At 73.1% G+C, this 55,023-nt stretch carries 51 protein-coding genes and 1 pseudogene (2 of these 52 only partly in view); 24 read left to right on the forward strand and 28 right to left on the reverse strand.

What is annotated here, in order from left to right; translation table 11 throughout:
• On the reverse strand, window positions 1-100 hold the 5' portion of the coding sequence (soxR, locus tag ACP4IX_RS04835; protein ID WP_426518516.1) for a redox-sensitive transcriptional activator SoxR. 449 nt of this gene lie to the left of the window's left edge; 100 of the gene's 549 nt are visible here — the first part of the coding sequence; its start codon is at window positions 98-100; the stop codon falls past the left edge of the window.
• Window positions 101-245: 145 nt separating this feature from the next.
• On the opposite strand from soxR, the gene ACP4IX_RS04840 reads away from it, so the two are divergent.
• The gene (locus ACP4IX_RS04840) at window positions 246-707 is read left to right on the forward strand and encodes a MaoC family dehydratase (RefSeq protein ID WP_426554826.1); all 462 of its coding nucleotides are present in this window, start codon (window positions 246-248) and stop codon (window positions 705-707) included.
• On the opposite strand, the gene ACP4IX_RS04845 is transcribed toward ACP4IX_RS04840, so the two are convergent.
• From ACP4IX_RS04845 to ACP4IX_RS04855, 3 genes are all read right to left on the reverse strand, one after another.
• A complete protein-coding gene (locus ACP4IX_RS04845) occupies window positions 698-1,342 on the reverse strand; it encodes a TetR family transcriptional regulator (protein ID WP_426518512.1) in 645 nt (214 codons plus the stop codon). The two genes, ACP4IX_RS04840 and ACP4IX_RS04845, sit on opposite strands and share 10 nt — an antisense overlap.
• Before the next feature lie 85 nt (window positions 1,343-1,427).
• Window positions 1,428-1,718, reverse strand: a complete 291-nt coding sequence (locus tag ACP4IX_RS04850) for a YiaA/YiaB family inner membrane protein (protein ID WP_426518510.1) — start codon at window positions 1,716-1,718, stop codon at window positions 1,428-1,430.
• A 109-nt stretch (window positions 1,719-1,827) separates the two neighbouring features.
• Entirely contained in the window at window positions 1,828-2,979 is a 1,152-nt protein-coding gene (locus tag ACP4IX_RS04855; RefSeq protein ID WP_426554827.1) for an acyl-CoA dehydrogenase family protein, read from the reverse strand.
• Between the two features lie 89 nt (window positions 2,980-3,068).
• On the opposite strand from ACP4IX_RS04855, the gene ACP4IX_RS04860 reads away from it, so the two are divergent.
• The 3 genes from ACP4IX_RS04860 (at window position 3,069) to ACP4IX_RS04870 (ending at window position 5,497) form a co-directional block, all read left to right on the forward strand.
• Window positions 3,069-3,710, forward strand: coding sequence for a TetR/AcrR family transcriptional regulator (locus tag ACP4IX_RS04860; RefSeq protein ID WP_426518506.1), 642 nt, complete (start codon window positions 3,069-3,071; stop codon window positions 3,708-3,710).
• Window positions 3,711-3,757: 47 nt separating this feature from the next.
• On the forward strand, window positions 3,758-4,471 hold the full coding sequence (locus tag ACP4IX_RS04865; protein WP_426518504.1) for an ArsR/SmtB family transcription factor: 714 nt from the start codon (window positions 3,758-3,760) through the stop codon (window positions 4,469-4,471).
• Between the two features lie 75 nt (window positions 4,472-4,546).
• Entirely contained in the window at window positions 4,547-5,497 is a 951-nt protein-coding gene (locus ACP4IX_RS04870; RefSeq protein ID WP_426554861.1) for a DMT family transporter, read from the forward strand.
• A gap of 81 nt (window positions 5,498-5,578) precedes the next feature.
• Here the strand turns inward: ACP4IX_RS04870 and ACP4IX_RS04875 are convergent, their stop codons facing one another.
• The 3 genes from ACP4IX_RS04875 to ACP4IX_RS04885 all read right to left on the reverse strand — a co-directional run bounded on the left by ACP4IX_RS04875 (window position 5,579) and on the right by ACP4IX_RS04885 (window position 9,795).
• Complete coding sequence (locus ACP4IX_RS04875; RefSeq protein WP_426518502.1) at window positions 5,579-6,676, reverse strand: zinc-binding dehydrogenase; 1,098 nt, start codon at window positions 6,674-6,676, stop codon at window positions 5,579-5,581.
• Between the two features lie 21 nt (window positions 6,677-6,697).
• Window positions 6,698-8,086, reverse strand: coding sequence for an aldehyde dehydrogenase family protein (locus ACP4IX_RS04880; protein WP_426518500.1), 1,389 nt, complete (start codon window positions 8,084-8,086; stop codon window positions 6,698-6,700).
• A 356-nt stretch (window positions 8,087-8,442) separates the two neighbouring features.
• Entirely contained in the window at window positions 8,443-9,795 is a 1,353-nt protein-coding gene (locus ACP4IX_RS04885; RefSeq protein WP_426554828.1) for an ABC transporter ATP-binding protein, read from the reverse strand.
• Window positions 9,796-10,420: 625 nt separating this feature from the next.
• Between ACP4IX_RS04885 and ACP4IX_RS04890 the strand changes: the two genes are divergently transcribed.
• Together ACP4IX_RS04890 and ACP4IX_RS04895 are read left to right on the forward strand one after the other, a co-directional pair.
• Window positions 10,421-10,801, forward strand: coding sequence for a hypothetical protein (locus tag ACP4IX_RS04890; protein ID WP_426518496.1), 381 nt, complete (start codon window positions 10,421-10,423; stop codon window positions 10,799-10,801).
• 120 nt (window positions 10,802-10,921) lie between these two features.
• Window positions 10,922-12,115, forward strand: a complete 1,194-nt coding sequence (locus tag ACP4IX_RS04895) for an ABC transporter substrate-binding protein (protein ID WP_426518494.1) — start codon at window positions 10,922-10,924, stop codon at window positions 12,113-12,115.
• Between the two features lie 81 nt (window positions 12,116-12,196).
• Here ACP4IX_RS04895 and ACP4IX_RS04900 read toward each other — a convergent pair whose 3' ends face one another.
• The 5 genes from ACP4IX_RS04900 to ACP4IX_RS04920 form a co-directional block, all read right to left on the reverse strand.
• Window positions 12,197-13,465, reverse strand: a complete 1,269-nt coding sequence (locus ACP4IX_RS04900) for an MFS transporter (protein WP_426518492.1) — start codon at window positions 13,463-13,465, stop codon at window positions 12,197-12,199.
• A gap of 77 nt (window positions 13,466-13,542) precedes the next feature.
• Complete coding sequence (locus tag ACP4IX_RS04905; RefSeq protein ID WP_426554830.1) at window positions 13,543-14,994, reverse strand: CitMHS family transporter; 1,452 nt, start codon at window positions 14,992-14,994, stop codon at window positions 13,543-13,545.
• A gap of 123 nt (window positions 14,995-15,117) precedes the next feature.
• Window positions 15,118-17,373 (reverse strand): molybdopterin-dependent oxidoreductase, encoded by a 2,256-nt coding sequence (locus ACP4IX_RS04910; protein WP_426554831.1) that lies wholly within the window; start codon window positions 17,371-17,373, stop codon window positions 15,118-15,120.
• Window positions 17,374-17,659: 286 nt separating this feature from the next.
• Window positions 17,660-18,277 carry a TetR family transcriptional regulator gene (locus ACP4IX_RS04915; RefSeq protein ID WP_426518486.1) on the reverse strand — a complete coding sequence of 206 codons (618 nt, stop codon included), beginning with the start codon at window positions 18,275-18,277 and terminating at the stop codon, window positions 17,660-17,662.
• A 64-nt stretch (window positions 18,278-18,341) separates the two neighbouring features.
• The gene (locus ACP4IX_RS04920; protein WP_426518484.1) at window positions 18,342-18,920 is read right to left on the reverse strand and encodes a hypothetical protein; all 579 of its coding nucleotides are present in this window, start codon (window positions 18,918-18,920) and stop codon (window positions 18,342-18,344) included.
• Window positions 18,921-19,099: 179 nt separating this feature from the next.
• Here ACP4IX_RS04920 and hmgA point away from each other — a divergent pair, with 179 nt between their 5' ends.
• From hmgA to ACP4IX_RS04935, 3 genes are read left to right on the forward strand one after another with little or no spacing between them, the layout of a single operon-like run.
• Window positions 19,100-20,422 carry a homogentisate 1,2-dioxygenase gene (gene hmgA / locus ACP4IX_RS04925; protein ID WP_426518482.1) on the forward strand — a complete coding sequence of 441 codons (1,323 nt, stop codon included), beginning with the start codon at window positions 19,100-19,102 and terminating at the stop codon, window positions 20,420-20,422.
• Window positions 20,423-20,448: 26 nt separating this feature from the next.
• Complete coding sequence (locus ACP4IX_RS04930) at window positions 20,449-21,198, forward strand: GntR family transcriptional regulator (RefSeq protein ID WP_426518480.1); 750 nt, start codon at window positions 20,449-20,451, stop codon at window positions 21,196-21,198.
• Between the two features lie 22 nt (window positions 21,199-21,220).
• Entirely contained in the window at window positions 21,221-22,381 is a 1,161-nt protein-coding gene (locus ACP4IX_RS04935; RefSeq protein ID WP_426554832.1) for a type ISP restriction/modification enzyme, read from the forward strand.
• 256 nt (window positions 22,382-22,637) lie between these two features.
• On the opposite strand, the gene ACP4IX_RS04940 is transcribed toward ACP4IX_RS04935, so the two are convergent.
• Entirely contained in the window at window positions 22,638-22,907 is a 270-nt protein-coding gene (locus tag ACP4IX_RS04940; RefSeq protein ID WP_426518476.1) for a hypothetical protein, read from the reverse strand.
• An 827-nt stretch (window positions 22,908-23,734) separates the two neighbouring features.
• Here ACP4IX_RS04940 and ACP4IX_RS04945 point away from each other — a divergent pair.
• Window positions 23,735-25,408 carry a serine/threonine-protein kinase gene (locus ACP4IX_RS04945; RefSeq protein WP_426554833.1) on the forward strand — a complete coding sequence of 558 codons (1,674 nt, stop codon included), beginning with the start codon at window positions 23,735-23,737 and terminating at the stop codon, window positions 25,406-25,408.
• Here the strand turns inward: ACP4IX_RS04945 and ACP4IX_RS04950 are convergent.
• On the reverse strand, window positions 25,378-26,184 hold the full coding sequence (locus tag ACP4IX_RS04950; protein ID WP_426554834.1) for an SGNH/GDSL hydrolase family protein: 807 nt from the start codon (window positions 26,182-26,184) through the stop codon (window positions 25,378-25,380). The two genes, ACP4IX_RS04945 and ACP4IX_RS04950, sit on opposite strands and share 31 nt — an antisense overlap.
• A gap of 618 nt (window positions 26,185-26,802) precedes the next feature.
• On the opposite strand from ACP4IX_RS04950, the gene ACP4IX_RS04955 reads away from it, so the two are divergent.
• The 5 genes from ACP4IX_RS04955 (at window position 26,803) to ACP4IX_RS04975 (ending at window position 31,590) form a co-directional block, all read left to right on the forward strand.
• Window positions 26,803-27,681, forward strand: a complete 879-nt coding sequence (locus ACP4IX_RS04955) for a glycosyltransferase family 2 protein (RefSeq protein WP_426518470.1) — start codon at window positions 26,803-26,805, stop codon at window positions 27,679-27,681.
• Window positions 27,678-28,691 carry a glycosyltransferase gene (locus tag ACP4IX_RS04960; protein ID WP_426554835.1) on the forward strand — a complete coding sequence of 338 codons (1,014 nt, stop codon included), beginning with the start codon at window positions 27,678-27,680 and terminating at the stop codon, window positions 28,689-28,691. Before ACP4IX_RS04955 ends, ACP4IX_RS04960 begins: the two co-directional genes overlap by 4 nt.
• Window positions 28,684-29,499 (forward strand): polysaccharide deacetylase family protein, encoded by an 816-nt coding sequence (locus ACP4IX_RS04965; protein WP_426518466.1) that lies wholly within the window; start codon window positions 28,684-28,686, stop codon window positions 29,497-29,499. The genes ACP4IX_RS04960 and ACP4IX_RS04965 overlap by 8 nt, the downstream gene beginning before the upstream one ends.
• Window positions 29,500-29,608: 109 nt before the next feature.
• On the forward strand, window positions 29,609-30,703 hold the full coding sequence (locus tag ACP4IX_RS04970; protein WP_426554836.1) for a DUF5925 domain-containing protein: 1,095 nt from the start codon (window positions 29,609-29,611) through the stop codon (window positions 30,701-30,703).
• A 20-nt stretch (window positions 30,704-30,723) separates the two neighbouring features.
• Window positions 30,724-31,590 carry a DUF72 domain-containing protein gene (locus tag ACP4IX_RS04975; RefSeq protein WP_426554837.1) on the forward strand — a complete coding sequence of 289 codons (867 nt, stop codon included), beginning with the start codon at window positions 30,724-30,726 and terminating at the stop codon, window positions 31,588-31,590.
• Here ACP4IX_RS04975 and ACP4IX_RS04980 read toward each other — a convergent pair.
• Entirely contained in the window at window positions 31,578-31,946 is a 369-nt protein-coding gene (locus tag ACP4IX_RS04980; protein WP_426518460.1) for a GntR family transcriptional regulator, read from the reverse strand. The two genes, ACP4IX_RS04975 and ACP4IX_RS04980, sit on opposite strands and share 13 nt — an antisense overlap.
• 71 nt (window positions 31,947-32,017) lie before the next feature.
• Between ACP4IX_RS04980 and ACP4IX_RS04985 the strand changes: the two genes are divergently transcribed.
• A complete protein-coding gene (locus tag ACP4IX_RS04985) occupies window positions 32,018-32,947 on the forward strand; it encodes an N-acetyltransferase family protein (RefSeq protein ID WP_426554838.1) in 930 nt (309 codons plus the stop codon).
• Window positions 32,928-33,497 carry a DUF402 domain-containing protein gene (locus ACP4IX_RS04990; protein WP_426518456.1) on the forward strand — a complete coding sequence of 190 codons (570 nt, stop codon included), beginning with the start codon at window positions 32,928-32,930 and terminating at the stop codon, window positions 33,495-33,497. Before ACP4IX_RS04985 ends, ACP4IX_RS04990 begins: the two co-directional genes overlap by 20 nt.
• Before the next feature lie 11 nt (window positions 33,498-33,508).
• Here ACP4IX_RS04990 and ACP4IX_RS04995 read toward each other — a convergent pair whose 3' ends face one another.
• A complete protein-coding gene (locus ACP4IX_RS04995) occupies window positions 33,509-33,709 on the reverse strand; it encodes a hypothetical protein (RefSeq protein WP_426554839.1) in 201 nt (66 codons plus the stop codon).
• A gap of 230 nt (window positions 33,710-33,939) precedes the next feature.
• Between ACP4IX_RS04995 and ACP4IX_RS05000 the strand changes: the two genes are divergently transcribed.
• Window positions 33,940-34,074 carry a hypothetical protein gene (locus ACP4IX_RS05000; RefSeq protein WP_398135216.1) on the forward strand — a complete coding sequence of 45 codons (135 nt, stop codon included), beginning with the start codon at window positions 33,940-33,942 and terminating at the stop codon, window positions 34,072-34,074.
• Between the two features lie 26 nt (window positions 34,075-34,100).
• Here ACP4IX_RS05000 and ACP4IX_RS05005 read toward each other — a convergent pair whose 3' ends face one another.
• Complete coding sequence (locus ACP4IX_RS05005; RefSeq protein WP_426554840.1) at window positions 34,101-34,550, reverse strand: GNAT family N-acetyltransferase; 450 nt, start codon at window positions 34,548-34,550, stop codon at window positions 34,101-34,103.
• Window positions 34,551-34,728: 178 nt separating this feature from the next.
• Between ACP4IX_RS05005 and ACP4IX_RS05010 the strand changes: the two genes are divergently transcribed.
• The gene (locus ACP4IX_RS05010) at window positions 34,729-35,775 is read left to right on the forward strand and encodes a lytic polysaccharide monooxygenase (RefSeq protein ID WP_426554842.1); all 1,047 of its coding nucleotides are present in this window, start codon (window positions 34,729-34,731) and stop codon (window positions 35,773-35,775) included.
• A gap of 106 nt (window positions 35,776-35,881) precedes the next feature.
• Here the strand turns inward: ACP4IX_RS05010 and ACP4IX_RS05015 are convergent, their stop codons facing one another.
• Window positions 35,882-36,328 (reverse strand): MarR family winged helix-turn-helix transcriptional regulator, encoded by a 447-nt coding sequence (locus ACP4IX_RS05015; protein ID WP_426518448.1) that lies wholly within the window; start codon window positions 36,326-36,328, stop codon window positions 35,882-35,884.
• A 100-nt stretch (window positions 36,329-36,428) separates the two neighbouring features.
• Between ACP4IX_RS05015 and ACP4IX_RS05020 the strand changes: the two genes are divergently transcribed.
• Window positions 36,429-36,803: a cupin domain-containing protein gene (locus ACP4IX_RS05020; RefSeq protein WP_426518446.1), complete on the forward strand. Its 375-nt coding sequence runs from the start codon at window positions 36,429-36,431 to the stop codon at window positions 36,801-36,803.
• A gap of 12 nt (window positions 36,804-36,815) precedes the next feature.
• Here ACP4IX_RS05020 and ACP4IX_RS05025 read toward each other — a convergent pair whose 3' ends face one another.
• Complete coding sequence (locus ACP4IX_RS05025; RefSeq protein WP_426518444.1) at window positions 36,816-37,784, reverse strand: DNA polymerase Y family protein; 969 nt, start codon at window positions 37,782-37,784, stop codon at window positions 36,816-36,818.
• Complete coding sequence (locus ACP4IX_RS05030; RefSeq protein WP_426554843.1) at window positions 37,781-41,302, reverse strand: DNA polymerase III subunit alpha; 3,522 nt, start codon at window positions 41,300-41,302, stop codon at window positions 37,781-37,783. The genes ACP4IX_RS05025 and ACP4IX_RS05030 overlap by 4 nt, the downstream gene beginning before the upstream one ends.
• Window positions 41,303-41,454: 152 nt before the next feature.
• Here ACP4IX_RS05030 and ACP4IX_RS05035 point away from each other — a divergent pair, with 152 nt between their 5' ends.
• Window positions 41,455-42,513 carry a DUF3533 domain-containing protein gene (locus tag ACP4IX_RS05035; protein ID WP_426554844.1) on the forward strand — a complete coding sequence of 353 codons (1,059 nt, stop codon included), beginning with the start codon at window positions 41,455-41,457 and terminating at the stop codon, window positions 42,511-42,513.
• A gap of 113 nt (window positions 42,514-42,626) precedes the next feature.
• Here ACP4IX_RS05035 and ACP4IX_RS05040 read toward each other — a convergent pair whose 3' ends face one another.
• From ACP4IX_RS05040 to ACP4IX_RS05055, 4 genes are all read right to left on the reverse strand, one after another.
• Window positions 42,627-43,709 carry a S1 family peptidase gene (locus tag ACP4IX_RS05040; RefSeq protein WP_426554846.1) on the reverse strand — a complete coding sequence of 361 codons (1,083 nt, stop codon included), beginning with the start codon at window positions 43,707-43,709 and terminating at the stop codon, window positions 42,627-42,629.
• A 410-nt stretch (window positions 43,710-44,119) separates the two neighbouring features.
• On the reverse strand, window positions 44,120-45,028 hold the full coding sequence (locus ACP4IX_RS05045) for a S1 family peptidase (protein WP_426518436.1): 909 nt from the start codon (window positions 45,026-45,028) through the stop codon (window positions 44,120-44,122).
• Between the two features lie 222 nt (window positions 45,029-45,250).
• A complete protein-coding gene (locus tag ACP4IX_RS05050) occupies window positions 45,251-46,036 on the reverse strand; it encodes a DUF1684 domain-containing protein (protein ID WP_426518434.1) in 786 nt (261 codons plus the stop codon).
• 28 nt (window positions 46,037-46,064) lie between these two features.
• The gene (locus ACP4IX_RS05055) at window positions 46,065-47,249 is read right to left on the reverse strand and encodes a DUF5685 family protein (protein ID WP_426518432.1); all 1,185 of its coding nucleotides are present in this window, start codon (window positions 47,247-47,249) and stop codon (window positions 46,065-46,067) included.
• A gap of 289 nt (window positions 47,250-47,538) precedes the next feature.
• Here ACP4IX_RS05055 and ACP4IX_RS05060 point away from each other — a divergent pair, with 289 nt between their 5' ends.
• Window positions 47,539-47,976 (forward strand): cell division protein SepF, encoded by a 438-nt coding sequence (locus tag ACP4IX_RS05060; RefSeq protein ID WP_426518430.1) that lies wholly within the window; start codon window positions 47,539-47,541, stop codon window positions 47,974-47,976.
• A 36-nt stretch (window positions 47,977-48,012) separates the two neighbouring features.
• Here the strand turns inward: ACP4IX_RS05060 and ACP4IX_RS05065 are convergent, their stop codons facing one another.
• Window positions 48,013-49,203, reverse strand: a complete 1,191-nt coding sequence (locus ACP4IX_RS05065; protein WP_426518428.1) for an acyl-CoA dehydrogenase family protein — start codon at window positions 49,201-49,203, stop codon at window positions 48,013-48,015.
• A 214-nt stretch (window positions 49,204-49,417) separates the two neighbouring features.
• Complete coding sequence (locus ACP4IX_RS05070) at window positions 49,418-51,016, reverse strand: MFS transporter (RefSeq protein WP_426554847.1); 1,599 nt, start codon at window positions 51,014-51,016, stop codon at window positions 49,418-49,420.
• Between the two features lie 260 nt (window positions 51,017-51,276).
• Between ACP4IX_RS05070 and ACP4IX_RS05075 the strand changes: the two genes are divergently transcribed.
• Both ACP4IX_RS05075 and ACP4IX_RS05080 read left to right on the forward strand, forming a co-directional pair.
• Window positions 51,277-52,464, forward strand: a complete 1,188-nt coding sequence (locus ACP4IX_RS05075; RefSeq protein WP_426554848.1) for a mannosyltransferase family protein — start codon at window positions 51,277-51,279, stop codon at window positions 52,462-52,464.
• A gap of 238 nt (window positions 52,465-52,702) precedes the next feature.
• The gene (locus tag ACP4IX_RS05080; RefSeq protein ID WP_426554849.1) at window positions 52,703-53,719 is read left to right on the forward strand and encodes a phosphatase PAP2 family protein; all 1,017 of its coding nucleotides are present in this window, start codon (window positions 52,703-52,705) and stop codon (window positions 53,717-53,719) included.
• A 51-nt stretch (window positions 53,720-53,770) separates the two neighbouring features.
• On the opposite strand, the gene ACP4IX_RS05085 is transcribed toward ACP4IX_RS05080, so the two are convergent.
• Complete coding sequence (locus ACP4IX_RS05085) at window positions 53,771-53,986, reverse strand: I78 family peptidase inhibitor (RefSeq protein WP_426518420.1); 216 nt, start codon at window positions 53,984-53,986, stop codon at window positions 53,771-53,773.
• A 375-nt stretch (window positions 53,987-54,361) separates the two neighbouring features.
• Window positions 54,362-55,023, reverse strand: a pseudogene (locus ACP4IX_RS05090) (helix-turn-helix transcriptional regulator); its annotated part runs 295 nt beyond the window's last position; the annotation flags it as partial.

Consider the following 55,023-nt stretch of genomic DNA (forward strand, 5'->3'; position numbering starts at 1 on the left):
CCTTGGACTCGTAGAAGTGCAGGGCGGAGACGGCGGCGCCGCTGCGCGCGGCGAGCTGGCCGACCGTGAGCTCGTGGATCTTCTCGGGAATCTGAGGCACTCCTCGAACCCTACCGACCCGGTCACCCGCACGGATGCCTCCGGTCCGTTGACACGGGCCGCCCGGGCGACCATGCTAAGCAGTCGCTTAGCTTTGAGGGCGAACAGGTCGAGCGAGCAGGACGAGCGAGCAGAGAGGCCGGGACATGGCAGAGCCGAGGATCTTCACATCCGCCGACGACGTGAAGGCGGCGGTGGGCGAGCGGTTGGGGTACACCGACTGGCTGGACGTCGACCAGAAGCGGATCGACCTGTTCGCGGAGGCGACCGGCGACCACCAGTGGATCCACGTGGACCCGGAGAAGGCCGCCGCGGGCCCGTTCGGCACCACCATCGCCCACGGTTATCTGACCCTGTCGCTGCTCCCGCTCTTCGGGCCGCAGCTCATCCGGGTCGAGGGCGTGAAGATGGGCGTCAACTACGGCACCAACAAGGTCCGCTTCCCCTCCCCCGTCCCGGTCGGCTCGCGACTGCGCGCCACGGCGACGATCACCGGCGTCGAGGACGTCCAGGGAGGGATCCAGGTGACCGTCGCCTTCACCGTGGAGCGCGAGGGCGGCGACAAGCCCGTGTGCGTCGCCGAGTCGGTCTCCCGCTACTACCTCTGAGCCTCGCCGGGCGGTGCGGCTCCCACCATCCGCAGCACGAGGTCGGCGTAGAGCGCGCCGACCTCGTCGGGCGTCCGGGGGCCGTTCACGTTGAACCAGCGGGCCACGTCGATGCAGAGCGACAGCACGGCGAGCGTCGTCCCCTTCACGTCCGGCACGTCGAACTCGCCCGACGCGACACCGTCGTCGATGATCCCGCGCACCTCGGCGTCGACCTGCCGGCGCAGCGCGAGGATCTCGTCGCGGGCCTCCGGTCCGAGCGCGTCCAGCTCGTACTGCACCACCCGCGCCGTCGTGCGGCGCCCGGCGTGCCACCGTACGAAGGAGCTCACGGCGTCGGCGAGCCGCTCGGTGGCGCTGCCCTCGCCCTGGGCCGCCGTCCGCAGGATGGCGACCGCACGGTCGTGGCCGATCCGGCTGATGCGGTGGAGCAGTTCTTCCTTGGTCTTGTAGTGGATGTAGAGCGCGGCCGGGCTCATGCCGGCCCGCCCGGCGATGTCGCGGGTCGTGGTCGCGTGGTACCCGCGCTCGGCGAAGGCCTCCACGGCGGCGACCAGGAGCCGCCGGGCCGCGTCCGGGGTGACCTCTTCCCACGGCTCGGTGTCGCCGCCCGTCGTCTCGGCCGCCGTACTCATCGCTTGTTCGCCCCTCTCGGTGACAGGGGCACCACCATACCGCCGAAGCTGAGCGGGCGCTTAGGGGCGGCTCCCGGCGGGCACGTCAGCCCAGCTTCTCGAAGGGGTCGTGCTCGGCGAGGAGCTTGTCCAGCCGGGCCTGGTCGACGCGGCTCACGATCTGCCCGGCCTCCTGGCGGTCACGGATGATCTTGGCCAGCGTGAAGGCCGAGGTGACGAGGTACAGGACGGCGACGGCGAGGAAGGCACGGACCCAGGCGTCGGCCTGGAGGTTGTAGATGCCGACGGCGGTGGCGGTCATCGCGACCGCGAACGAGGCCACGGCCTGCCCGTAGAAGGCCGTCGTGCTCTGCTGCTTGACGGGTGTGTCACTCATGCGGACAAGGGTCGGCGGATGCGGCCCCCGCCACATCCGCCGGCGTACTCAGCTCTCGTACTCAGAAGGCCGGGACGTCTCGCACCCAGAAGGCCGGGACGTCTCGCACTCAGAAGGCCGAGACGCCGGTCAGCGCCCGTCCGATGACCAGCTTCTGGATCTGGCTGGTGCCCTCGTAGAGGGTCATCACGCGGGCGTCGCGCAGCAGCTTGCCGGCCGGGTACTCGTCGATGTAGCCGTAGCCGCCGAAGACCTGGAGGGCGTTGTTGGCGGCGCGGACGGCGGCCTCCGAGGCGAACAGCTTGGCCTTGGAGGACTCGACGGTGAAGGGCCGCCCGCGGTCGATCAGGTCGGCGACCCGCCAGGTCAGCAGCCGGGCCGCGTCCACGTCGAGGGCGATGTCGCTGAGCAGCTCCTGCACCAACTGGTGGTGGGCGATGGTCTTCCCGAACTGCTCGCGCTCGCCCGCGTACCGCACGGCCGCGTCCAGTGCCGCCTGGGCTATGCCGACGCAGCCGGCCGCGACCGACATCCGCCCCTTGGCGAGGGCCGACATGGCGACCGAGAAGCCCTTGCCCTCGGGGGCCAGCATCGCGGAGGCGGGGACACGGACGTCCTCGAGGACCAGTTCGGCGGTGGCCTGGCCGCGCAGTCCGAGCTTGCCGTGGACGGTGCGGCGGGTCAGGCCGGGTGTGTCGGTGGGCACGAGGAAGGCGGAGACCCCCTTGTGACCGGGGGCGTCCGTGGAACGGGCGAAGAGCAGCACGACGTCGGCCCAGGTGCCGTTGGTGATGAACATCTTGGTGCCGTTGACGACGTAGTCGTCGCCGTCGCGGACGGCACGGGTGGTGAGGTTCCCGGCGTCCGACCCCGTACCGGGCTCGGTGAGACCGAAGCAGCCGACGTACTCGCCGGAGGTGAGCCCCGGCAGCCAGCGCCGCTTCTGCTCCTCGTCGCCCCAGGCGGCGACGGTCTTGGCGACCAGGCCGAGGGAGACCGACACGATCCCGCGCACGGAGCTGTCGCCGCGGCCCAGTTCCTCGGTGACCAGGCAGTACGCGAGATGGTCGCCGCCGCTGCCGCCGTACTCCTCGTCGACGGTGAGGCCGAGGAAGCCGACCTCGCCGAGCTTCTTCACGATCGACCGGTCCACCTCCTCGGCGCGGTCCCAGGCGACGACGTGCGGGGCGATCTCGCGCTCCACGAAGTCCCGGGCGAGCTGCCGCACGGCGGTCTGCTCCTCGCTGAGCTCCAGGTTCATGCCGAGTCACCCCACAGGAAAGACATCTTGAAAGCCGTACATTTAAATTAGCACTGCTAGTTTCCGTTCGCAGCCCTACTATGTGCGCCATGGCCCGACCGCGCAAGCCCCTGCTCAGCACCGACCGGATCGTCGAGACGGCCCGGGCGCTGGTCGACGCGGAGGGCCTCGCGGCCGTCTCCACGCGGCGGCTCGCCGCGGAGCTGGGCGTCAGCGGGCCCTCGCTCTACAACCACTTCCGCACCAAGGACGAGATCCTGGAGGCGGTCGCCGACTCGGTGAGCGCGCAGGTCGACCTGACGATGTTCGAGGACGGCCGGGACTGGCGGACCGCGCTGCACGACTGGGCCGTCTCCTACCGGGCGGCCCTGCGCGACCACCCCCACATCGTCCCGGTGCTGGCCCACGGCCCCGGCCGCCGCCCGGCCGCGCTGCACCTCGCGGACGCCGTCTACGGCGCGATGGTCGCGGCGGGCTGGCCCCCGGCCCAGGCCACGTCCATCGGCGCGCTGATGCGGTACTTCGTCATGGGCTCGGCGCTCGGCTCCTTCGCCGGGGGCTTCGTGGGCGACGCCGGCGCCTACGACCCCGCCGACTACCCGCACCTCCAGCAGGCCCACCTCCTGGCCGAGCAGCAGGAGAAGATCGACGAGCGGGCCTTCGAAACCGGGCTGACGGCGCTGCTGGACGGGCTGGCGCAGCAGTACGCCCAGGTGGCGCGGGGCACCTGAGGACGCTTCGGCGTCCGCCGAACGGTGCGTACCGCATCCTGGAACGCATGACCGACAAGGACGCCGAAGCGCCCGGACTCGCGCGGCTGGCCGGGCTGATCGCCGACGAGACCAGGGCCGCGTGTCTGCTGGCGCTGCTCGACGGGCGGGCGTGGACCGCCGGTGAGCTGGCCCGGCACGCGGGAGTCGCCGCCTCCACGCTGAGCGAGCACCTGGGCAAGCTCGTCGCGGGCGGACTGCTCGCCGAGGAGCGCCAGGGGCGTCACCGGTACGTACGGCTGGCCGACGAGCGGGTCGCACAGCTGGTCGAGGACCTGGCCGCACAGGTCGCGCCCGAGGCGGCGGCGCGGCGTCCGCGCACGCTGCGGGCAGCCGGCGCCGGTTCGGCCATGGCCCGGGGCCGCACCTGCTACGACCACCTCGCCGGGCGGCTCGGCATCACGGTCACCGACGCGCTGACCGGGCGGGGGCTGCTGCGCCAGGACACCGGCTTCGCGCTCACCGACGCCGGGCTCGGCTGGTTCCAGGACGCCGGGATCGCGCTGAAGCCCACCGGTCGCCGTCCGCTGGCCCGGGCCTGCCTCGACTGGACCGAGCGCCGTCCCCATCTCGCGGGCGTCGCGGGCGCGGCCCTGTGCCGGCACGCCCTGGACACGGGCTGGTGCGTACGCATCGGCTCCGGGCGGGCGGTGAAGGTGACGCCGGCGGGCGAGGACGCGCTGTCGGAGCTGCTCGGCATCGATCCGGTGGGGCTGCGCTGAGCACCGGTGTCCACGCGTCCCCGTCCCGGATCCGCCGGTCCCCGTATTCCGTCCCTCCCTGGCCTCAGGAGCATGATGAGCACCGCCCCGTCCCGCCGTCCGGACCTGCTCGCGGCGGCCGCCGCCACGGTCACCGTCGTCCTGTGGGCCTCCGCCTTCGTCTCGATCCGCAGTGCGGGCGACGCCTATTCGCCCGGGGCGCTGGCGCTCGGCCGGCTGCTGTCGGGCGCGCTGACGCTGGGCGTGATCTGGCTGCTGCGGCGGGAAGGGATGCCGCCCCGGCCGGCCTGGCGGGGGATCGCGGTCTCGGGACTGCTGTGGTTCGGCTTCTACATGGTCGTGCTCAACTGGGGCGAGCAACGGGTGGATGCCGGCACGGCCGCCCTCGTGGTCAACGTCGGTCCGATCCTCATCGCCCTGCTCGGCGCCCGGCTGCTCGGGGACGCGCTGCCGCCGCGGCTGGTGGCGGGGATGGCGGTGTCGTTCGCGGGCGCGGTGACCGTGGGCCTGTCGATGTCCGGTGAGGGCGGTTCCTCGCTGTTCGGGGTGGTGCTGTGCCTGCTGGCCGCCGTGGCGTACGCGGGCGGGGTGGTCGCCCAGAAGCCCGCGCTGAGGCACGCCGGCGCGCTTCAGGTGACGACGTTCGGGTGCCTGGTCGGGGCGGTGCTCTGCCTTCCGTTCGCGGGGCAGCTGGTGCGTGAGGCGGCCGACGCGCCCGTCTCCGCGACGCTCAACATGGTGTACCTGGGCGTGTTCCCGACCGCGCTGGCCTTCACGACGTGGGCGTACGCGCTGGCCCGCACGACCGCGGGCCGGATGGGCGCGACGACGTACGCCGTGCCCGCCCTCGTCGTCCTGATGTCGTGGCTGGCGCTCGGCGAGGTGCCGGGGCCGCTCACCCTGGCGGGCGGCGCGCTGTGCCTGGCGGGCGTGGCGGTGTCGCGGTCGAAGAAGCGCGCGGGGGCGGCCCCGGAGCGGGTCGGCACCGCACCGGAACCGCGCCGCGAGGACGCCGACCGGCTCTGAGCCTGTCGCGGACCGGCCCGGCCGGCCCGGACGGGTTCGGACCTGCCGGGACCGGCCCGGACCGGCCCGGACCCGGCCCGTCTAGAACACCACCAGCGCCCGCCCGCCCTTGCCCGCCAGCATGTTCTCGAAGGCCGCCGGGATGCCGTCCAGCGCGATGCGCTCCGTCACCAGGGCACCGAGGTCCAGTCGTCCCGCCCGGACGTGCTCGGCCAGCACCGGGAGGTCCCGGGCCGGGTCGGCGTTGCCGTAGACGCAGCCGGACAGGGTGCGGCCCCAGTGGAAGATCTCCAGGGCGTTGAAGGTGACCTGCTGGTCCTTGCCGCCGATGCCGACGACCGTGGTGCGTCCGCCGCGCCGGGTGGATTCCCAGGCGGTGCGGATGGTGACCGCGCGGCCGACGCACTCGACGGCGACGTCGACGCCCTGCTTGCCGGTGAGGGCGCGGATCTCGCGGGCGGTGGTGCCGGAGGCGATCAGGTAGTCGGTGGCGCCGGCGGCGCGGGCCAGCCCCTCCTTCTCGGGGGAGACGTCGACGGCGACGATCTTCGACGCGCCCGCGATGCGGGCCGCCTGGAGCGTGGCGAGGCCCACTCCGCCGACGCCGAACACGGCGACCGTCTCGCCCTCGCGGACCTTCGCCGCGTGGTGCACGGCGCCGTAACCGGTGAGGACGGCGCAGCCGAGCAGGGCGGCGTCGGTGAGCGGGATGCCGTCGGGGACGGGCAGGACGCAGTCGGCGCCCACCACCGTCTCCTCGGCGAACGCGGCGACGTTCAGACCGGGGTGCAGGTCGGTGCCGTCGTCGGCGCGGCGGGCGTGCGTGTTCGCGGCGCCGGCCAGGGCGCCCGCGCACAGCCAGACCTCGCCGAGCGAACAGGCGTGGCAGGCACCGCAGGACGGGGCCCAGTTGAGGACGACGTCGTCGCCGGCGGCGATGCGGGTGACGCCCTCGCCGACGGCGAGGACCGTGCCGGCGCCCTCGTGGCCGAGGACGGCGGGGAGCGGCACGCGCATGGTGCCGTTGGACAGGGACAGGTCGGAGTGGCAGACCCCGGCGGCGGCGAGCCTCACCCGGACCTGCCCCGGGCCGGGCTCGGGCAGCTCGATCCCGGTGACCTCCAGCGGGGCTCCTACGGCGGGTACGACGGCGGCACGGACAGCGGTACGGACGGCCATGACGTGGACACTCCCCTGGGGCTAGAACTGGAGGGACTTGGTCTGGAGGTACTCGGACAGGCCGTGCCGGCCCAGCTCGCGGCCCACGCCGGACTGCTTGTAGCCGCCGAAGGGCGCCAGCGGGTTGAACCGGCCGCCGTTGATGTCCACCTGGCCGGTGTCCATCCGGCGGGCGAAGGCGACCGCCTCGGCCTCGTCTGCGGCCCAGACGGCGCCGGCGAGGCCGTACACCGTGCCGTTGGCGATCCGCAGGGCGTCCTCCTCGTCCGTGTAGCGGAGGATGCACAGGACGGGCCCGAAGATCTCCTCCTGGGCGACGGTCATGTCCTCGGTGACGTCGGCGAAGACGGTCGGGGCGACGTAGTAGCCCTGCTCGCGCGGTGCTTCGGGGCCGCCCGCGACGAGGCGCGCGCCCTCGGCGACGCCCTTCTCGATGTAGCCGCGCACGCGCTGCTGCTGCTCGGCGTTGACGACCGGGCCGATCCGGTCGCCGTACTTGGCGGCGGCCTCGGCGGCCAGTCGCACGGCCTCGTCGTACTGGTCGGCGTGCACGAGCATGCGGGTCCAGGCACTGCACGTCTGCCCGGAGTTGGACATGACGTTGGCGACGCCGACGTTGACCGCCTTGGCCAGGTCGGCGCTCGGGAGGATCACGTTGGCGGACTTGCCGCCCAGCTCGAGGGCGACCTTCTTGACGGCGGCGCCGGCGACGGCGCCGATCCGGCGTCCCACGGCCGTCGAACCGGTGAAGGAGACCAGGTCGACGTCCGGGTGCTCGGCGAGGGCCTGGCCGGCGACCGGGCCGAGGCCGGTCACCAGGTTGAAGACGCCCGCCGGGACGCCCGCCTCGTGCACCGCCTCCGCGAAGAGCTGGGCGGTGAGCGGGGTGTCCTCGGCGGGCTTCAGCACGACCGTGCAGCCGGCCGCGAGCGCCGGGGCGGCCTTGGCGACGATCTGGTGGAGGGGGTAGTTCCACGGGGTGATCGCGCCGACCACGCCGATCGGCTCGTGGTGGACGACGGAGTTGCCGACCTTCTCCTCGAAGGCGTACGTCGCCGCCAGCCCGGCGTACGAGCCGGCCACCGCGATCGGGGCGGCGGCGTGCACGGCCTGCGAGAGCTTCGGCGGCGAGCCCAGCTCGGCGGTGACCGTCTCGGCGATCTCGTCCTTGCGGGCCACCAGCACGTCCCGCAGCGCCGCCAGGCGCGCGGCCCGCTCGGCGGGCGGGGTGAGGGCCCAGCCCGGCAGGGCGGCGCGGGCGGCCCGTACGGCGGTGTCGACGTCCAGGGCGGTGCCGGCGGGGACCTTGCCGATCACCTGCTCGTCGGCCGGGTTGACGACCTCGATCGTGTCCCGGCCGTCGGCGGGCCGCCAGGCCCCGTCGATGTACATGCCGTCGTGTGCCTTCATCGCGTTCCTTCCGGGCGGGCCTCGTCGTCCGGCCCCAAACTAGCGCCGATAGTTTTACGGCACCAGGGGCGGCCACCATGGTGGCGCGGCTCACCTTCCCGGCGGGCCGGATGCCGGCGACGTCACCTGTTTCCCGCGAGGAGCTCCCCGGCGTTGACGCCGGGGAGGAATCGCGTCCTGCCGCGAGGCGCGGAGACTGCGGGCGACAGCGCAGAAGAAGGTCGCGGGGCAGCGGACGGGCACCGGCCGCGCGTGGGCCGAGGCGGTGGTTCGCGACCACGGCACGATCGCGGCCGAGGGATTCCTCCGGGGTTCCCGGCCGAGCCGACCACGGTCTGCGAGGCCGCTGACGCCGTTCAGGCCTCCAGGTCCGGCAGCCGCGCCGGGGCGGGGCAGATCCGGTCGCCGTGCTGGTCGAAGACGAACAGGTGGGCGAGGTCGACGAGAAGGGGGACCTGCATGCCGTGGCGGAGGTCGATGTCGGGGGTGGTCCGGACGATCAGGTCGCCGGGGAGGCGGCCCTCCGGGGCGGCGGCAGAGGGTCCGGTGCCCGCGGGTCCGGCGTCCTCGGGGTCGTCCACGACCACCACCGGTCCGGCGCGCAGGGCACCCGCCCGCTCCTTCAGCCGGTCCAGGACCGTGCCGTCGCGGCGGCGGCGCCTGGCCGGGCGGGCGACGGGACGCGGCGCCTCCAGGTCGGGTACGACGGCCGGCCGCGAGCCGGTGTTGAAGTGGACGAGGACCTCGTGGCCCTGGAACTCGACGTGCTCCACCAGGCCGGTGAGCAGCACCTCGCCGGGACGGGCGGAGGCGGGTTTCGCGATCCGGACGGCCTCCGAACGCAGGCCGACGATGACCTCGCGGCCCTGCTGGACGCGGAGCAACTGGTGGTCCAGCGAGAGGGGTTCGGGCAGGCGCAGGAACTGCTTGCCCAGGCTGATGGTCATCGCCCCGCCGAGCGGCGCCCGCACGAGGCCGCGCAGCAGGTTGATCCGCGGGGTGCCGATGAAGGCGGCGACGAAGACGTTGCGGGGCAGGGCGTACACCGCGCGCGGGGTGTCCACCTGCTGGAGCACGCCGCCGCGCAGGACGGCGACGCGGTCGCCGAGGGACATGGCCTCGGACTGGTCGTGGGTGACGTAGATCGTGGTGACGCCCAGTTCCCGGGTCAGTTTGGTGATCTCGGCGCGCAGATGGTTGCGGAGCTTGGCGTCGAGGTTGGACAGCGGCTCGTCCATCAGGAAGGCGCTGGGGTGGCGGGCGATGGCCCGGCCCATGGCGACGCGCTGGCGTTCACCACCGGAGAGCTGGGCGGGGAAGCGGTCGAGCAGGTCCTCGATGCCCAGCATGCGGGCGGTGGCGTCCACACGGGGGCCGGGGTCGGTCTGCGGTGCCTCGACGCGCAGCGGGAAGCCGATGTTCCCGCGGGTCGTCATGTTCGGGTACAGGGCGAAGTTCTGGAAGACCATCGCCATGCTCCGCTCGGAGGGGGGCAGGTCGTTGCCGTACTCGCCGTCCAGCAGCAGTCGGCCGTGGGTGATCTCCTCCAGGCCGGCGATCATGCGCAGCACGGTGGACTTGCCGCAGCCGGAGGGGCCGAGCAGGACGAGGAACTCGCCGGGCGCGATGTCCAGCGACAGCCGGTCCACCACGCGGACGCCTCGCGCGTAGGTCTTGCTCACGTCGTGCAGGGAGATGGCGCGTGTCATGGGAAGGTGCCCCCGGGGGCTCACTGAGCGCTGGTGCTCCGCGGTCGGACGCCTCGTGCGAGTCGTACGGGGCGTGTGAGTCACGGAAGTTAACGGAATGTGCGCGGCTGGGGGAAGACGCTGGACCGTATCCCGGTCCCACTGTCCGACTGGTGAGAAAGCGGACGGCCGAATTCAGGGGCGGGGGCGTCTCAGGAGGCGGACCGGGGCCTGCGGCGCTTCACCGCACGATTCCTCCGACCCGACCCGACCCGATCCGCGCCGCCGGGCGCCGGAGTGCCGCACCCGGCCCCGTGACCGTGGTGGCGGCAGCAGCGACTCGATGCGCGAGGTGCCGCCGGCATCGTCCGGATCCGCTCCCGATCCGCTCCCCCGCCCGCCGCTGCCCGAGCAGGCGGCTGGACGGCGGGCAACGGCGTCGCCGGGCCCACGCCCCCGTCCCACCACTGCCACTGCCACTGCCACTGTCAACGGCCTGGCCGATGAGCCCTCCTTCGGAGTAGCCGATCAACAGCTTCGCTGATGATTCACCGTGCCCACGGCCATGCCGTTCGCCCGCACCGTCGTTAGGGCTGGTGGGCCGGCCGACACGGCCGGCCACGGTACATGGGAGGAAACAGTGCAGATGTTCGGTGTGCGGCGTATCGCGGTGGTGGCCTCGCTGGTGGGGGCGGTACTGGCGACGCCCGTCAGTGTGGCCGCGGCACACGCGGGTGACAGTGACGGGGGGCCGGGGGGCGTGCTGTCCAACCTGTCCGGCAGGAACTCCTCCGGCCACGCCAACCTCTGCGGAACGGGCAAGGTGGCTCTGCTCAAGGACCGCACCTGCCTGTCCGAGGACACCAGCCGGGGTGGCGGCGGTGACCAGGCCGGCGCCAGCGGCGGGGTCCTGTCCAACCTGCTGTTCGCCCGCAACGCCTCGGGCCACAGCAACAACTGCGGCAACGAGACGGTGTCGGTGATGAGCCGGACCACCTGCGTGACCGTGGACCGTTCCGGTCACTGAGCCGGGGAGTCCGGCGAGGCGCAAGTGAGGAGCCGGTGAGCCGCGTGGCGTCGTCCACCACCATGCGGCTCACCGGTTCCCGTCGATGGGCGACGAGAAGGCAGGAAGCACAAGGTGAAGATGTCCTCAGCAAGGCTGACGATCGGTGTGGTGGCGCCCTTGACGGGGCGTCTGGCGCCGCTGGGCAAGCCACTGACGTACGTTCTGAAGGCGCTGGCGCCGCAGCTGGAGCACGTCCGTAACGGAAGCAGCCGTTACGACGTGTCGGTCGCCGTGCGCGACAGCCGCTCCGATCCGGCAGCGGCTCGGCAGGCCGTCCACGACCTGGTCACCACCGACCAGGCGCACATCGTCCTGACCATGGCCGGGACCCAGGTCCTGCCCGCCGTCGCCGACGCCTGCGAGGAGCTGCGGGTCCCCTGCCTGTCGACCACCTTCCCGTGGCAGGCCTACGTCCACGCGCGCGGCGCCGCCCCCGGGCACCGCTTCCAGTGGACTTACCACTTCGCCTGGGGCCTGGACGACATCGCCACCGTCTTCGCCCAGATGTGGGAACAGGCCGATGGCACCCACACCGTCGGCTGCCTGTGGAACGACGACCTTCAGGGCAGCCTGCTCCGCCACGACCGGTACGGCTTCGCCCCGGTGACGTCCGCGCGCGGACTCGACACGGTCGACCTCGGCCCCTACCGCGAACCGGCGGGCGACTTCCGGACACAGGTCGGCCGCATGCGGGAGTACGGCGCCGACATCGTCACCAGCGCCGCCACCGCCGCCGACCTGTCCCTCTTCCACCGTCAGGCCCGCCAGGCCGGGCTACGGCCCCGGCTGATCACCTGCTCGCGATGGCTGACCTACCCCCACACCCACACCACCACGGCCCCGGACGTCCACGCCGAACTCGCCGACGCACGCGTCGCCACCCTCGTCTACTGGAGCCCCGCCCACCCCTATCGTTCCAGCCTGGACGGCACCACCTGCGCCGACCTCGCCCACGCCTACCACCGTGACACCGGCGAAGCCTGGCTGCAGCCACTCGGACTGGCCCACGCCCTCGTGGAAACCGCCCACCACGCCCTCAGCAGCGCCGACGACCCCACCGACCACGCCGCCATCGCCCAAGCCCTCGCCGGCACGGCCCTGCCCACCATCGCGGGCACCCTCGACTGGACCCAGGGCCCCACCCCCAACATCGCCCTGATCCGCCTGGCCGGCGGCCAGTGGCACCCCGGTCCGGAAGGCCCCGACCTCGCCATCGTCACCAACACGCAAACCCCCGACGTCCCGGTCACCGGCGAGCTCCAGCCGACCTGACAGGGCGCCGCGCTCGGAACAGCGGGCCCGGTCGCGCAGCCCCGGTGCTCGCCCACGGCATCCCGGGGCTGCGGGCACCGCTCAGCCGGAAGACCCGCCGTCCGACGAACGGGCCGTCCGGCGCGGCGCCCGGCGAGGGGTGTCCTCGGCATCGTCCCCGTCGGACGGCCGGTCCGCGGCCGGTCCGGTGGACGGGGAGCGCAGGGCGATGCCCGAGGACATGAGCAGCAGGGCGCCGAGCATCACGAACGGCGCGGCCACCCCCGCGACGCCGGCGATCAGGCCCGCCGCGGCGGGTGCGGCGACCTGGCCGAGGCGGTTGCCGGTCAGGCGCAGGGCGAGGGCGGTGGAGCGGGCTCCGTCGGGGGCGGCTTGGACGACGGTCGTCATGGACAGCGGCTGGCCGACGCCGAGGCAGAAGCCGAGGACGGCCAGCATCAGCGCGAGCACCCACACCGGCACCGGCAGCGCGACACCGGCGCACAGCAGCCCGGCCAGCAGGCAGGTGACCGTGAGCAGCGCGGTTCGGCCGAGCAGCCGCAGCAGGGGGGTCAGCACCAGCCGGCAGGCGATCGTGGCCGCGGCCCGCAGGCTGAGCAGTACGCCGATCACGGCCGGGGAGATGCCCCGGTGCTCGCCGACCACCGGCAGGTAGGCGGTGAGGACGTCGGTCGCGGACAGGACGGACAGGCTGATCAGGATCCCGGCGGGCACGCCCCGGGCGCGCAGGATGCTCACGACGGGGACGCGCGTCCCCTGTTCCGTACGGGACGTGGCGGCCGTCGGGTGCTCTATGCGCCACAACGACGTGAACGCGACCGCCGCGCCCGCGCCCGCCACCACCAGGGCCAGGGCGCTGCTGCCCGCCATGTCGTGGCCGCCGATCAGCGCGCCCGCCGCGACGGGCCCGACGAGCTGGCCGAGCGACGCCCCGATGGTGAAGTGGCCGAAATTGCGGTCCTGCTCGTGCGGGGCGGACTGGCGGGCGACCAACGACTGGGCGCCGATGACGAAGCAGAGGTGTCCCAGGCCCATGACGCCGCTCCACAGGGCCATCGCCCACAGGGAGCCCGCGATGCCGCTCAGCGCGCAACCGCCGGCGATGAGCACCACGCCGACGGGCAGCAGGGGCGCGCAGCGGCCGTGGTCGGTACGGCGGCCCAGCGGGACGGCGGCGAACAGCGGCAGCAGCGCGTACACACCGGCGATGACGCCGACGGCCCTTTCGTCCGCGCCCAGCGCGAGGGCCCGGTAGGAGACGGCGGGCCGGGCCATGGACACCGCCCCCTGCGCGAAGCCGAAGGCGATGACGAGGCGGAGCAGCCACCCGCGGTTCCCACCGGGCGTCATGATCGTTTCCTTCCAGGGATCCGGAACTCCCCGATCGCCGGCTCACCGAACGACTGACCGGACAGCTGGTCCGATGATCAGATGATGCCGAACAGGATGCCCGCCGCGAGGATGACCAGGCTCGTCAGGACCGCCCACTTCACCACGAACCGCGTGTGGTCGCCGAACTCGACCTTGGCCATGCCGACCAGGACGTAGACGGCCGGGACGAGCGGGCTGGACATGTGCAGCGGCTGGCCGACGATGGAGGCGCGGGCGATCTCCAGCGTCGACACGCCGTGGGCCTGGCCGGCCTCGGCGAGCACCGGCAGGACGCCGAAGTAGAAGCCGTCGTTCGACATGAAGTAGGTCAGCGGCAGGCTGAGCAGGCCGGTGACCAGGCCCATGTGCGGGCCCATGCCGTCGGGGATGGTGTCCACCAGCCAGTTGGCCATGTGGTCGACCATGCCGGTGCCGGTGAGGACGCCGGTGAAGACGGCGGCGGCGAAGACCATGCCGGAGACGTTGAGGACGTTGTCGGCGTGGGCCGCGATGCGTGCCTTCTGGTCGGGGATGTGGGGGAAGTTGACGGTGAGCGCGAGCGCGGCGCCGAGCAGGAAGAGCACCGGGATCGGCAGCAGTTCCATGATCATGGCGGTGAGCAGCGCGACCGTGAGCAGCGCGTTGAACCAGTACAGCTTGGGGCGCAGGGTGGCCCGGTCCGGGTCGAGGGTCTGGAAGTCGTCGCCGGGGTCGCCGTCCTCGGCGGCGGCGCCCTGGGACCCGCCGGAACCCGCGGAGGCCTTGTCCGAACCCGCACCGGCACCGGCGTCCGCACCGGAGGCCGCGTCAGCGCCCGCCTTCGTACCCGCGCCCGCACCGACCAGCACCGTCTCGCTCTCCGGCTCCCGCACCAGCGCCTCGTCCAGCGTCAGCGTGCCCAGCCGCCTGCGCTCGCGCAGACCCAGGACGTAGGAGAGGGTGACGACCGCGAGCAGACCGACGGCCAGGGCCGGGATCATCGGGACGAAGATGTCGGTGGCGTCGACCTTCAGCGCGGTGGCGGCGCGGGCGGTGGGACCGCCCCAGGGCAGGGTGTTCATCACGCCGTTGGCCATCGCGGCGACGCCGGTCATCACGACCAGGCTCATCTTCAGGCGCTTGTACAGCGGGTACATCGCCGAGACCGTGATCATGAAGGTGGTGGATCCGTCGCCGTCCAGCGAGACGATGGCGGCGAGCAGGGCCGTGCCGACGACGATCCGCATCGGGTCGGCCTTGCAGAACTTCAGAATGGCCCGGACGATCGGGTCGAAGAGCCCGACGTCGATCATCACCCCGAAGTAGACGATCGCGAACATGAGCATCGCCGCGGTGGGGGCGAGGCTGGACACGCCGTCGATGACGTAGTCGCCGAGTTCGGCGCCCTTGCCGACGAACACGCAGAACAGCGCGGGGATCAGCACGAGCGCCGCGATCGGCGACATCTTCTTCATCATGATCAGGACCAGGAAGGTCGCGATCATGGCGAAGCCGAGGATGGTCAGCATGAGTGAGTACCTAACGTTCGCCCTTGAACATCCCACCGGGGCAGGCGGTGCGAGCGACGTTAGGTGCCGTGAAGTGTCGTTAACAAGACGTTGACACGCGAGCAATAAGCGCAAAACTCCAGGTCACAGCTTTGCGTCGGTCAGCGGCGGGGGTACCGGGACGAGCTCGACGGGTACGCCGTTGAGGACCGCGTTGCCCGAGAGCGGGTCGAGCATGCTGCCGTCGAGGAGCTGGTTGACGTTGACGCCGGGCTCGGTGGCGGCGTGGCTCGTGCGGGTGCCGGGCCGGTCGTGGCCCCAGCCGTGCGGAAGGCTGACCACGCCCGGCCGGACGGTGTCGGTGACCTCGGCGGGGGCCGTCACCTCTCCCCCGGCGCCCTTGACCCGCACGGGCTCTCCGCCGCGCACGCCGAGCCGTTCGGCATCGTCGGGGTGGAGGTGCAGGGTGCAGCGGTTGGAGCCGCCGGTGAGGGCCGGGATGTTGTGCATCCAGCTGTTGTTGGACCGCAGGTGGCGGCGGCCGACGAGGACGAGCCCGGCGGCGCGCTCGGTCAGGGCGCGGCGCAGGCGCGGCAGGTCGCCGGCGATCGGTCCGGGCAGCAGCTCCACCTTGCCGCTGCGGGTCTTCAGCGGTTGCGGCAGGCGCGGGCGCAGCGGCCCGAGGTCGATGCCGTGCGGGTGGGCGAGCAGCCGCTCCAGGGTCAGGCCGTCGGGGCGTACGCCGAAGCCGTCGCCGTAGGGGCCGAGGCGCAGCATCAGGTCGAGCCGCCGCTCGGGGCCGTCCTCGCCGGTGAGTCGTGCGGCCAGTTCGGTCGCGTCGCGTCCGTGTACGGGTGAGTGCGGGTCCCCCACGGCCCTGTCGAGGGTCTGCCGGATCACCAGGGCGTCGACGGTGGCCGGGTCGGCCCCGTGCATGCCGGTGGCGGCCAGGATCAGCCGGGCCAGGATCTCGGTCTCGGCCATGCGGCCGGGTTGCAGGGGGACGGCGGGACGGGTGTAGCGGACCTGGTTGCGCACGGCGAGGGTGTTGAAGGCGAAGTCGTGGTGCGGGCTCTGGGCCGGCGGGGGCGGCGGCAGCACGACGTGGGCGTGGCGCGAGGTCTCGCCCAGGTAGGGGTCGACGCTCACCATGAAGTCGAGCGAGTCCAGCGCCTTGTCGAGCCGGTCGCCGTCGGGTGCGGACAGCACCGGGTTGGCGGCGACGGTGATCAGGGCCCGGACCGGCGCGCCCTCGTCGGTGGCGGTGTCGATCTCCTCGGCGAGGGCGGACAGGGGCAGCTCGCCCTTGGCCTCGGGGTGTCCGCTCACCCGGGAGTGCCAGCGGCCGAGCGCGAAGCCGCGGCCGGGTCCGGCGGGGCGCGGGGTCCTGTCGGTGGCGGCCTGCGGGAAGAGGGCGCCACCGGGGCGGTCGAGGTTGCCGGTGAGGATGTTGAGGACGTCCACGAGCCAGCTGGCGAGGGTGCCGTGCGGGACGGTGCAGCTGCCGATGCGGCCGTAGACGGCGGCGGTGGGGGCTGCGGCGAGTTCGCGGGCGAGGGCGCGTGTGACACCGGCGTCCACGTCGCAGGCGGCGGCGACGGACTCCGGCGTGAAGTCGCGTACGGCTTCGGCGAGTTCCGCGGTCCCTTCGACGTGCGGGGCGAGCGCGCCGAGGTCCACCAGGCCCTCTTCGAAGAGCACGTGGGTCATCGCGGCGAGGAGCAGGGCGTCGGTGCCGGGGCGGATCGCCACGTGCCGGTCGGCGAGCCTGGCGGTGCGGGTGCGGCGCGGGTCGATGACGGTGAGGGTGCCGCCGCGGGCCCTGAGGGCCTTGAGGCGGCCGGGGAAGTCGGGAGCCGTGCACAGGCTGCCGTTGGACTCCAGCGGGTTGGCGCCGATGAGGAGCAGGTGGTCGGTGCGGTCGAGGTCGGGCACCGGGATGGCGTTGGCGTCACCGAAGAGCAGCCCGCTGGAGACGTGCTTGGGCATCTGGTCGACCGTGGAGGCGGTGAAGAGGCTGCGGGTGCCGAGGGCGCCGAGCAGGACGTTCGGGTAGAGGGCGCCGGCCACGGTGTGCACGTTGGGGTTGCCGAGGACGACGCCGACGGAGTGCGGCCCGTACCGCTCGACGACGGGCCGGATGCCGGCGGCGACCGCGTCGAACGCCTCCTCCCAGGTCGCCTCGCGCAGTTCGCCGTCCCTGCGCACCAGGGGCGTGCGCAGCCGGTCGGGGTCGGCGTCGACGGCGCCGAAGGAGGCGCCCTTGGGGCAGACGAAGCCACGGCTGAAGACGTCGTCGCGGTCCCCGCGGGCGGCGGTGACCGTGGTGCCGTCGATGGTGAGGGCCAGGCCGCAGGTGGCCTCGCACAGGGGGCAGATACGCAGGGCGGTGCGGGACACGGGTCCTCCCGTAGGGCGGCGGCAGCGGCGCTCTCTCGCGGCGAGCATACCGACCGGTAGGCATGCTGGGGAGGCTTTGCGCCGACGGCTGCGTGAACAGCCGTACGACACCGGCCCGCCGGCCGAGCACGGCCGGCCCGTCGATCCGGCGCGGCCCGCCCGTCGGCCGGGCACCGCCGGCCCGTCCGCCCGGCAACACCCACCCGGCGGCCGCGCCCACCCAACCCGCCGGTCCGTCACCTTCGGCCCGCCGGCCCGTCACCGTCGGCCGGGCACCGCCGGCCCGTCAGTCCAACACCCGCCCCAGATAGGCCCGCAGCAGCTCCCGCGCCTCCTCGATGATCTTTTCGTCCCCGTCCGGCGCGACCCGGAAGGCGAGCTGCACGAGGGCGTCGGCGGTCTCCACGGCGACCAGGAAGGCGCGGCGCAGCTCGTCGTCGGGGCGGCGGCCCAGGTAGCCGGAGAGCAGCTCGGTGAGCCGGTCGGCGACACGGTGGTTGGGGACGGCGTGGCGGCCGCCGACCGGGATCTGGTTGCCGAAGTCGATCAGGGAGAAACCGGGCGCGGTCCGCTTCATCGCCAGGTACTCGTCGAGCACCGCGTCCAGCGCCCCGCGCCAGCCGCCGTCGCCCGTCTCCGTCAGCCGTTCGGTCACCCGTTCCGCGTAGTGCTCCAGGTTGCGCTGGGCCAGCGCGTCGGCCATCTGCCGCTTGTTGCCGAAGAAGCGGTACACGGAGCCGATGGGGACGTCCGCGCGCAGCGCCACGGCCCGGGTGCTCAGGGCGTCGTAGCCGACCTCGTCGAGGAGGTCGGCGCAGGCGTCGAGGATCCGGGTCAGCCGTTCGGCGCTGCGCCGCTGCACGGGGGCGCGGCGGAGCGGGGTCGCGTGGGACACGGTCTTCATGATGCCCTTCCGCCGCGGTCCGGTGAACTGTGACCTTCAGTACGGCGGTGGCCACCCGTTTCACTCATCGGGCTGCCGCAGGCTTGGGAAGCGTCCGGCCGTCGAGCCCCTCCGGCTCCGTGGCCCGGGACGGCTCCGCGTCCGACGCCGTGATGTCCGCCGTGCTCTCGACCGGCTCGCCGTCGACGGCCCAGACGGTGCCGTCGTCGGCGTACAGGCGGACCGTGAGCTGGTGGGTGCCGCGCGGTACGAGGTCGGCGGCGAGGCGGTGCTCCGGGACGCGCAGGCGGGTGAGGAGGTCCCCGTCGAGGAAGAGGTGGGCGACGCCGCGGCCGGCCACCGCCTCGGCCTCCGTACCGGCCGGCGAGAACCTGAAGTCGCGGACCGTCAGGCGTACGTTCCAGCTGTCGTCGCCCTCGGGCTCCACCTCGACGCCGACCTCGGGCGCGTCCTCGCCGTCCACCTCCCGGTAGCGCCGGCCCTCCTCGTCGGTGGCGTCGAGCAGCCTGCCCACCGGCGTGGCCGAATCCCGGGCCTCCGGTTCGCCCGTACCGCCCGTGTCACCGGAGCCGCAGCCGGCGGATCCGGTCAGCAGCAGGACACAGACCGCGAGCACGGCGAGCACTCCCCGCATCCACGACATGACGGGAGACTAGAACACCGGTCCGACGGTCCGGATCCCCCAGGGGTCTGATTCCGGTCATCGTCCCCGGGACGACCGGGGGGACCGGGAGTCCCGCACGGCCTCTTGCGCCCGGGTGACCGCAATCCTACGGTGTCCCATAGGAATCGGGTGGGACACGGGCTGCGAGGGAGCGATCGATGAGCGGGGACGCGCGGAAGACCGCGGAGGGACTGGCCTACCTGTCCGGTTTCGGCAACGAGCACAGCTCGCAGGCCGTTCCGGGAACGCTGCCCGAGGGCCGGAACTCGCCGCAGCGGGCACCCGAGGGCCTGTACGCGGAGCAGCTGAGCGGCACGGCGTTCACCGAGCCGAGGGCGCACAACCGCCGCTCGTGGCTGTACCGGATCCGCCCGTCGGCCGCGCACCCGGCGTTCACCCGCACGGGCAACGGCGCGATCCGCACGGCACCCTTCACCCAAGCCGTGCCGGACCCGAACCGGCTGCGGTGGAATCCGCTGCCCGCGCCCGGGGCCGGGACCGACTTCCTCGCGGGCCTGTGGACACTCGGCGGCAACGGGGACGCCACCCAGCGCACCGGCATGGCCGTGCACCTGTACCACGCCACGGCCTCCATGGAGCGTGTCTTCAGTGACGCCGACGGCGAGCTGCTGATCGTCCCGGAGCGCGGTGGCCTGCTGCTGCGCACCGAGTTCGGGCTGCTGCACGCCGGGCCCGGCCATGTGGCGCTGATCCCGCGCGGGGTCCGTTTCCGTGTGGAGCTCCTCGACGAGGACGCCCGCGGCTACGTCTGCGAGAACTACGGCGCCCCCTTCCGCCTCCCCGACCTCGGCCCGATCGGCGCCAACGGCCTGGCGAACGCGCGGGACTTCCTGGCGCCGGTCGCGGCGTACGAGGACGACGACGCGGCGGGCCGGGTGGAAGTGGTCAACAAGTTCTGCGGCAACCTCTGGGCGGCCGACTACGACCACTCCCCGCTCGACGTGGTCGCCTGGCACGGCAACCACGTGCCGTACGTCTACGACCTGCGCCGCTTCAACGTCCTCGGCACGATCTCCTACGACCACCCCGACCCGTCGATCTTCACGGTGCTGACCTCCCCGTCGGACACCCCGGGTCTCGCGGGCGTCGACTTCGTGGTCTTCGCCCCGCGCTGGCTGGTGGGCGAGGACACCTTCCGGCCGCCGTACTTCCACCGGAACGTGATGAGCGAGTACATGGGCCTGATCGAGGGCGCCTACGACGCGAAGGCGGAAGGTTTCGTACCGGGCGGCGGCTCGCTGCACAACATGATGTCGGCGCACGGTCCGGACCGGGAGACCTTCGACCGGGCGAGCGCCGCCGAGCTGGAGCCGCAGCGGATCGACGACGGGCTGGCGTTCATGTTCGAGACGCGCTGGCCGGTGACCCTCACACCCCAGGCGGCCCGCGCCGAGCACCTGCAACAGGGGTACGACGACGTCTGGCAGGGCCTGGAGCGCCACTTCCGCCCCTTGCACTGAGGATGGGCTACCGGTACGGATGGCCCGTGACCTCCTTCGCCCCGGACTCCATCGTCCTGAACCGCAAGCTGCCGCTCTGGTACCAGGTGTCGCAGTCGCTGCGCGCCTCGATACTGGGCCGCTCGCCCCGGGACCCGCTGCGCCTGCCCACCGAGGAGCAGTTGGCCGGCCACTACGGGGTGAGCGTGCTGACCATGCGGCAGGCGCTGAAGGAGCTGGAGGACGAGGGGCTGATCACCCGGCACCGCCGGCGCGGCACGTTCATCGAGCCCGGCGTCCGGCGGGGCGCCCCGGTGCGGCTGCTGGGCTCGGTGGACGCGATCGTGGCCCAGCAGTCCGGCATGACGGCGGAGCTGCTGGACCACGGCACCGGCCCCGTGCCACCCGAACTCGCCGAGTACTTCCCCGGCCTGGCCGAGACGGCGACGTACCACCGGCTGCGCTGCGACGAGAAGACGGGCGAGCCCACCAACCACGCCCGCAACTACGTCCGTCCCGAAGTCGCCGCCCGCATCGACGTGGACGACCTGGTCCGCTGGCCGATGACCAAGGTGCTGCGGGACGTGGTGGGCCTGGACATCAGCCGGATCACGGACACGGTCGAGGCCCGGCTCGCGGACCCGGAGACGGCGCGGCTGCTCGAAGTCCCGCTGCTCAGCCCGATCCTGCACTACACGGGCATCACGTACGACACGGCGGGCCGGGCGCTGGACGTGGCGGTCATCCACTACCGGGGGGACCGTTTCTCCTTCACGGTCACCCTGGATGCCACGTGAGGCCGTGGCGCCCCGTCGTACGATGCCCGGCGTGACGCACGACGACGCTCCGCCGCTGGCGGACCTCATGCCGTGGTCCGTCGCACCGCCGCGGCTCGGCCGGGCGTGGCCGACGGCCCCCGACGCGGCGTCCCTGAAGGCCCGCTGGGACGCCCTGGTGGAGGCCGAGGGCGCCGCCCGCGAGGCCTTGTTCGAGCCGACGCGCTCGCGCACGCTGCACACGGCGGTCGGGCGGTTGCCGGGCGGTTCCGGCGGCACGGAGAAGCTGGTCCGCGCCTCGGGGCCGTGCCCGGAACCCGTGCGCGTACTGCGCGCGCCCTTCGACGAGCAGTGGCTGATTCCCGACCACCGGCTGATCGACGCGGCCCGTCCGGAGCTGTGGCGGGTGGCGGACGAGCGGCAGGTGTTCGTGGTGGAGGCGCCCGGTGCCGCCGGCGCTCCGCTGCTCCTCGCGACCTCGCGGCTGCCGCTGCTCGGCGGTGCCCGGGTGCGTCCGCTGTACCGCCGTCCCGGCGGGGCGGAGCCGAACCTGGCACCCGGTCTCCTCGACCACCTGGCCGCCCGGCTCGGCCGGCGTCCCGACCCGCTGGACGTGCTGGCCTGGGCGGTGGCGACGGTGCGGGAGGGCTCCCGGGTCCCGCTCACCGCGGACCCCGCGCTGTGGGAGCACGGCGTCGGCCTGGGCCGGCGCGCCCTGTGGCTGATGCGCCGCGACGGCGAGCGCCCCAAGCTGCCCGGTGGCCGCCGCCCGTACGTCCGGGCCCCGCTGCCCGCCCGTCCGGTGACCCTGCGCTACGACCGGGGCGAGGAGGCCCTGTGCCTGGACGAGGGCCGGGTCTCCCCCGTGCCGCCCGGCGCCTGGGACTTCGAGGTGGGCGGGGTGCGGGTGCTGGAGCAGTGGTTCGCGGCCCGGACCGCCGGGGGTGAGCCGGGCACGCTGGCGGCGATCCGCCCGGCCGTCTGGCCGCAGACCTGGACGTCCGAACTGCTGGAACTGATCACGGTCCTCGCCCTGCTCGCCGAGGTGCGGCCGCTGTTCCGGGAGCCCGCGGTGACGGCGCAGATCACGGCGACCGAGCTGCGCGAGGCGGGCGTGCTCCCGGTGCCCCCGGCGGCCCGCAGGCCGGCCTCCGTGCTGGACGGCCGGGAGGAGGGGCCTCAGGGGCAGCTGGCGCTGCTGTAGGCCCTTCCCGCGCCGGCTCCGCGCGCGGGGACCGCGGGTCGGTGTGCGTCACCGCCGGGTGGGAGACGGCGGGACGAGGACGTGAGAACACCCACGGGGACCGTGCCGGACGAACGTGGGGAAACGGGCGTACGGAGACGGGCGTACGGGGATTACCCGCGCTCGGGACCACACCGAGGCGCCGCTGCGTGCCGTGGGGACGACGGACGAGTGCGCGGCGCCGCGCCGGGACGGTGTGATCGCCGGCGCGCGGGCTTCAGTTGCTGCCGAACAGCGAGCGCCGCAGTCGGCGCAGCGGCGCGAACAGCGAGACCCGGCGCACCCTGGCACCCCTGCTGCTGCGCTTGTGCGCGGGCTCACGCGCGGTCAGCTCACGCATCAGCGACGTCGCCTCCACCGTCTCCCGCTGCGGGAGGGCGGGCCCTCCGAGCACCGCGAGGTGACGGTCGAGACGCGAGCTGGTCGCGCCGCTTCCGCACGTGATCGCAGGGACCCTTGCCCTGCTGCGCACTGTTATCTGTTCCATGTCACTCCCCACCCGTACGAGTCCACCCGGCCCGGGCAGAGTAACCCTATCGCCCCGGTACGACATGCGCGTATCGCGGTCACAGGATTCACCTTCCCCGTAAGGGGGTTGACGGTCACTCTCCGAATTCAGCAGATTCCAGGGTGAGTTGGACAATCGGCTCGCTCGTCGGGCGGGCCGGTCCCCTGCCGGTCCGACCGTGACGGCCAGTGAGGCGGCGGGCAGGGCCGGGCCGGAGGCGAGCAGTGGCACGCCGGTGCCGAGGAGCCCCCAGGGAGCGCGGTCCGGCGCCGGGGCGCACGGGCCGCAGTTGGTGCACGCGGTCGCCCGGGGCGGCTCGCCGTATCCGCGCGGGGCGACGACGCGCGCCCCTCGGACGCGGAGGCGACCGCTCCGAGTCTGCGGCCCCGGTCGTCCGCGCCGCTCGTCGCGCGGGCGTCCGGAGCCGCGCGAACGTGGGCGATCTCACGTGCCGGTCCGCGCCGAGTCCGACTCGCCCTGCCTCCGTCTCGCCCTGCCTCCGTTTCGCCCTGCCTCCGTCTCGCCCGGACGGCGAGGAGCGGGGCGGCGACGAGCGTCGCGGCGGCCGTCGCCGTGGCCAAGGGCACGGGCAGGGGCGCGTCCGGGATGCCGACACCACGGGGCCGGTCGCCCCCCGGCCTCCTGGTCACGGCGGCCCTCGGGCCGGCGTCCGTGGTGGCGAGCGGTACGGACTGGTGTACGGGGGGCCGCATCCGCGCTCGGCTGAGCTACTTTTGGGATGAATGCGGGAGAAATACGGGCCCGTTCCCGGGGAATGTCCACGTGAGACGTCATAGGGGGCGCCGGTGTTCGAGGAACCGGGCAACGAGCGCGTCATCGCCGGCCGGTACCGTCTCCTGTCCCCCCTCGGCGAGGGCGGCATGGGCACGGTGTGGCGCGCCCGCGACGAGGTGCTGCACCGCGAGGTCGCGGTGAAGGAGGTGCGCGCGCCCGCCGGGCTGCCGGAGACCGCCGTGCGGCGGTTGTACGCACGGCTGGAGCGCGAGGCGTGGGCCGCCGCCCGGGTCGCCCACCACAACGTGGTCACGGTGTACGACGTGGCCACCGACGGCGGCCGGCCCTGGATCGTGATGGAGCTGGTCCGCGGGCTGTCGCTGGCCGACCTGCTGGAGGCCGAGGGCCCGCTGGAACCGCGGCGTGCCGCGCGGATCGGTGCCGAGGTGCTGGCCGCGCTGCGGGCCGCGCACGGGGCGGGGGTGCTGCACCGGGACGTGAAGCCGGCCAACGTCCTGCTGGCGAACGACGGCCGGGTGGTGCTCACCGACTTCGGGATCGCCGTGGTCGAGGGCAGCTCGGCACTGACCATGACCGGCGAGGTCGTCGGCTCGCCCGAGTTCCTCGCCCCGGAGCGAGCGCTGGGCCGCACGCCCGGTCCCGAGTCCGACCTGTGGTCGCTGGGCGTCCTGCTGTACGCGGCGGTCGAGGGCGTCTCCCCCTTCCGGCAGGACACCCCGTTGAGCACCCTGCGGGCCGTCGTCGACGAGGAGTTGCCGCCGCCGCACCGGGCCGGCGCGCTCACGCCCGTCGTCGAGGGCCTGCTGCGCAAGGACCCGGCCGAGCGCACCCCGGCCGAGCGGGCCGAACGGGACCTGCGGCTCGTGGGTGCCGGAGGCACTCCCTCCGGCGGAGGCACCCCGCGCGCGGACACGGTGCCGGCCGGTGCGTACGCCCCGGCGGTACCGGCACCCGCCGGGCCGGATGCCTCACCGGCTGCCCCGATGCCCGTACCGGCCACGGCGGCCACTCCCGCGGCATCCGAGGGCCGGGACCGGCGTGCGCGGGCGGTGCTGGTCCTGGGCCTGGCGGTTCTCGCGCTGGCCCTGGCCGGACTGACGTACGTCCTGCTGAACCGCTCGGACCACGGCGGGGGCACCGGGAGCGCGAGCGGGAGTCCGGGGGCGACCGGTTCCGCGCCGAGCCGGACCGAGCGCAGCGAGGAGCCGGGCACTGCGGCCGGCTCCGGCAGCCACGGTCCGCGGAGCAGTCCTCCACCGCAGTCCGTGAAGGTGTCCGTGGTGGGCTCGCACACCGACTACGCGGGGGCCTGTCCCCCGCCGCACGACCGGTCGCCCTCCTTCACCGCGGCGCTCACCGTGGGCCGGCTGCCCGCGCGGGTCGGCTACCGCTGGGTGACGAACGACGGGGCGGTCTCCGATCCGGGCTGGCGGACGCTGTCCTTCCCCGCGGGCGGGGACCGCACGCGGCAGGACACCGTGGTCGTCACGACGAACGCCGGCAGCGGCACGTTCCGGGGCACCGTCCGCGTGGAGGTGCGGGAGCCGGTGGAGGCCACGTCGAACGCGGTGGCGTTCTCCGTGACCTGTGAGACGGAGACGGAGACAGAGACGGAGACCCCGACGGGCGGGGCCTCCGCCTCCCCCTCTCCTTCCGCTTCAGCTTCCGTTTCCGCTTCCGCTTCCGCTTCCGGTCAGGTGGCGCTGTTGAGGACCGGCAGGTAGCCGCCGGACTGGCCGGCCGCGGTCGGGTGGTACGACTCGCCGATGTTGAGCCAGTTCACGCTGTGCAGCCAGGAGCTGCCGGAGCAGATCTCGTGGCCGGTGAAGGGGGGACGTACGTCGCCGAAGGTGAAGCCGTGGTCGGCGGCGCGCTTGGCGATCGCGGTGTTGAGGTGGTCGGCGGCGTCGTTGATCGCTTTCCGCTTGGCCTCGGAGAGGCCGATGCAGAACGTGCCGAGCTGGTAGAAGCGCGGGTAACCGATGACGACGACGTGCGCGGCCGGGGCCTTGCTGCGGATCGCCGAGTAGACGCTGTCGAGTTTGCCGGGCAGCGTCGAGTCCACGTACGCCTTGGCGGTGGCGATCCGCGACAGGCAGGTGCTGTCGGACTGGAGCACACAGGTCATCATGACGTCGGCGAAGCCCGCGTCGTTGCCGCCGACGCTGATCGAGACCAGGCCGGTGGCGGAGCTGAGCGGGCCGAGCTGTCCGGCGAGGACATCACCCGTACGGGCGCCGGAGCAGGCGGTGAAGTCGAATGTCGAGGGTGAGTTGGCGGCGGCCCACAGGTACGGATGGGCCTTCGTGCTGCGCTTGCAGTCGCCGCTGGAGCCGATGTAGCTGCCCGCTCCGACACCGGAGGAGTAGGAGTCGCCGAGCGCCACATAGCCCTCGGCCGCGGCGGGTTGGGCCGCCTGGGCGGTCGCGCCCCCGGCGAGCGCGGCGCCGGCGGCGAGGAGGAACGAACTCAGGAACCCGACAAGTCGGAAACGTCTCATGGAGCCTCCCTTAGCAGGATCTCTGCCTCGACCGTGGTAGCGACTACGCCCGTCGACAGGAAGTGTCCATGCCAAAAAATGGCTGACAGTCATTCAATATCGGACGAAAGTCAGCGGGAGGGCCGGTGCGCCCTTGACGCCCTCCGCCGGCTGCGCCACATTGAGGCCCGGCATCTTGGGCTTCGGGGGGCAAAGCGGAACGGTCCGGGTGACCCGCACCGGGCGAAATCGCCCCTCAAGAAGAACGGATGACGGCAAACCAACAAAAACGTGAGACCTGGTTCCAGGTCTTGCCATAGAGGTTCAATCGTCAATACCGTCATACATCTCCCGCATCGGTACGTCGGCAAGCGGCTCAGGGGAGGGCTCGAGGCCGCGACGGACCGGGGCCGGGAGGCGCGGTAGGGGGGTGCCGTGCTCGGTGACCGCACTGGTGACCGGGCCGTGCCGCGCGGTCGGCTGTCGTCTTTCCGGCGCCGACGGGCTTTGCCAGCTCACCTGGCACGCACGGAGATCCGTCCCGTCGCGCGCCGTGGGTGAGAACCCCCCTTTCGAACCGGATACAGAGCCGGACCGCCCCTGGGGCGGGCGGTCCGCCGGACGAGAGGGACCAGACTCATGAGCTCAGTCCTGCAGCCGGCGTCGACGGGCAACGAGCCGTCACGCGAATCGTCTTCCGATCCGTCACCCGCCGGGAAGTACCGGCCCGTCTCCTCCCATCTGGCGATAGCACCGCCGGTGAGCGTGGTGATACCCGCCATGAACGAGGCGGAGAACCTTCCGTACGTCTTCAAGACACTGCCCGACTGGGTCCACGAGGTCGTCCTGGTCGACGGCAACTCCACCGACGACACCGTCGAGGTCGCCCGGGAGCTGTGGCCGGACGTCAAGGTGGTCGAGCAGCGCGGCAAGGGCAAGGGGGACGCGCTGATCACCGGCTTCAAGGCGTGCACCGGGGACATCATCGTGATGGTCGACGCCGACGGTTCGGCCGACGGCCAGGAGATCGTGTCGTACGTCTCCGCCCTCGTCTCGGGCGCGGACTTCGCCAAGGGCTCCCGCTTCGCCAACGGCGGCGGCACCGACGACATGACCTTCATCCGCAAACTCGGCAACCGCGCCCTGTGCGCGGTCGTCAACCGGAAGTTCGGCGCCCGCTACACCGACCTCTGCTACGGCTACAACGCCTTCTGGCGGCACTGCCTGGACAAGATCGACCTCGACTGCACCGGCTTCGAGGTCGAGACCCTGATGAACATCCGGGTCGTGAAGGCCGGCCTGAAGGTCCAGGAGATCCCCAGCCACGAGTACCTGCGCATCCACGGCGTCAGCAACCTGCGCGCCGTACGGGACGGGCTGCGGGTGCTCAGAGTGATCCTCGACGAGCGGTCCAACCGGCGTGCGCTGCGCAGCCGTACGCACGCGCCGACCCTCGCCTCGGCCGGCCCGGTCGGCCCGGCCGCTGCGGTCGTCCCGGTCCGGAGGAAGGCGTCTTGAGCGGTACGGACGCCCCTCTCACGGCCTCCCCCACGATCTCCGTCGTGATCTGCGTCTACACCGAGGACCGCTGGGAGGACATCCTCGCGGCGGTCGCCTCGGTGCGGGCGCAGTCCCACCCCGCGCGGGAGACGCTGCTGGTCGTCGACCACAACGAGGCGCTGCGGGAACGGCTGCTGAAGGAGTACAAGGAACGCAAGGACGTACGGGTGCTCGCCAACGCGGGCCCCCGCGGCCTGTCCGCCGGCCGCAACACCGGCATCGCCGCCTCGCGCGGGGAGGTGATCGCCTTCCTCGACGACGACGCCGTGGCCGAACGCGACTGGCTGCGGCACTTCGCCGCGGGGTACGCCGACCCGGCGGTCGTCGCCGTCGGCGGGCGCACGGTGCCGGTCTGGGCGTCGGGGCGCCGGCCGGCCTGGTTCCCGGAGGAGTTCGACTGGGTGGTGGGCTGCACGTACCGGGGCCTGCCGCCCGGCCGGGTCCGGGTGCGCAACGTGCTGGGCGGCAACGCCTCCTTCCGGCGCGAGGCGTTCGACGCGGCGGGCGGCTTCGCCACCGGTATCGGGCGCGACGGCGACAAGCGCCCGCTGGGCTGCGAGGAGACCGAGCTGTGCATCCGGCTCACCCGCGCCCGGCCCGACGCCGTGCTGCTGATCGACGACCGGGCGGTGATCCACCACCGGGTGCCCGAGACGCGCGAGCACTTCGCCTACTTCCGTACCCGCACCTACGCCGAGGGCCTGTCCAAGGCACTGGTGGCGCGCAGCGTCGGCGCGGACAAGGGCCTGGAGTCCGAACGCCGGTACGCCACCCGTGTCCTGCCCGCCGGTGTGGTGCGCGGACTGCGCGACGCCGTGCTGGCCCGGCCGGGCGGCGCGGGCCGGGCGGGCGCGATCGTCGCCGGAGTGCTCACGGCGGCGGGCGGTTACGTGGTGGGGAGCGTACGGGCGCGGCGGGGCGGCGCCACCTTCTCCGTGGCGCCCGTCGAGGGGGGCGCGCATGGCTGAGGCGTACGGCGCGGACGCGCGCGTGCCGGTCCTCATGTACCACGCGGTCGCCGCCGGTCCGAACGACGCGACCCGCGCGCTCTCGGTGGCTCCGGAGGCGTTCGCCGAGCAGATGGCGGCGATCTCCGACCGGGGCCTGACACCGATCGGCACGGCGGAGCTGGCCGCCGCCTGGCGCTCCGGACGCCCGCTGCCGAAGCGGCCCGTCCTGATCACCTTCGACGACGGCTACGAGGGCGTGCACCGGCACGCCCTGCCCGCCCTCGCCGAGCACGGCTTCCCGGCCACCCTGTTCGTCTCGACCGGCTGGCTGCGCGGCCCGTACGACACCGGGGGCGCCCTGGACACCATGCTCGACTGGGACCAGGTCCGCGAACTGGCCGCCGCCGGCGTGGAGATCGGCGGACACAGTCACACCCATCCGCAGCTCGACCAGCTCGCCGAGGAACGGCTGCGGTACGAGCTGATCCACTGCAAGGAGATCGTCGCCGACCAACTGGGCACCGTACCGGCCTCGTTCGCCTACCCGTACGGGTATTCCGACCGCCGGGTGCGGCGGGCGGTGCGCGAGACGGGGTACGCGCAGGCGCTCGCCGTCGGCAACGGCCTGGCGCGCCGCGCCCAGGGACCGTACGCCCTGCGGCGGGTCACCGTGCGCCGCAGCACGGGGATCGACGAGTTCACCCGGCTGGTCGAGGGACGCGCGGTCACCCGCGCCTTCGCCCGGGACCGGGCCCTCACCAAGGGGTACGCCGTGCTCCGCAGGGCACGGCAGGCACGGGGGCGGGTGCTGGGGTCCGGTGCCTGAACCGCCCGCCGCCGGCCTCCCCGCGCCCGGGGTGCCGAGGGCGGCGGGCGTGCCGCGTGCGCCCGGGAAACGGGGTGCACGCGGCGGCCGGGTGCCGGATCATGGCGGCATGTCCGTGAACCCGTACGACGCCCTGCCGGTCCGGCTCAACGTCGACGACAGCGACTCCCCGTCCGATGTCGTCGACGCGCTGTTCCTCGGCCGTTTCGCGACGGGCGAGCAGCCGTTCGCACACGCGGCGAACATCGACCGCGTGCGGTCCGGGGCGACGCTGCTGCCGCCCGGGGCGCGGGTGCTGCGACTCGCCCGCGACGACGACCGCAGCGCGACGCTGGCGGAGGGCGACGGCTGGACCCTGCTGGTCTCGCGGTGGAACCGGGGCGCGGACGTCACGGTGACGGCGACCACCGCCGACCTGGCCGAGAAGGTGCTCGCCGACGCCACGGACGGCGCGGCGGACGAGCCCGAGCCGCAGCCGGAGAACGTGACGATGGGCTTCTGGTACGTCTCCCCGCGCCGCGGCCCGCACCGCACCACCCGGCAGATCTCGGCGGGCACCTGGGACGAGGTCCGGTCCAACTACACGGCTCCGGTCGCGGACGCGATGGACGGCCTGATGAAGACGACGCCCGAGGACATCGCGGGACGGCTGCTGCTCCTGCACGGCCCGCCGGGCACCGGGAAGACCTCCGCGCTGCGCACCCTCGCCCGCTCGTGGCGGGACTGGTGCCAGGTGGACTGCGTACTGGACCCGGAGCGGCTCTTCTCCGACGTCGGCTACCTGATGGACATCGCCATCGGCGAGGAGGACGCGGCGGGCAAGGGCCGCTGGCGGCTGCTCCTGCTGGAGGACTGCGACGAACTGATCCGCGGCGAGGCCAAGCACACCGCCGGCCAGGCTCTCTCGCGCCTGCTGAACCTGACCGACGGGCTGCTGGGCCAGGGCCGCAACGTCCTGGTCGGCGTCACGACCAACGAGGACCTGGAGCGTCTCCACCCCGCCGTCGTCCGCCCCGGCCGTTGCCTGGCCCGCATCGAGGTCGGCCCGCTGACCCGCCGGGAAGCGGTGGACTGGCTCGGCAGCGAGGAGGGGATCGGCCGCGAGGGCGCCACGCTGGCGGAGCTGTACGCGCTGCGCCGGGGCACCTCGCCGACCACACTGCCGGAGCCGCGGGACGGCGCGGAGGCCGGGCTGTACCTCTAACCCGGTGCTTTGATGAGGGTATGACCTTGTTCGTCGGCACGTCGGGCTGGCAGTACCGCGACTGGCGGGAGGTCCTCTACCCGCCCGGTCTGCCCGTCCGGCGCTGGCTGGAGCGGTACACGGAAGCCTTCGCCACGGTGGAGATCAACAACGCGTTCTACCGGCTGCCGTCCCGGGAGACCTTCGCGGCGTGGCGCGAGCGGGTACCGGCCGATTTCGTGGTCGCGGTCAAGGCGAGCCGCTACCTCACCCACGTCAAGCGTCTGCGGGACCCCGAGGAACCGGTCGACCGCCTGATGACCCACGCGGCGGGCCTGGGCGACCGACTCGGCCCGGTCCTGCTGCAACTGCCGCCGACGCTGCGGGGCGACCCGGGCCTCCTGGACGCCTGCCTCGCCTGCTTCCCGCCCGGCACGCGGGTCGCGGTGGAACCCCGGCACGAGTCCTGGTGGACGCCCGAGGTACGCGGGGTCCTCGCATCCCGGGGCGCGGCGCTGTGCTGGGCCGACGTCCGGGCCCGCCCCGTCACCCCGCTGTGGCGCACCACCGACTGGGGCTACGTCCGCTTCCACCAGGGCCGGGCCGCGCCGTGGCCGCACTACGGCCGTCGGTCGCTGGCGGCCTGGGCCGACCGCATCGCGACCACCTGGCCGGACGACCACGACGTCTACGCGTACTTCAACAACGACCCGAACGCGGCGGCGGTCCAGGACGCGACGGCGTTCGCCCGACTGGCGCGGAGGTCGGATCTGACGGCCACCCGAACGCCGGTACGGGGGCGCGGGGCCGGGACACGGTACGGCTCCGCCGCGCCGGCGCGAGCGACCGGCCACGACGCGCCCGCAGGCGGCAGCCGGTCCCGGCAGAACGGCGCTCAGTCCCCGTAGGCCGCCCGCAGCGCATCCCGCACGGCGGCCACCGCGTCCGGCTCCGCCACCCCGAGCCGCCGCGCCCGCGAGGCGTACTCCTGCGCGGCGGACGCCAGCTCCCGCTCCGCCGCCGAGCCCGCCGCGGCGACGAACGTTCCGTTGCGCCCCCGCGTCTCGATCACTCCGTCCCCCTCCAGCGCCCGGTACGCCTTGGCGACCGTGTTCGCGGCGAGCCCCAGGGACTCGGCCAGCCCGCGCACGGTCGGCAGCCGGTACCCGACGGGCAGCGCCCCGGACCGCGCCTGTTCGGAGATCTGCGCGCGCACCTGCTCGTAGGGCGGGGCACCGTCGTCGATGTGGATCTTCAAGGTCACGCAGCGATTGTCCCGCATCCCCCGGAAAATGGGAGGCAGCCGGCCGCCCGCCCGCCGTAGCGTGCGCTCACATGACCGTTCTTGTGCGTGACCTGCGTCCCGATGATGCGGCCGACGTCGCGGCCTTCGCCCATGTCCGCCACGCCGCCCTGCCGTTCATCCTGTGGACGCCCGAGGCCATCGTCCACCGGCTCGTCCACACCCACCCGGACGCCCGGAGCCGGTCCCTCGTCGCGGAGGAGGACGGGGAGACGATCGGCACGGCGCAGATCGGGCTGGTGCACGACAGCCCGGAGCCCGGACAGGCGTACCTCAACATCTACGTCCACCCGGACAGGGCAGGGCGCGGCGCCGGCGGGCTGCTGGTGCGTACGGCGGAGGAGTACCTGGCCACCGAGGGGGCGACGAAGCTGTTCGCCTGGGTGCTGGACCATCCCGCCAGCCTGGCCTTCGCCGAGCGGCACGGCTACACACGGCGGCGCTCCGGTCACTTCCTCCGCCTCGACCTGGCGAACGGCGCGCTCCCGCCCCTGCCGCCCACTCCCCCGGGCGTCGAACTGCGCACCGCCGCCGACTACGCCGACGACCCCCGCCCGATGTTCGAGCTGGACGCCCGGACGCTGGAGGACGAACCGAGCGACGTCGACGTCGAGTTCACGGACTACGAGGCCTGGCTCGCGGAGACCTGGCGGCACCCGCTGCTGAACCGCGAACTGACCACGGTCGCGGTCGTCGACGGCCGCCCCGTCGCCTTCAGCGTCGCCTACACCGACGGCGGCACCCGCTACTCGACCGCCATGACGGGCACCGTCCGCGCCCACCGCGGCCGGGGTCTCGCCAAACTCACCAAGACCGACTCCCTGTACCGGGCCCGCGCCGCCGGGTACACACAGGCGTTCACGGGCAACGACACCGGCAACGGGCCGATGCTCGCCATCAACAAGTGGCTCGGGTACGAGATCTGCGGGACGGAGGTGCGCCATGTCCGCGAACTCGGCTGAGACGCCGGGCGTGGTGGACGTCGTCCTGGTCAAGGCGGGCCGTACGAAGATCCGGTACGCGGGCGAGCTGCTGCACGACGACGGCACCCGCCTCGCCGTCCGCGCCCCCTGGGCCGGTGCCGGCGTCCGCGACTTCGGCTTCGTGCGCTTCGAGCCCGGTGACGTGTTCACCGAGTACTACTGGCGCGACCGCTGGTACTCCGTGAAGGAGGTCCGGACCGGCACCGGCGCGCTGAAGGGCTGGTACTGCGACATCACCCGCCCCGCCGTACCGACCGGCGCGGAGCTGGTCGTGGAGGACCTCGACCTGGACCTGTGGCGCTCCGCGGACGGCACGGACGTACGGCGGCTGGACGAGGACGAGTTCGCCGGGAGCGGGCTGGCGGTGCGGGACCCCGAGGCCGCTGCCGCCGCCGTGGCCGCGCTGGACGAGCTGGAGCGGCTGGCCCGCGGGGGCGGCTTCGAGGACCTGCTGAGACAGCACGGACCGCCCGTCCCGTTCCCGGCCAGGACCGGCCGCCCGCCGGCGGTGCCGCGGCGTCACCGTTGAGGAACACCGCGTCACGACCGGCGAGTCCGGCCGGGTCGGTTCCAGCGCGGCGGGGACAGGCCGCACGCCGGTGACGCGGTGTCGCTGCCCGGCCGCGAGGAGCGGCGGAGGCCGCGCCGGCGCCGCAGCCCGTCCGGCTCGTCACCGAAGGCGGCGGCCCGCGCCCCCCGGTCGACACCCGGCGTGATCGTCCCGTCACCGTCGTTCGCCATGCCGCCCAGAGTGACACCCGCCACTGACAACAGCACTGGCACAACAGGAACCGGCACAACAGAGTTGGCACAACAGGACTGCGACAGCACTGACAACAGCACGGGCAGGGGAATCGAGACGCCGGATCGTGACACCCGCCACTGACAGCCATGCTTCGATGGGCAAGTCTCGGGGAAAGGGTCTACCTCCGTGAGAACGCGGAACCCGGTGGATCCGTAAGGAGGCAGCCATGCGCCGTCTGACCGTGCACAAGCCCCTGAAGAAGACCGACGCCCGCCGTGTCCGCGAGGAGGCCGACGAGCGCCCCTCGGGACGCCCGGAGGTCCGCAAGGACATCGCGCGCACGTGGTGGCCGGACAACTGACCGGGCCGGTCACGTCATGAGACGTGTCAGAGCAGTCGCTTGCGGTAGTGGACGCGGTCGTAGGGCCCGTCCACTCGACGTTCCACGACCTCGTACCCGTACTTCGGGTAGATCTGCTGGTTCTCGCGCATCATCGCGTTCGTGTAGAGCCTGATCTCGGACAGGCCCAGCGCCCGCGCGCGTGCGTCCACGAAGCGCAGCAGCCGTCGCCCCACGCCACTGCCGTGCGCGTCGGGGTGGACGGCGATGCTGTCGAGGAAGAGATGGTCCGCGAACACCTCCAGGACCACAAGGCCCACGACGGGCTCGCCCGTGACGAACACCTTCCCCCCGGCCACGTTCGCCGCGTGGTCCGCCTCCATGGGCTGCGGCACCACCCCGATGCGCTCGATGTAGGGGTGGTAGGCGGCGTCGGTGACGGCCCTCACCGCCAGTACGTCCGCGGTGACCGCCTGCCGGATCTGCTCTCGTTCCATGCCGCGAACGGTAGCTACCTCAGCGCAGCCTGAGCACTCCCTTAACGCGACCATAAGGATCTCCGCCGCCCGCGTCCGACAGGGGATTTCACGGTTTCCCGGGGCTAGCTTGCTGGTCAACCCCACGGGTTCCGGCCCGAGTTCGCGCATCCCCAGTGACCGTTTCGAGGAGTTCCCCATGCCCGCACCCTCCGCGCCCCGCAGGGTCGCCGCCGTCGCCGTCGCCGGCCTCGCCCCGCTTGCCCTGACCACGCTGGCCGCCGCCCCCGCGTCCGCGCACGGTTCGATGGGCGACCCGGTCAGCCGGGTCTCGCAGTGCCACGCCGAGGGCCCCGAGAACCCGAAGTCCGACGCGTGCAAGGCGGCCGTCGCGGCCGGCGGCACCCAGGCGCTGTACGACTGGAACGGCATCCGCATCGGCAACGCCGCCGGCAAGCACCGGGAGCTGATCCCGGACGGCAAGCTGTGCAGCGCCAACGACCCGGCCTTCAAGGGCATGGACCTGGCCCGCGGCGACTGGCCCGCGACCAGCGTGAGCAGCGGCCCGTACACCTTCAAGTACCGCGTGACCGCCCCGCACAAGGGCACCTTCAAGGTGTACATCACCCAGCCCGGGTACGACCCGGCGCAGCCGCTGGGCTGGGGTGACCTGGATCTGTCCGCCCCGGTGGCGACGGTCACCGACCCGGCCGCCACGGGCGGCTTCTACACCTTCTCCGGCACCCTTCCCGAGCGCTCCGGCAAGCACCTGCTGTACGCGGTGTGGCAGCGCTCGGACAGCCCGGAGGCGTTCTACTCCTGCTCCGACGTCTCCTTCGGCGGCGCCGACGGCGGCACGACGGGCGGCGACACGGCAAGCGGGGACACGGCGGACGGTGCCGCCCCGGCCCCCGAGGCCTCCGCCCCGTCCGAGGAGCAGATCGCGGCCGCGGCCGACAAGTCGACGATCGAGCACCACGGCCACGGCGACCAGGACGCCGAGACGACGACGGACCCGGCCGCCCCGGACGAGGTGTCCGACGCGGCGCCCGAAGCCGCTCCGGTGGACGGACCCAACCAGGTCGAGGCCGCCGGCGCGGGCACCGAGAGCCTCGCCGAGACCGGCGGGGACAGCAGCACGCCCTACATCGCGGTCGGCGGTGCCGCCGCCCTGGCCGTCGGCGCGGCCGTGCTGTTCGGGTCGGTGCGCCGACGGGCGCTGACGGGTGGCCGGCACGGCCGCTGACCCGGAACGCGGGGGAACGCGGGGCCTGTCCGGCGGCTCAGGCCGGACAGGCCCCGTTGCGGCGTGCCCGGGCGCCTGCCGGCCGACGGTCTCGGGTGACGGTCGTTCACCAGGCGGGCCGTATCCGCCCGCTGGGCGCCACACGCAGCAGACGGTCACGCAGCGCGCGGACCTCGCTCTCGCCCAGCACGTCGACCCACGCGCGAACGGCCTCCGCCGCCGCCTCCTCCGCGGCCCGCGTACAGGCCCACCCCGACTCGGTCAGTACGACCAGCCGGGCCCGCGCGTCGGCGGGGTGCGGCCGGCGTTCGACGTATCCCCTGCGGACCAGCTCGTCGACGAGCTGACTGGCAGCCTGCTTGGTCATCCCGAGGTGCGCGGCGAGTTCGGTGGCCGTCGCACCGTCCGGGGCCAGCCGGACGAAGGCGAAGCCGTGCGCGGGCCGTACTCCTTCGAAGCCGCGGGCGACGACACCCTCGTGGATGCGCTGCGTGAGCCCGCCGGCGGCGGCGAGCAGGGCGGCGGACAGGGCCATGGCGTCGGAGTTCTGCACGGGGGCATTGAAACACCCTTGACGTATTGGTCAACCAGCTTGACCATAGGGCCGTCATAGCAGTCAAGTGACTTGACCAATGAGCCCGCAGGAGCCCGCCATGCCCGTCGTCCGCTCGTCCGAAGCCGTCACCCACGAGATCCACGGCGCCCGTTTCGTCTCGTACGCCACTCCCCGCACCGGCAGCAAGGAGCTGTGCGCCTGGCGGGGCGAGATTCCGGCGGGCACGAAGGCGCCCGCTCACACCGTCGACCGGGAGGAGATCTTCCACCTGCTCAGCGGTGATCTGCTGATCACCCTGGACGGCCGCACCGAGCGCGTCACCGCGGGCGACACTGTGATCATCAACCCGGGGGCGACCCTCGCCGTCGAGAACCCGACCGACCGGACCGCGACCTCCTGGGTCACCACGTCCGTCGGCCTCCAGGCCGAGCTGGCCGACGGCACCCGGCTCACTCCCCCGTGGGCCAACTGACCCGCGGGGGCCTCACGCCGCCAGCGACCCCGGCATCACCGCCCTCGGCCCGAACTTCGCCCGCGCGCGGTCCGCGACCTCCTCGATCCGGCGGGCCTTCTCGTCCACCGGGTCGAAGGTGAGCTGGTGGGAGGCCTGTTCGGCGGGGGCCAGGCCCTCGGCGCGCAGGGAGAGCGAGCGGACCCGGGCGCGCTGGAGGCCGAGCGCCTCGTACATGTCGTACGCGGTCCGGGTCAGCGCCGCCGAGTGCGCGGTCGGCTCCTTCAGGGTGCGACTGCGGGTGGTCGCCGACCTGTCGGCGTAGCGCACGGTGAGAGTGAGGGTGCGGCACACCTTCTCCACGGCGCGCAGCCGTGCGCCCAGGTCCTCGGCGGCCGAGAGCAGGGCACGGCGGTGCCGGCCGGGGTCGAGTTCGTCGCGGGCGAAGGGGCGTTCGGCGGCCAGGGACCGCGAGACGCCGTTGGGCACGACCCGGCCGCGGTCGACGCCGTTCGCCTTCTCGTGCAGCTCGCGGCCTGCTTTCGCGCCGGCCAGCCGCTGGAGCGTGGACAACGGCGCGGCGGCCACCCGGCCGAGGGTGTCCAGGCCGTACTCGCACAGGGTGCGGGCGGTCGCGGTGCCGACGCCGGGCAGCGCGGCGACGGGCTTGCCGGCGAGGAAGTCCCGCTCCTCGCCCTCCGGCACCGCGCGGGTCAGTCCCGGCCGGGCGTCCCGCAGGGCCATGCGGGCGAGCATCGGGCCCGGACCGGCGCCGATCACGCAGTCGACGCCGTACAGCGCGAGGGCGCGGACGCGGATCACCGAGGCCAGTTCCACGGCGTCGCGGCCGAAGTACCGCTCGGCGCCGCGCAGGTCGGCCAGCGCCCCGTCCGGCGGGAGCGCCTCGACGACCGGCGTGAACTCCTCGAGCAATCCGAGCAGCTGGGGCAGGGCCGCCTCGTACATCGGCGGCAGCTGGAAACGTACGCAGAGGATCGTCATCCCGCACTCCCCGGACTCTGGTGCCACAACTTCCTTCCGACCGCGAGCCCTTCGCCCGCGGGCCGCAGATCGGCCCAGGGGTGCATCTCGTACCCCGTGGACATGCGGATGCGCCGCTGCTCCATCGGGTCCTGGGCCGCGGAACCCGTCGGCGCGGGCTGCCCGTCCGAACCGGCGAGGCGTCTGCGCGCCGGACCGCCCCCGGGGTCGCGGTCCTGGCTTCCGACCGCTCCGGCCAGCCGGGCCGCGACGCCCTCCAGCCCCTCCTCCCGGCGCACCTCCAGCAGGTCGGCGAGGTTCCATGCGGCGGCGCCGACCACGCTGAGGCTGCGCGGGCCCCGGCGCTGCACCACCCCGCGCACCAGCAGCAGCCAGGAGTGGAAGACGGTGTGCGCGCAGGCGTCGTGGGAGTCGTCGAAGAAGGCGAGGTCGACCAGGCCGGTGCCGTCGTCCAGGGTGGAGAAGATGACCCGCCGGCCGGAGCGGACCGGCGGCGTCTGGGTGGCCGCCTTGGCTCCCGCGACCAGCACCGTCTCCCCGTGCCGGGCGTCGCGCAGCCGCTTGGCCGACATGACGCCCAGCTCGTTCAGGAAGGTGCGGTGGTCGTCCATCAGGTTGCGCGAGGCGTCCATGGAGAGCACGCCCAGTTCGGCGCTGAGCTTCTCCGCCGAGGTGAGGTCGGGCAGTCCGGCGGAAGCGGTCCTCCGTCCGCCGGAGAGCGGGAGCTGGTCGCCGCGTCCGCCCCGGGCGCCGCGGTGCAGTTCGGTCAGGTGCAGTTGCAGGTCGCGGCGGTTGGCGCCGAACGCGTCCAGCGCGCCGACCTGGGCGAGCCGCCCGGCCAGCGGCCTGCTGGGGCGGGCCCGTTCCCAGAAGTCGAGCAGGGAGGCGTACGGCTGCCCCTCGGCGATCCTTTCCGCCTCGGCCTCGCTGATGCCGTGCACGTCGCAGAGGGCCAACCGTAGCCCCCACACCCGTGATTCAGACACCAGTTCGATCCTGTGTGCGACCCCCGACTTGTTCACGTCCAACGGCAGGACCGGCACCCCGCGCCGCCGCGCGTCCGCCAGCAGCAGCCGCTTGGGGTACATGCCGGGGTCGTGCGTGAGCAACCCGGCGTAGAAGGCGGCCGGGTGGTGCGCCTTCAGCCACGCCGACTGGTACGTCGGCACGGCGAAGGCGACGGCGTGCGCCTTGCAGAAGCCGTACGAGCCGAAGGCCTCGACGATCTCCCAGGTCCGCTGAATCGTTTCCGCGTCGTATCCGTTCGCCGCCGCGTGCTGCGCGAACCACACCTTGATCCGCCCCTGCGACTCCGGGTCGGACAGCCCGCGCCGCACCCGGTCGGCCTCGCCGCGTCCGCAGCCGGTCATGATGTCCACGATGTCGATGATCTGCTCGTGGAAGACGACGACCCCGTACGTCCCCTCCAGCGGCTCCGCCAGGTCCTCGTGCGGGTAGCGCACCGGCGCCCGCCCGTGCCGGGCCTCGATGAACGGCCGCACCATGTCGGCGGCGACCGGGCCGGGCCGGAAGAGCGAGATGTCGACCACGAGGTCGTGGAAGGTCGACGGCTGGAGCCGTCCGACCAGGTCCCGCTGCCCCGGCGACTCGATCTGGAAGCAGCCCAGCGTCTCGGCGGAGCGGATCAGCCGGTACGTCGCCGGGTCGCCCTCCGGTACGGCGTCCAGGTCGATCTCGGCACCCGTCGCCCGCTTCACCTCGGTGACCGCGTGCGCCATCGCCGACTGCATCCGCACGCCGAGCACGTCCAGCTTGAGCAGCCCGAGGTCCTCGACGTCGTCCTTGTCGAACTGCGCCATGGGGAAGCCCTCGCCGCTGGTCGGCACGACCGGCGTGCGGGAGAGCAGGGAGGCGTCGGAGAGGAGCACGCCGCAGGGGTGCATGGCGACGCCGCGCGGGAGGGCGTCGAGGCCCTCCACCAGCTCCCACAGCTTCCCGTACCTCTCCTTCTCCCCCGCCAGCTCCCTCAGCTCGGGCAGCTCCTCCAGGGCCGCGCGGGCGTCGCGGGCGCGGATGTGCGGGAAGGACTTGGCGACGCGGTCGATCTCGGCCGGGTCCATGGACAGGGCGGCGCCGACGTCGCGGATGGCGTGGCGCACGCGGTACGTCTCCGGCATGGCGACCGTGGCGACCCGCTCGGTGCCGAAGCGGCCGATGATCGCGCGGTAGACCTCCAGGCGGCGCGCGGACTCCACGTCGATGTCGATGTCGGGCAGCACGACCCGCTCCCTGGACAGGAACCGCTCCATCAGCAGCCCGTGCTCGACCGGGTCGGCGTGCGCGATGCCGAGGAGGTGGTTGACGAGCGAGCCGGCGCCGGAGCCGCGCGCGGCGACCCGGATGCCCATGTCCCGTACGTCGTCCACCACTTGGGCGACGGTGAGGAAGTACGAGGCGAAGCCGTGGTGGGCGATGATGTCCAGCTCGTGGTGCATCCGCTCCCAGTAGCGCCGCGCGCCGGGTGAACGGTCGTAGCCGCGCCGCACCATGCCCGCCGCCGCCCGGGAGGCGAGCGCCCGCTGGGCGGTGCGGCGGCCGGCGCCGACGAGGTGCGGCTCGGGGAAGTGGACGGCGCCCATGCCGAGGTCGTCCTCGGGGTCGACCAGGCACTCGGCGGCGGTCGCCTGCGTCTGCTCCAGCAGGCGGTGGGCCGTGTCACGGCGGAAGCCCGCGGCCTCCACGACGCGCTCGGCGGCGTGCCGCATGGCGTCCGGGCCCTTGAGCCAGGCCTCGCCGGAGTCCAGTTCCTTGGTGGCGTCGATGGGGACGAGGCGGCGAGCGGCGTCCAGCACGTCGGCGACCTGGCCCTGGCCGGGGTCGGCGTAGCGGACGGCATTGGAGAGCACCGGCCGGATGCCCTGCTCGGCGGCGAAACCGACGGTACGGGCGGCCAGGCGCAGGGAGCCGGGGCCGGTCCCCTCGCGGCCGTGCCAGACGGCTTCCAGGCGCAGGGCGTCGCCGTAGCCCTCCCGCCAGGGGGCGAGGAGCCGGGCCGCGCGGTCGGGGCGGCCGGCGGTGAGGGCGCGGCCGACGTCGGAGTCGGGGCCGAGCAGGACGGTCAGGCCGTCGGCGTGGTTGTCGGCCCAGGACAGGAGGGGTGTGCCCTCCGCGGCGTGGGCCGCGGAGACCAGCCTGCACAGGTCGGCCCAGCCGCGGGCACCGTCCCGGGCGAGGAAGGCCACCCGCGGGGCCGACTCGTCGACGAAGGCACCGCCGCGCACGGGGGCGCGGCGCCGGTCACGGCGTACAGAGGTCTCCGTGCGGTCCGCTTCCGGCTCGGGGGCGGCCACCGCCAGCTCCGCGCCGAACAGCGGACGGACGCCCGCCTTCGCGCAGGCCTTGGCGAAGCGGACCGTGCCCGCGAGGGTGTCGCGGTCGGTGAGGGCGAGGGCGTCCATGCCCCGCTCGACGGCGCGCACGGCCAGCCGCTCCGGGTGGGAGGCGCCGTAGCGGGCGGAGAACCCGGAGACGGTGTGCAGATGCGTGAAACCCGGCACACGCACCTCCCGATCTCATGAACCGACGCCTTATCGAACGTCTGTTCCCAACTACCTCACCCCCACCATAGACCAATTTTCGAATGCGTGTGCGACATCCGTTCGGCCCCGCCCCACCTGCGCAAACGCCCGCGGCCCCGGACCGTGGGGACATGTCCCACACCCCGGCCACCGGCACCCGGAGCGGCTCCTTCCGCGACGAGGTGAAGGACGCCGTCACCCCGCGGGCCACCCTGCTCGTGCTCGGGGTGATCGCGCTCCAGCTGCTGTTCATCGCCTCCTACGTGGGGGCGCTGCACGACCCGAAACCGAAGGACGTGCCCTTCGGGGTGGTCGCGCCCCCGGCGGCCGCCGAGCAGACGGTGAGCAGGCTGGAGCGGCTGCCCGGGTCACCGCTGGATCCGCGCACGGTGGCCGGCGCGTCGAGTGCCCGGCAGCAGATCAAGGACCGGGAGATCGACGGCGCCCTGATCGTCGACCCCTCCGCCGGCACCGACACCCTGCTGGTCGCCTCCGGCGGCGGCACCGTCCTCGCCACCACCCTGGAGAGCCTCGTCGCCGAGGTGGAGCGGGCCGAGGGCCGCACGGTGCGGACCGTCGACGTGGCCCCGGCCTCCCCCCACGACTTCGACGGGCTGTCGTCCTTCTACCTGGTCGTGGGCTGGTGCGTCGGCGGCTATCTGTGCGCCTCGATCCTGGCGATCAGCACCGGCGCCCGGCCGGCCAACCCGCACCGCGCGGCGATCCGGCTGATCGTGATGGCCCTGGTGTCGATCGTCGGCGGGCTCGGTGGCGCGGTGATCGTCGGGCCGATCCTCGGCGCGCTGCCCGGCAGCGTGGTGGATCTGTGGGGGCTCGGCGCACTGATCACCTTCGCGGTGGGCGCCGCCACGCTCGCCCTCCAGGGCGTCTTCGGGATCGTCGGCATCGGGCTGGCGATCCTGCTGGTGGTGGTCGCGGGCAACCCGAGCGCGGGCGGCGCCTTCCCGCTGCCGATGCTGCCGCCGTTCTGGCAGGCGATCGGACCGGCACTGCCGCCGGGCGCGGGGACGTGGGCGGCCCGCTCGATCGCCTACTTCCAGGGCAACGACACGACCGTCTCCCTGCTGGTGCTGTGGGCGTGGGCGGTCGCGGGGACGCTGATCACGGTGCTGGCGTCCGTGCTGCGCCTCAGGCGGCAGGAGCCGGAACTGCCCACGCAGGCCGGCTGACCCGCGTCGCACGCGGAAGCTCGGCCGTACACGGCGGAAGTCCCCGCCGTACACACGCGGAAGCCCCGCCCCTCGCGCGCGGGACGGGACTTCTGCCTGCGATGTGTGTGCGCTCAGCCGATCTGCGTACCGGTGGCCGACAGGGCCTCCGTCACCGGCTGGAAGAAGGTCTGGCCGCCCGAGGTGCAGTCGCCGCTGCCGCCGGAGGTGAGGCCGACCGCCTGGTCGCCCGAGAAGAGCGAGCCGCCGCTGTCACCGGGTTCGGCGCAGACGTCGGTCTGTATCAGGCCGTTGACGATGTCGCCGTTGCCGTAGTTGACGGTGGCCTCCAGGCCGGTGACCGTACCGGAGTGCACCTGGGTGGTGGAGCCGCTGCGGGTCACCTGCATGCCGACGGTGGCGTCGGCGGCACCCGAGATGGCCTGGGCGGAGCCGTCGTAGAGGTTCACCTCGCTCGGGTGGTCCACCTCGGCGGTGTACTTGACCAGACCGTAGTCGTCGCCCGGGAAGCTGGACGCCTCGTTCTCGCCGATCACGTTCCCGGAGGAGTCCGACCAGGTGGTGATGCCCTCGGTGCAGTGGCCGGCGGTGAGGAAGTACGGCTCCCCGCCCTTGCTCACGTTGAAGCCGAGGGAGCAGCGCCCGCCGTTGCCGGTGATGGCGTCGCCGCCCGCGACGAAGGGACGGTACTCACCGTTGGTCCGCTTGAGCTCGGCCTTGGCGCCCAGCCCGTCGACCACCTCGGTCAGCTTGGCCCACTCGGCCTTCGAGACCGTGCGGTCGGCGGTGACGACGACCTTGTTGGTGGTCGGGTCGGTCGCCCAGGAGGTGCCCGGGATGGTGGCGTCCTCGGCGAGGGTGGTGCGCGCGCTCTTCAGCTCGGCGAGCGAGTTCTCGACGATTCTCGCCTTGGCGCCGGCCTCCTCGACGGTCTGCGCGGCGTTCTCGTCGAGCACGTTGACGACGAGGCTCTTCGCCTGCGCGTCGTAGTACGTGCCCGCCGCGTCGGTGCCGAGGTCGCCGAGCAGCGTGGAGGCGAGCTTTCCGGCCGCCGTGACCGACAGGGTCTCGGGGGCGGAGGCCTCCGGGGTCTCGCTGGCGTTCGCACTCTGGAAGGTGACTCCCGCGGCGACCAGCGCGGTGACTCCCGCGCCGATCACGGCGACCCGTCGCCCGGGTGTACGTCGGTGCTTCAACTCACGTCCTCCTGTGGGGGGTCGGCCCGGGAGGTTGTGGGGACCTCGCGGACCGGAAGGCTGGTTGACGAGCACTAACTCTTCCAACCCCACAGGGGGCACACAAGGTCGGCTTCAGGACGTGCGCACGACAACTCCAGCGCGCGCACACGACCTTCACCATTCATGTCCCTTCCAACAGGATTCGTGCGGCGAACACTCCAGCAAACGCTACGAGCAAGTAACCGAGAACCGGCCGGTCCGCCCCGCCCCCGTCCGGAATTCACCCCTTGCGCTCAGGCCTCCGCGTGTGCGTCTACACGCGGTGCTGGCCTCCGCGGGGCCTTCGGGTCCGGGCCGACGGGAAGCCCCCGCACACCGATCGGTGTGCGGGGGCTCGTCGTGCTGCCGGCTGCGCTCCGGCGGGCGGTTCAGGTGACGTTGACGCCGTAGGCGCTCAGGGCCTCCGTGACCGGCTGGAAGAACGTCGTACCGCCGGTACGGCAGTTGCCGCTGCCGCCGGAGGTCAGGCCGTACGCGGTGCCGTTGCTGCCGTAGAGCGGGCCGCCCGAGTCGCCGGGCTCGGCGCAGACCGTGGTCTGGATCAGCCCGCGGACGATGTCGCCGCCGCCGTAGTTGACGGTGGCGTTCAGGGCGGTGACCCGGCCGCTGTGGGTGCCGGTGGTGGAACCGTCGCGGATGACCGTGGTGCCCACGCTCGGGGTGGCCGCGCGGGTGATGTCCACACCGTTCGCGGTACCGGGCTTGCTGATGGAGCTGTTGGTGTACCGGACGATGCCGTAGTCGTTGCCCGGGAAGCTGGACGCGGCGGTCGAGCCGAGGACGGTGGTGCGCCCGGAGTTGGCGTACCAGGTCCCGGCCCCGGCGGTGCAGTGCCCGGCGGTCAGGAAGTAGTCGACGCCACTGCCGCTGCGGACGTTGAAGCCGAGGGAGCAGCGCCCGCTGTTCGAGTAGATGGCGTCGCCGCCCTGGATGAGCTTGCTGAACGTGCCGGGGGTCCGCTTGATCGTGAGCGCGCCGGCCTTGTCGCCGGCCTGCTCCTTGATCTTCGCGATCTCGGCCTGGGAGACCGTGCTGTCGACGGTGACGACCAGTCGGTCGCTCTTGCTGTCGATGGCCCAGGCGGTGCCCGGGACGTCGGCCTCGAGCACCGCGCTGCTGGCGCTGTTGAGCTCGGCGTCACTGAAGGTGGCCGGGGTGGGTGCCGCGTTCGCGCTGGGGATCGCGATCGCTGCCGCGGCCACGACGCCGGTGGATACGGCGATCAGCCGGGTCCGTCTCGTGATGCCGCTGCGGGGGGTGGTGCGCTTGATCCTCACTTGTCGTTCCTCCACTGGGGAAGTCGGGGGCCCTCTTCGTGGGGTGGGCCCGTGAGGCGCAGCCAGGGGTGGACGTCCGGGTTCCGAATGCGTCGTGCCCCTGACAAGCGCTGAGGTTGGAGTATTCGGCCGAACGACCGGTCGGCGCAAGAGTGCCTTTCGGCCTTCAACCTTTGGCCGACCCGTGCCGCACCGCTCCGCCCCGCCAACCCCCGCCGGACCTCAGCGCAGTTCGCGCTCCCCCGCCTCGACGCGGGCCCCCAGGGTGTTCCCCGGCGGTGGGAAGGGGCAGACGAAGTGGTCGGCGAACGCGCACGGCGGCAGCAGCGCGCGGTTGAAGTCGACCGTCGTACGACCCTCGGCGTCCGGCGCGGCCGGACGCAGGAACCGGAAGCGGTAACTGGTGCTCCCGCTGGTGGCGTCGGCGAAGACGGCCCACAGCGAGCCGTCCCCCTCGACGCTCACCTGGAGCGTGAGTTCCCGCTCGCCCAGGCGGAAGGCCAGCTCTCCGCCCAGGGCGAGCCCGCGCTCCCGCCCGTCCGCGTTCGGCACCCGCACGCTGCGCTGCCCGGCGTCGTACGGCGTGAAGCGGCCCGGCACCGACCACCGCGGGTCGTACGGCGTGGCCGCGATGCCCCGGAACGCGCGCCGCGCCTCGGCGGCCGGGTCGAAGTCGCGCACGCCCCAGGCGCCCTCGCGCAGCAGGACGACGATCCGCCGCGCGCCGTACCCGACCCGGGCCGCGCTCGCGGGCCCCGGGTCGGGGGCGAGCCGGGCCGCACCGTCGAGCGGCCGCCCGTCCACGGTGAGCCCGTCCGCCTCGGCTGCCGTCAGCAGCACCGCGCCCTCACCGGCCGTCCACCTCCCGGGGATGTCCGGAAGCTGCCCGTCCGGATAGTCCTCCAGCCAGTACGTGCCGGTCAGGGCCAGCGGTCCGTAGGGCGCCGACACCGTCGCGATGCGCTGCTCGTGCCACCGCTTCCACTCACCGGATGCGTCCGTCGTCATGGAGGAAACCCTCGCACACCGGACCGCCTCAACAACTGCAACCGCAGTCGCAGCCGTCGCAGCCGCACCCGTCGTCGCCGCAGCAGTTGCCGCAGCAGTCGCAGCAGCTGCAGCAGTCGCCGCACCCGCTGCAGTCGCCGTTGGTACACGGCGACTGCTTGCGCTCCCCGCTCCAGGGGTCGTGGTACGTGCCGCAGCACATCTGGCACGTACAGGCCAGCCCCAGCCACACGGCGCACCCCGCGAGCAGCCCGCGCCGGTCCCGGCGCGGCGGCTCCGGGGGCACCGGCGCGCCGGGTCCCGCCGGGGTTCCGGGAGGGACGACGTACGGGTGGCTGCCGTGGGCGTGGGAGACGGTACCGAAGGCGCGGTCGACGGAGTTCCCCAGCTCGTGCACGAGCAGTCGGTGCACCAGCCGGCCGTCACCGAACTCGGCATCCCGCAGCGCGAGGCGCACCCCGCGCACGGCGTCGTCGGCCAGCCGCCGTGCCTCCGTGAGCGGGGTCCCCGTGGCGGTCAGCGGGTTCCAGGCGCCCGACGCGGCGTCAGCCTCCTTGTCCTCCACGGCGTCGAGGAGGTGGGCGAGCCTGCCGAAGAGGCGCCCCGCCTCGGCGAGCGGCTCGACGTTGTGCGGCCGCCCGGCGAGGCGCGCGGTGTGCGCGAACGCGGCGGCGGTGGCGGTCTCGGTGGGCTCGGTGACGGTGAGCAGGGGGGTGCCGGGCCCGGCGAGTGCCTCGATGCCGCCCTGCCGGTCCACGGCGTCGACCAGTACGGCGGTGTCGAACCCGACGGCACTGCCGCCGCGGGCGCCGGCGGCGTCCCAGCCGGTGGCGACCCGGCGGGCGGCGAGGGCCACCGGCCGGCGGGCCAGCACCCCGTCCCCGTCGGCGACATGGTCACGCACCTTGGCCGAGGCCAGCACCAGGGAGACGGCCGCCGCGAGCCGGGCGCCCTCACCGTGGGCGACGGAGGCGGTGCGCATTCCGCGCAGCGGACACGGCCCGGCCGTACGCCGCCCGGCGCCGGTGCCGCCACGGCCTGCCTGAGCTTCCGTCAGAACCGAAATCAGCAGCCCGTCGTAGTTCGTCACGATGCGCGCGAACTGGCCGTGATCCTTGCGCAGTGCGAGGCACAACCCGCACAAATGCGCCATCCACTGACTCGCGAGGCTCTCCCCGAGCCGGTGCCTGCAAGGCCTGACGATTCCGAACACGACATTCCCCCGTGCCTCGTACGATGCTGAGCTGCGGCATCGTACCGACCGGCGCGTTCACCCGTACGCACCCTCCCTCACCCGTCCGCCGGGAAGAATCATATTTCACTCACAGTCAGCATCCGTTTGGGGAAAGACCCTTGGGACACAAGGACTCTCGACGGATTCGCTGTGCACCAGTACCGTCACAAACCCCCCGGGCGGCGTCTATCCACTTGGCGCGACGTCCGCATCATGGATGACCATAGGGATGCGGAAACACGAAAGACCGCTGTGAGAGGAGGCGTCCATGGGATCGGTACGCAAGGCGAGTGCGTGGCTCGGCCTCGTCGACGACAACGATGACGAGCGCTACTACGACGACGACTACTCCGAGGGCACCGAATCCGGGGACGCCTGGGTCACGGACCCGCGGGTGAAGGTGGCCACGGACGTGGCCGAGGAGAAGGGCCGCCGCATCGCCACGGTCACTCCGGACAGCTTCCGGGACGCACGGGCCATCGGCGAGCTGTTCCGGGACGGCGTCCCGGTCATCGTGAACCTGACGGCCATGGAGGGCACCGACGCCAAGCGCGTGGTCGACTTCGCGGCCGGGCTGATCTTCGGCCTGCGCGGTTCCATCGAGCGGGTGTCCACCCGGGTGTTCCTGCTGAGCCCGGCCGACACCCAGGTCATCAGCGGCGAGTCGGCCGCGCACCGTTCCGACGGTTTCTTCAACCAGAGCTGAGGCGGGGCCGCACACCACGGCCCCGCCCCCGCAGCCCTACCGGAAGGCGTCCAGTCCGGTGAGGGCCTTGCCCAGCACCAGCTGGTGCATCTCGACGGTGCCCTCGTAGGTGAGCACCGATTCCAGGTTCGTCGCGTGCCGCATCACGGGGTATTCGAGGGAGATCCCGTTGGCGCCGAGGATCGTGCGGGCCGTACGGCAGATGCCGATGGCCTCGCGTACGTTGTTGAGCTTGCCGAAGCTGACCTGCTCGGGACGCAGGCGGCCGGCGTCCATGCGCCGCCCGAGGTGGTGGGCGAGCAGAATCCCCTTGTGCAGTTCGACCGCCATGTCGGCGAGCTTGGCCTGGGTCAGCTGGAAGGCGCCGATGGGCCGCCCGAACTGCTCCCGCGTCTTCGCGTACTCCACGGCCGCCTCGAAGGAGCTGCGGGCCGCGCCCATCGCGCCCCAGACGATGCCGTAGCGGGCGTGGGAGAGGCAGCTGAGCGGTCCGCGCAGTCCGGCGGCCTCCGGGAGTACGGCGTCGGCGGGCAGCCGTACGCCGTCGAGGACGAGCTCGCTGGTGACGCTGGCCCGCAGCGACCACTTGTGCTTGATCTCGGGCGCGGAGAAACCGGGACGGTCGGTGGGCACGACGAAGCCGCGGATCCCGTCCTCGGTCTGCGCCCAGACGACGGCGACACCGGCCACCGACCCGTTGGTGATCCACATCTTCCGCCCGTCGAGCACCCAGTCCCCGCCGTCGCGCTTGGCACGGGTGCGCATGCCGGCGGGGTCGGAGCCGTGGTCGGGCTCGGTCAGCCCGAAGCAGCCGATGACCTCACCGGCGGCCATGCGCGGCAACCAGGCCTGCTTCTGCTCCTCACTGCCGAAGCGGTGGATGGCGTACATGGCGAGGGAGCCCTGCACGGACACCAGGGACCGGATCCCGGAGTCGGCCGCCTCCAGCTCCAGGCAGGCCAGTCCGTACTGCACGGCACTCGCGCCGGCGCAGCCGTGGCCCTGGAGCGACATGCCCAGCGCGCCGATGCCGCCGAGCTCGCGGGCCAGTTCCCGGACGCCGGGCAGCTCGCCCTGCTCGTACCAGTCCGCGACGTACGGCAGCACGCGGTCCGCCGCCCAGTCCCGCACGGTGTCCCGGACCGCCAGGTCCTCCGGCTCCAGGAGGTCGTCGATGCCGAGCGGGTCGGCGGGATCGAACGCGGGCAACGTGGGGGACGAGGCCATGGGACACCCTCCGGGACGTGAAACTAGCGCTGCTAGTTACGGTTCTCGTGCCGACGTTACGACGCGCCGCTTCGCGCGTCCACCATGCGTCTTCCCCGCACGCACCGCCCGCTCGCCCCTGCCCCACCGCGCCGGCCGCGGCACGCCCCCGCGGACGACGTCACCGGGTGACGGACCGCAATCGGGGGGTGCGCGGATGCGGAGACCGAAGCGCTCACACCGAGACCCGTGACTCCACCGCGTCCCGAGGCGCAGGCACGGAGACCCCCTCGCACTGCATCCCCCGCGGCAACCGCGACGCCATCACCGCCCCCAGCAGCAACAACCCCGCACTCACCACCAGCGTCACATGCAGCCCGTGCACGAACGCGTCGGCGGCCGCCCGCCGCAGAGCGACCCCCGCGGGCCCCCCGAGCTGCGCGGCGACCTCGTACGCCTCCCCCAGCGAGTGCCCCGCCGCCGCCGAAGCCGAAGCCGGCACCCCGGGCACGCCGCCCGCCACTGCGGGCGTGTACGCCGCGTTCATCACGCTGCCCAGCAGGGCGATCCCGATCCCGGCCCCCAGCTGGTACGACGTCTCCCCGATCGCCGCCGCCCCGCCGGCCTGCTCCTGCGGCGCCTCGCTCAGCATCGACTCGTACGCCCCGAAGAGCGTCGTCTCCAGGCCGAAGCCGAGCAGCACGAACCCGGACAGCAGCAGCGCGCAGTTGTCGGCCCGGCCCATCGCCGTCAGCAGCAGCACCGCGAAGGCCGTCAGGCAGAACCCGGCGCACACCATCCGGCGCGGGCCGAACCGCCGCAGCATCCGCGCGCCCGCCAGCCCGGCAGCCATCGCCGCGAAGGTCAGCGGCAGCAGTCGCAGCCCGGTCTGGAGCGGGGACAGCCCGAGCACCAGCTGCAGATACTGCGCCGCGATCAGCTCCAGACCCACCAGCGCCAGCATCGCCAGCACGATGCACCCCACCGACGTACTGAACGCCGGCCGCCGGAACATCTCCAGGTCCACCAGCGGATGCGTACGCCGCCGCTGCCGCCGTACGAACGCGGCCAGCAGGGCCGCGCCCACCACCAGCGGCACCAGGGTGAGCACGCTCGCCACCGGCTCCCCGCCGCCCAGCCGCTTCACGCCCAGGACCACACCGAACAGGCCGCCGGCCGCCATCAGCGCGCCGACCACGTCCCAGGGCCCTCGGCCGTCGCCCTTCGACTCGGGCAGCAGCAGCCGCCCCAGCGGCAGGCTGACCAGCATCAGCGGGATGTTGACGAGGAAGACCGAGCCCCACCAGAAGTGCTCCAGCAGGAAGCCGCCGAGCAGTGGCCCGACCGCCGCGCCGACCGCGGCCACGGCGCTCCAGACGCCGATGGCCAGCGCCCTCTCCCGGCGGTCGGGGAAGACCTGCCGGAGGATCGACAGCGTCGCCGGCATGATCATCGCGCCGCCGACGCCGAGCAGCGCGCGCGCCATGATCAGGACCTGGGCGCTGTCGGCGAGGGCCGCCAGCGCGGAGGCGACGCCGAAGAGCGCGTAGCCGAGCAGCAGGACGCGTCTGCGTCCCACCCGGTCGCCCAGCGTGCCGAACAGGATCAGCAGCGAGGCGCAGACGAGCGGGTAGACGTCGACGATCCAGAGCAGTTCGATCGCGCCGGGCCGCAGGTCCTCGGTGACGGCGGGGACCGCCACGTGCAGCACGGTCGCGTCGACGGCGACGAGCAGCAGGCTGACGCAGAGGACGACCAGGACCACCCAGCGGTTGGCACCGCCCCCGGCCGCCCGACGGCGCGGCGCGGCGGCAGCCGTGGTCGTCCCGGACATGTACGTACCTCCAAGATGTTCCCTCGCGCCCGGCGGGCCGCGCGGGGTGGGGACTCCCCTGCGGCTCGGCCGGAGAGGAGCGGGGGCTCCGGGCCGTGCAACGGAACGCGAGTGGCTCGCCAGAGTACGCGAGACCTCGCACGGCACACGTGGCGGACCTCACACAACCCGCGTCACCTGTGTGGCATGCGCCACCGCGGCCACGGCCCCGCCCGCCCCGGCCGGCCGGCCGCTCCCGCCCACGGCAGATAATCGAGCCCGTGACCGATCTTGAAACGCGCACGGCGGGCCGCCCGGGCGCCCTGCGCCGGGCCGCCCCGGCGCTCCTCGGCTACGCGGCCGTACGCGCCCTGGGCCTGCTCGCCCTGGCCCTGTGGAGCGCCGCGCGCGACACGAGCGCGTACACGCTGCTGACGGCCCGCTGGGACTCCCTCTGGTACACGAGGGTCGCCGAACTGGGCTACGGCTACGAGGTGCGCCTGCCGAACGGCGACGTGCACTCCAACCTGGCCTTCTTCCCGCTGCTGCCCTGGCTGGAGCGGCTCGGCGCGGCGGCGGGGCCGTGGTCGCACGCGGACGCCGGGTTCGTCGTGTCACTGCTCGCCTCGCTCGCCGCGGCCTGGGGGATCTTCGCGGTCGCGGAGCACGTGTACGACCGCCGGGCCGGGGTGTGCGCGGTGCTGCTGTGGGCCGTGCTGCCGGTCGGGATCGTGCAGTCCATGGCGTACAGCGAGTCCCTGTTCACGGCGCTCGCGGCCTGGTCGCTGTACGCGGTGCTGACCGGGCGCTGGGTGACGGCGGGGTCGCTGGCCGCGCTGGCCGGGCTGACCCGCCCGGTGGGGCTCGCGGTGGCGGCGGCCGTGTGGGTCGCCGCGATTACGGCATTCGTGCGAAGCCGGAGCGAGGCCGTCACGGACGGCGCCCTCGACCCGGCACGCGCCCCCGGTGACGGCGTGCGCCGTGCGCTCGGCATGCTCCTCGCGCCCCTGGGCGCCGCCGGGTACGTGCTCTGGGTCGGGCACCGCACCGGCCAGGGCCCGCTCGGCTATCTCGACGTCCAGGCCGGCTGGCGCAACGGCTTCGACGGGGGCGTGGCCTTCGCCCGTTTCGTCGCCGACAAGTTCACGTCGTTCCCGTCGGCTCCGGCGGGCGTCGCCCTGATCGTGGGGGTCGCCCTGCTCGTCCTGCTGTACGTCGTCTGCGTACGGCAGCGCCAGCCGGTCCCGCTGCTGGTGTACGCGGGCATCGTCACCGTCCTCGCCCTGTGCACGTCGAGCTACTTCGGCTCGAAGCCGCGGCTGCTGCTGCCCGCCTTCCCGTTGCTGCTGCCCCTCGCCCGGCCCCTGGCCCGGCTGCGAACCTCCAAGTCGGCGCTGGTCGTCGGCGGTGTCGCGGTGGCGTCGGCGGTGTACGGGGCGTTCTGGCTGAACGGCTCCGGCCCGCCCTGACCGGCCCGCCGCGCCCCGATGACCGCCGGGAGAATTCCGCACCAGCATTCGGTGAACGAATTCATAAGCACGATAAGCCGTCGACCGGGCCGATCAAAGGAATTGAAGTCCGCAATAGGACGGGGTTGCGGATTCCTCGGAAATAGACCACCGCCTGAGAGGAATCCCACATCACATCGTCATCACAAAGCCGTTGATTCGGCCGGGATCACTCCTCACTCGCTGTAACGTCGATTGCGTGCGTACCGAACGGAACCTCACCCGTCTGGACCGGGTGTTCGCGAGACTTGACCGGGAGCCGGAACGACCGGCCCACCTAGATGTGCCGGAGATGAGCCGGCACAGGGTTGCGCTGTTCGCCGGAACCCTCGCGTTCTACATCGCGATCGTGTGGGCCGTGCTGATCACCTCGTGGCTGGTCCGGCTCGACTGGCAGGTCATGTTCTTCCGGCCCTACCAGCAGTGGCCGGAGCTCCACGCGTTCGTCGACTACTACGTGGTGCTCGGCCAGCGCGGCCCCACCGCGGTGATGGTCGCGGCCTGGCTCGGCTGGCGCTCCTGGCGGCAGCACACCCTGCGCCCCCTGCTCGCGCTCGGCGTCTCCCTGCTCCTGCTGAACGTCACGGTCGGTGCCGCCAAGTACGGCATGGGCCGGCTCGGGCCGCACTACGCGACCACGATCGGCGCGAACGAGATGTGGCTCGGCGGCGATATATTTCCGAGCGGTCACACCGCGAACGCCGTCGTGACCTGGGGCATCCTGGCCTATCTGGCCTCGACGCCGAGGGCACGGCGCTGGCTGTCGGCACTGTCGGCGGTCACCTCGCTCGGCGTGGGACTGTCCACCGTCTACATCGGTACGCACTGGCTCAGCGACGTGCTCCTCGGCTGGGCGGCGGGGCTGCTGATCCTGCTGGCGCTGCCGTGGTTCGAGCCGCTGATCACCCGGACCGAAGCCCGGATCCTCGGCCTGCGCGACGGCTGGTTCGCCCGTCGCCGCCGCACGGCGGCGACGAAGCGGCCGGTCAGCACACCCGGGGTCCTCACGCCGCACGCCCCCGACCGGGAGGAGACACCGGTCCGCGAGCCGGTCGCCGCACCGCGCAGCCGGGCCCCGGCGTACCTGGCCCCGGGCCCCCACACGGCCCGCTCGGACCGCACGCCGGCGCCCCCGGCGGGCAGCCGCCGGCCGGGGCACGCAGACCGCCACCCGCGAGGCGCGGCCCCGGCCGCGCGCCCCCTGTCGGGCGGCTGACCGCTCACACCACGCCGCGGGGACCGGTACGCACAGCCCCTCCCCCGCGGGTCAGCCCTTCCAGGCCCGGGCCACTCGGCCGTCCTTCACCTCGAAGTTGAGGCGGCCCACGCGGTACTCCATGGTGATGACCGTCCCCGGTGCCAGTGCGCGCACCGTCGACCAGCCCCGCTCCCGGGCGAGCCGTTCGGCCGCGCCGGATTCGAGGCCCACGTACGTGTCCGGACTGTCCTGGGGTTCGGCCGGGGGTGTCGGAATCGGTGCCATGCCGCCACGCTATGCCCTGCTCCACGACCGGGGAAGTCCAGGCCCGTAACACGGGTGCGGACGCACCCGGGGTCACACTTCTGTCACAAGATCACGGACCGCGTTTCGGTATGACTCCGTCACACGGACGGACGGTTTCGTACGCCTTCCGGCAGACCCGTGAGGTGAATTTCCGCGTGTCGCGTCACCCTCTCGAATAAGTGGACGGAAAAGCCTTCGAAGGGCTGCGGAGACTTACTCGCATTCCGCGCCCGAACACATCCGAACCCACTCGAACGAACTCACGTGCGACGTCGTGCACGACGTGCGAAGACCAGACATCGACATAGGAAACACATCAGCTGCTCACAGATTCCCCTCGGGCCGCCCGGACCCGGACAGGGCCCGGGTGAGCCGGTCGCGTACCGCCCGGATCGCCTCCGTCAGCCCGTCCGGCTCCAGCACCTCGAAGTCGAAGCCCAGCAGCATCACGTGCACCACCATGACGTCCAGGCTCCCGGCGCCGGTGCGCAGGAGGCAGCTGCCCGGACCCTCCGCCTCCAGCACCCCGGCGGTGGGCGAGATCCGCTCGGCGGCCTCCTCCAGGGGCACCAGCAGCCGTACGACCGCACGCGTGGCGTACGCGCGCGTGGAGACACCCTCGGAGACGTAGGCGGCCAGGTCCTCGGCGGGCGGCTCGCGCGGGACGAAGCGGGGGCCGTGCGGCGGCTTGGGCGTGATGCGGTCCACCCGGAACGTGCGCCAGTCCCCGCGGCCGAGGTCGAAGGCGACCAGGTACCAGCGGCGCTCGGAGCACACCAGCCGGTGGGGCTCGACGGTGCGGCGGCTGTCGGTGCCGTCGTGGCCCCGGTACGCGAAGCGCAGCCGCTCGCCGTCCCGGCACAGGTGGGCCAGCTCGGCCAGGACGCCCGGGTCCACGGCGGAGGACCCGGCGCCGCGCAGCATCGGCACGGTGAAGGCGTTCAGGGCGCCCACGCGGCGCCGCAGCCGGTCGGGCAGCACCTGCTCCAGCTTGGCGAGCGCACGGACGGAGGTCT

Origin of the sequence: Streptomyces sp. WG5 (genome assembly GCF_049974565.1) — a bacterium.
In the GTDB taxonomy this organism is placed as follows: domain Bacteria; phylum Actinomycetota; class Actinomycetes; order Streptomycetales; family Streptomycetaceae; genus Streptomyces.

Excerpts from the sequence above, each read along its gene's own strand:
- ACP4IX_RS04840 (WP_426554826.1), top strand. The coding sequence starts at position 246 with ATGGCAGAGCCGAGGATCTTCACATCCGCCGACGACGTGAAGGCGGCG.
- ACP4IX_RS04845 (WP_426518512.1), bottom strand. The coding sequence starts at position 1,342 with ATGAGTACGGCGGCCGAGACGACGGGCGGCGACACCGAGCCGTGGGAA.
- ACP4IX_RS04850 (WP_426518510.1), bottom strand. The coding sequence starts at position 1,718 with ATGAGTGACACACCCGTCAAGCAGCAGAGCACGACGGCCTTCTACGGG.
- ACP4IX_RS04855 (WP_426554827.1), bottom strand. The coding sequence starts at position 2,979 with ATGAACCTGGAGCTCAGCGAGGAGCAGACCGCCGTGCGGCAGCTCGCC.
- ACP4IX_RS04860 (WP_426518506.1), top strand. The coding sequence starts at position 3,069 with ATGGCCCGACCGCGCAAGCCCCTGCTCAGCACCGACCGGATCGTCGAG.
- ACP4IX_RS04865 (WP_426518504.1), top strand. The coding sequence starts at position 3,758 with ATGACCGACAAGGACGCCGAAGCGCCCGGACTCGCGCGGCTGGCCGGG.
- ACP4IX_RS04870 (WP_426554861.1), top strand. The coding sequence starts at position 4,547 with ATGAGCACCGCCCCGTCCCGCCGTCCGGACCTGCTCGCGGCGGCCGCC.
- ACP4IX_RS04875 (WP_426518502.1), bottom strand. The coding sequence starts at position 6,676 with ATGGCCGTCCGTACCGCTGTCCGTGCCGCCGTCGTACCCGCCGTAGGA.
- ACP4IX_RS04880 (WP_426518500.1), bottom strand. The coding sequence starts at position 8,086 with ATGAAGGCACACGACGGCATGTACATCGACGGGGCCTGGCGGCCCGCC.
- ACP4IX_RS04885 (WP_426554828.1), bottom strand. The coding sequence starts at position 9,795 with ATGACACGCGCCATCTCCCTGCACGACGTGAGCAAGACCTACGCGCGA.
- ACP4IX_RS04890 (WP_426518496.1), top strand. The coding sequence starts at position 10,421 with ATGTTCGGTGTGCGGCGTATCGCGGTGGTGGCCTCGCTGGTGGGGGCG.
- ACP4IX_RS04895 (WP_426518494.1), top strand. The coding sequence starts at position 10,922 with ATGTCCTCAGCAAGGCTGACGATCGGTGTGGTGGCGCCCTTGACGGGG.
- ACP4IX_RS04900 (WP_426518492.1), bottom strand. The coding sequence starts at position 13,465 with ATGACGCCCGGTGGGAACCGCGGGTGGCTGCTCCGCCTCGTCATCGCC.
- ACP4IX_RS04905 (WP_426554830.1), bottom strand. The coding sequence starts at position 14,994 with ATGCTGACCATCCTCGGCTTCGCCATGATCGCGACCTTCCTGGTCCTG.
- ACP4IX_RS04915 (WP_426518486.1), bottom strand. The coding sequence starts at position 18,277 with ATGAAGACCGTGTCCCACGCGACCCCGCTCCGCCGCGCCCCCGTGCAG.
- ACP4IX_RS04920 (WP_426518484.1), bottom strand. The coding sequence starts at position 18,920 with ATGTCGTGGATGCGGGGAGTGCTCGCCGTGCTCGCGGTCTGTGTCCTG.
- hmgA (WP_426518482.1), top strand. The coding sequence starts at position 19,100 with ATGAGCGGGGACGCGCGGAAGACCGCGGAGGGACTGGCCTACCTGTCC.
- ACP4IX_RS04935 (WP_426554832.1), top strand. The coding sequence starts at position 21,221 with ATGCCCGGCGTGACGCACGACGACGCTCCGCCGCTGGCGGACCTCATG.
- ACP4IX_RS04940 (WP_426518476.1), bottom strand. The coding sequence starts at position 22,907 with ATGGAACAGATAACAGTGCGCAGCAGGGCAAGGGTCCCTGCGATCACG.
- ACP4IX_RS04950 (WP_426554834.1), bottom strand. The coding sequence starts at position 26,184 with ATGAGACGTTTCCGACTTGTCGGGTTCCTGAGTTCGTTCCTCCTCGCC.
- ACP4IX_RS04955 (WP_426518470.1), top strand. The coding sequence starts at position 26,803 with ATGAGCTCAGTCCTGCAGCCGGCGTCGACGGGCAACGAGCCGTCACGC.
- ACP4IX_RS04965 (WP_426518466.1), top strand. The coding sequence starts at position 28,684 with ATGGCTGAGGCGTACGGCGCGGACGCGCGCGTGCCGGTCCTCATGTAC.
- ACP4IX_RS04970 (WP_426554836.1), top strand. The coding sequence starts at position 29,609 with ATGTCCGTGAACCCGTACGACGCCCTGCCGGTCCGGCTCAACGTCGAC.
- ACP4IX_RS04975 (WP_426554837.1), top strand. The coding sequence starts at position 30,724 with ATGACCTTGTTCGTCGGCACGTCGGGCTGGCAGTACCGCGACTGGCGG.
- ACP4IX_RS04985 (WP_426554838.1), top strand. The coding sequence starts at position 32,018 with ATGACCGTTCTTGTGCGTGACCTGCGTCCCGATGATGCGGCCGACGTC.
- ACP4IX_RS04990 (WP_426518456.1), top strand. The coding sequence starts at position 32,928 with ATGTCCGCGAACTCGGCTGAGACGCCGGGCGTGGTGGACGTCGTCCTG.
- ACP4IX_RS04995 (WP_426554839.1), bottom strand. The coding sequence starts at position 33,709 with ATGGCGAACGACGGTGACGGGACGATCACGCCGGGTGTCGACCGGGGG.
- ACP4IX_RS05000 (WP_398135216.1), top strand. The coding sequence starts at position 33,940 with ATGCGCCGTCTGACCGTGCACAAGCCCCTGAAGAAGACCGACGCCCGC.
- ACP4IX_RS05005 (WP_426554840.1), bottom strand. The coding sequence starts at position 34,550 with ATGGAACGAGAGCAGATCCGGCAGGCGGTCACCGCGGACGTACTGGCG.
- ACP4IX_RS05010 (WP_426554842.1), top strand. The coding sequence starts at position 34,729 with ATGCCCGCACCCTCCGCGCCCCGCAGGGTCGCCGCCGTCGCCGTCGCC.
- ACP4IX_RS05020 (WP_426518446.1), top strand. The coding sequence starts at position 36,429 with ATGCCCGTCGTCCGCTCGTCCGAAGCCGTCACCCACGAGATCCACGGC.
- ACP4IX_RS05025 (WP_426518444.1), bottom strand. The coding sequence starts at position 37,784 with ATGACGATCCTCTGCGTACGTTTCCAGCTGCCGCCGATGTACGAGGCG.
- ACP4IX_RS05035 (WP_426554844.1), top strand. The coding sequence starts at position 41,455 with ATGTCCCACACCCCGGCCACCGGCACCCGGAGCGGCTCCTTCCGCGAC.
- ACP4IX_RS05050 (WP_426518434.1), bottom strand. The coding sequence starts at position 46,036 with ATGACGACGGACGCATCCGGTGAGTGGAAGCGGTGGCACGAGCAGCGC.
- ACP4IX_RS05060 (WP_426518430.1), top strand. The coding sequence starts at position 47,539 with ATGGGATCGGTACGCAAGGCGAGTGCGTGGCTCGGCCTCGTCGACGAC.
- ACP4IX_RS05065 (WP_426518428.1), bottom strand. The coding sequence starts at position 49,203 with ATGGCCTCGTCCCCCACGTTGCCCGCGTTCGATCCCGCCGACCCGCTC.
- ACP4IX_RS05070 (WP_426554847.1), bottom strand. The coding sequence starts at position 51,016 with ATGTCCGGGACGACCACGGCTGCCGCCGCGCCGCGCCGTCGGGCGGCC.
- ACP4IX_RS05085 (WP_426518420.1), bottom strand. The coding sequence starts at position 53,986 with ATGGCACCGATTCCGACACCCCCGGCCGAACCCCAGGACAGTCCGGAC.